This is a genomic window from Pseudomonas duriflava, from assembly GCF_007830155.1.
Lineage (GTDB): Bacteria > Pseudomonadota > Gammaproteobacteria > Pseudomonadales > Pseudomonadaceae > Chryseomonas > Chryseomonas duriflava.
The window spans coordinates 173,015-215,937 of the sequence record NZ_VLKY01000011.1 but is presented as its reverse complement, the minus strand read 5'-3'; the positions used below and the strand labels follow the sequence as shown (position 1 = coordinate 215,937).

39 protein-coding genes (1 of these 39 cut by a window edge) are annotated in these 42,923 nt (G+C 55.3%); 17 read left to right on the top strand and 22 right to left on the bottom strand.

Features of this window, described 5'->3' with window-relative positions; all coding sequences use genetic code 11:
- From IQ22_RS16595 to IQ22_RS16555, 9 genes are all read left to right on the top strand, one after another.
- Positions 1-331 (top strand): dihydrodipicolinate synthase family protein (locus IQ22_RS16595; protein WP_208733658.1); only part of this gene is annotated, 331 nt, incomplete at its 5' end.
- 133 nt (positions 332-464) lie between these two features.
- Positions 465-1,808: an MFS transporter gene (locus IQ22_RS16590; RefSeq protein ID WP_145143999.1), complete on the top strand. Its 1,344-nt coding sequence runs from the start codon at positions 465-467 to the stop codon at positions 1,806-1,808.
- Between the two features lie 108 nt (positions 1,809-1,916).
- Complete coding sequence (gudD, locus tag IQ22_RS16585; protein WP_145143997.1) at positions 1,917-3,272, top strand: glucarate dehydratase; 1,356 nt, start codon at positions 1,917-1,919, stop codon at positions 3,270-3,272.
- A gap of 55 nt (positions 3,273-3,327) precedes the next feature.
- A complete protein-coding gene (locus tag IQ22_RS16580) occupies positions 3,328-4,299 on the top strand; it encodes a tripartite tricarboxylate transporter substrate binding protein (protein ID WP_145143995.1) in 972 nt (323 codons plus the stop codon).
- A gap of 62 nt (positions 4,300-4,361) precedes the next feature.
- Complete coding sequence (locus IQ22_RS16575) at positions 4,362-4,835, top strand: tripartite tricarboxylate transporter TctB family protein (protein WP_145143993.1); 474 nt, start codon at positions 4,362-4,364, stop codon at positions 4,833-4,835.
- Between the two features lie 10 nt (positions 4,836-4,845).
- On the top strand, positions 4,846-6,369 hold the full coding sequence (locus tag IQ22_RS16570) for a tripartite tricarboxylate transporter permease (RefSeq protein WP_145143991.1): 1,524 nt from the start codon (positions 4,846-4,848) through the stop codon (positions 6,367-6,369).
- A 154-nt stretch (positions 6,370-6,523) separates the two neighbouring features.
- Positions 6,524-7,474 carry a 2-hydroxyacid dehydrogenase gene (locus tag IQ22_RS16565; RefSeq protein WP_145143989.1) on the top strand — a complete coding sequence of 317 codons (951 nt, stop codon included), beginning with the start codon at positions 6,524-6,526 and terminating at the stop codon, positions 7,472-7,474.
- Between the two features lie 244 nt (positions 7,475-7,718).
- The gene (locus tag IQ22_RS16560; protein WP_244309226.1) at positions 7,719-8,978 is read left to right on the top strand and encodes an Nramp family divalent metal transporter; all 1,260 of its coding nucleotides are present in this window, start codon (positions 7,719-7,721) and stop codon (positions 8,976-8,978) included.
- Positions 8,979-9,250: 272 nt separating this feature from the next.
- Positions 9,251-9,790, top strand: a complete 540-nt coding sequence (locus tag IQ22_RS16555) for a tetratricopeptide repeat protein (protein ID WP_145143985.1) — start codon at positions 9,251-9,253, stop codon at positions 9,788-9,790.
- 48 nt (positions 9,791-9,838) lie between these two features.
- Here IQ22_RS16555 and IQ22_RS16550 read toward each other — a convergent pair whose 3' ends face one another.
- The 7 genes from IQ22_RS16550 to IQ22_RS16520 all read right to left on the bottom strand — a co-directional run bounded on the left by IQ22_RS16550 (position 9,839) and on the right by IQ22_RS16520 (position 17,687).
- The gene (locus IQ22_RS16550) at positions 9,839-10,612 is read right to left on the bottom strand and encodes an enoyl-CoA hydratase (RefSeq protein ID WP_145143983.1); all 774 of its coding nucleotides are present in this window, start codon (positions 10,610-10,612) and stop codon (positions 9,839-9,841) included.
- A gap of 3 nt (positions 10,613-10,615) precedes the next feature.
- Positions 10,616-11,749 carry an acyl-CoA dehydrogenase family protein gene (locus tag IQ22_RS16545; protein WP_145143981.1) on the bottom strand — a complete coding sequence of 378 codons (1,134 nt, stop codon included), beginning with the start codon at positions 11,747-11,749 and terminating at the stop codon, positions 10,616-10,618.
- Positions 11,750-11,764: 15 nt separating this feature from the next.
- The gene (locus tag IQ22_RS16540; protein WP_145143979.1) at positions 11,765-12,955 is read right to left on the bottom strand and encodes an acetyl-CoA C-acyltransferase; all 1,191 of its coding nucleotides are present in this window, start codon (positions 12,953-12,955) and stop codon (positions 11,765-11,767) included.
- A gap of 14 nt (positions 12,956-12,969) precedes the next feature.
- Positions 12,970-13,737 (bottom strand): SDR family NAD(P)-dependent oxidoreductase, encoded by a 768-nt coding sequence (locus IQ22_RS16535; protein ID WP_145143977.1) that lies wholly within the window; start codon positions 13,735-13,737, stop codon positions 12,970-12,972.
- Between the two features lie 10 nt (positions 13,738-13,747).
- Positions 13,748-15,406 (bottom strand): acyl-CoA synthetase, encoded by a 1,659-nt coding sequence (locus IQ22_RS16530; RefSeq protein WP_145144022.1) that lies wholly within the window; start codon positions 15,404-15,406, stop codon positions 13,748-13,750.
- Between the two features lie 123 nt (positions 15,407-15,529).
- Positions 15,530-16,567 (bottom strand): AraC family transcriptional regulator, encoded by a 1,038-nt coding sequence (locus IQ22_RS16525; RefSeq protein ID WP_425298874.1) that lies wholly within the window; start codon positions 16,565-16,567, stop codon positions 15,530-15,532.
- 4 nt (positions 16,568-16,571) lie between these two features.
- Positions 16,572-17,687: an enoyl-CoA hydratase/isomerase family protein gene (locus IQ22_RS16520; protein WP_145143975.1), complete on the bottom strand. Its 1,116-nt coding sequence runs from the start codon at positions 17,685-17,687 to the stop codon at positions 16,572-16,574.
- Between the two features lie 458 nt (positions 17,688-18,145).
- On the opposite strand from IQ22_RS16520, the gene IQ22_RS16515 reads away from it, so the two are divergent.
- Positions 18,146-18,370 (top strand): hypothetical protein, encoded by a 225-nt coding sequence (locus IQ22_RS16515; protein ID WP_145143973.1) that lies wholly within the window; start codon positions 18,146-18,148, stop codon positions 18,368-18,370.
- Positions 18,371-18,567: 197 nt separating this feature from the next.
- On the opposite strand, the gene IQ22_RS16510 is transcribed toward IQ22_RS16515, so the two are convergent.
- The 5 genes from IQ22_RS16510 to IQ22_RS16490 all read right to left on the bottom strand — a co-directional run bounded on the left by IQ22_RS16510 (position 18,568) and on the right by IQ22_RS16490 (position 24,648).
- Positions 18,568-19,974, bottom strand: coding sequence for an ABC transporter ATP-binding protein (locus IQ22_RS16510; protein ID WP_145143971.1), 1,407 nt, complete (start codon positions 19,972-19,974; stop codon positions 18,568-18,570).
- Positions 19,971-20,765: an ABC transporter permease gene (locus IQ22_RS16505; RefSeq protein ID WP_145143969.1), complete on the bottom strand. Its 795-nt coding sequence runs from the start codon at positions 20,763-20,765 to the stop codon at positions 19,971-19,973. The genes IQ22_RS16510 and IQ22_RS16505 overlap by 4 nt, the downstream gene beginning before the upstream one ends.
- Positions 20,765-21,703: an ABC transporter permease gene (locus tag IQ22_RS16500; protein ID WP_145143967.1), complete on the bottom strand. Its 939-nt coding sequence runs from the start codon at positions 21,701-21,703 to the stop codon at positions 20,765-20,767. The genes IQ22_RS16505 and IQ22_RS16500 overlap by 1 nt, the downstream gene beginning before the upstream one ends.
- Positions 21,700-23,232, bottom strand: coding sequence for an ABC transporter substrate-binding protein (locus tag IQ22_RS16495; protein ID WP_244309220.1), 1,533 nt, complete (start codon positions 23,230-23,232; stop codon positions 21,700-21,702). Before IQ22_RS16495 ends, IQ22_RS16500 begins: the two co-directional genes overlap by 4 nt.
- 102 nt (positions 23,233-23,334) lie before the next feature.
- A complete protein-coding gene (locus IQ22_RS16490; RefSeq protein ID WP_145143963.1) occupies positions 23,335-24,648 on the bottom strand; it encodes an MFS transporter in 1,314 nt (437 codons plus the stop codon).
- 170 nt (positions 24,649-24,818) lie between these two features.
- Between IQ22_RS16490 and IQ22_RS16485 the strand changes: the two genes are divergently transcribed.
- Both IQ22_RS16485 and IQ22_RS16480 read left to right on the top strand, forming a co-directional pair.
- The gene (locus IQ22_RS16485; protein WP_145143960.1) at positions 24,819-25,607 is read left to right on the top strand and encodes a hypothetical protein; all 789 of its coding nucleotides are present in this window, start codon (positions 24,819-24,821) and stop codon (positions 25,605-25,607) included.
- A gap of 72 nt (positions 25,608-25,679) precedes the next feature.
- The gene (locus IQ22_RS16480; protein ID WP_145143958.1) at positions 25,680-26,501 is read left to right on the top strand and encodes a shikimate 5-dehydrogenase; all 822 of its coding nucleotides are present in this window, start codon (positions 25,680-25,682) and stop codon (positions 26,499-26,501) included.
- Positions 26,502-27,186: 685 nt separating this feature from the next.
- On the opposite strand, the gene IQ22_RS16475 is transcribed toward IQ22_RS16480, so the two are convergent.
- From IQ22_RS16475 to mntR, 3 genes are all read right to left on the bottom strand, one after another.
- Positions 27,187-27,444, bottom strand: a complete 258-nt coding sequence (locus tag IQ22_RS16475; RefSeq protein WP_145143956.1) for an OprD family outer membrane porin — start codon at positions 27,442-27,444, stop codon at positions 27,187-27,189.
- Positions 27,445-27,469: 25 nt separating this feature from the next.
- Positions 27,470-27,562, bottom strand: coding sequence for a LysR family transcriptional regulator (locus tag IQ22_RS16470; RefSeq protein WP_244309218.1), 93 nt, complete (start codon positions 27,560-27,562; stop codon positions 27,470-27,472).
- 219 nt (positions 27,563-27,781) lie between these two features.
- On the bottom strand, positions 27,782-28,258 hold the full coding sequence (gene mntR, locus IQ22_RS16465) for a manganese-binding transcriptional regulator MntR (protein WP_244309216.1): 477 nt from the start codon (positions 28,256-28,258) through the stop codon (positions 27,782-27,784).
- Positions 28,259-28,454: 196 nt separating this feature from the next.
- On the opposite strand from mntR, the gene IQ22_RS16460 reads away from it, so the two are divergent.
- The 4 genes from IQ22_RS16460 (at position 28,455) to nirD (ending at position 34,471) form a co-directional block, all read left to right on the top strand.
- On the top strand, positions 28,455-29,801 hold the full coding sequence (locus IQ22_RS16460) for an Nramp family divalent metal transporter (RefSeq protein WP_145143952.1): 1,347 nt from the start codon (positions 28,455-28,457) through the stop codon (positions 29,799-29,801).
- A gap of 314 nt (positions 29,802-30,115) precedes the next feature.
- The gene (locus IQ22_RS16455; protein ID WP_145143950.1) at positions 30,116-31,033 is read left to right on the top strand and encodes a hydrogen peroxide-inducible genes activator; all 918 of its coding nucleotides are present in this window, start codon (positions 30,116-30,118) and stop codon (positions 31,031-31,033) included.
- Between the two features lie 493 nt (positions 31,034-31,526).
- Positions 31,527-34,085, top strand: a complete 2,559-nt coding sequence (gene nirB, locus IQ22_RS16450; protein WP_145143948.1) for a nitrite reductase large subunit NirB — start codon at positions 31,527-31,529, stop codon at positions 34,083-34,085.
- Complete coding sequence (gene nirD, locus IQ22_RS16445; protein ID WP_145143946.1) at positions 34,085-34,471, top strand: nitrite reductase small subunit NirD; 387 nt, start codon at positions 34,085-34,087, stop codon at positions 34,469-34,471. The genes nirB and nirD overlap by 1 nt, the downstream gene beginning before the upstream one ends.
- An 80-nt stretch (positions 34,472-34,551) precedes the next feature.
- Here the strand turns inward: nirD and IQ22_RS16440 are convergent, their stop codons facing one another.
- From IQ22_RS16440 to galB, 4 genes are all read right to left on the bottom strand, one after another.
- A complete protein-coding gene (locus IQ22_RS16440; RefSeq protein WP_145143944.1) occupies positions 34,552-34,782 on the bottom strand; it encodes a DUF7740 domain-containing protein in 231 nt (76 codons plus the stop codon).
- A 329-nt stretch (positions 34,783-35,111) separates the two neighbouring features.
- On the bottom strand, positions 35,112-36,194 hold the full coding sequence (locus tag IQ22_RS16435; RefSeq protein ID WP_145143942.1) for a 4-oxalomesaconate tautomerase: 1,083 nt from the start codon (positions 36,192-36,194) through the stop codon (positions 35,112-35,114).
- A 3-nt stretch (positions 36,195-36,197) separates the two neighbouring features.
- Entirely contained in the window at positions 36,198-36,914 is a 717-nt protein-coding gene (locus IQ22_RS16430; RefSeq protein WP_145143940.1) for a 4-carboxy-4-hydroxy-2-oxoadipate aldolase/oxaloacetate decarboxylase, read from the bottom strand.
- On the bottom strand, positions 36,911-37,648 hold the full coding sequence (galB, locus tag IQ22_RS16425; RefSeq protein ID WP_145143938.1) for a 4-oxalmesaconate hydratase: 738 nt from the start codon (positions 37,646-37,648) through the stop codon (positions 36,911-36,913). Before galB ends, IQ22_RS16430 begins: the two co-directional genes overlap by 4 nt.
- A gap of 144 nt (positions 37,649-37,792) precedes the next feature.
- Between galB and IQ22_RS16420 the strand changes: the two genes are divergently transcribed.
- Complete coding sequence (locus tag IQ22_RS16420; protein WP_145143936.1) at positions 37,793-39,001, top strand: LysR family transcriptional regulator; 1,209 nt, start codon at positions 37,793-37,795, stop codon at positions 38,999-39,001.
- A gap of 121 nt (positions 39,002-39,122) precedes the next feature.
- On the opposite strand, the gene IQ22_RS16415 is transcribed toward IQ22_RS16420, so the two are convergent.
- From IQ22_RS16415 to IQ22_RS16405, 3 genes are all read right to left on the bottom strand, one after another.
- Positions 39,123-40,379 (bottom strand): gallate dioxygenase, encoded by a 1,257-nt coding sequence (locus tag IQ22_RS16415; protein ID WP_145143934.1) that lies wholly within the window; start codon positions 40,377-40,379, stop codon positions 39,123-39,125.
- Between the two features lie 18 nt (positions 40,380-40,397).
- On the bottom strand, positions 40,398-41,738 hold the full coding sequence (locus IQ22_RS16410) for an MFS transporter (RefSeq protein WP_145143932.1): 1,341 nt from the start codon (positions 41,736-41,738) through the stop codon (positions 40,398-40,400).
- A 368-nt stretch (positions 41,739-42,106) separates the two neighbouring features.
- Positions 42,107-42,923, bottom strand: the 3' portion of a protein-coding gene (locus tag IQ22_RS16405) for a PQQ-dependent sugar dehydrogenase (RefSeq protein WP_145143930.1). The gene runs 317 nt beyond the window's last position; the window shows 817 of its 1,134 coding nt (coding positions 318-1,134); the start codon falls outside the window, past its right edge; its stop codon occupies positions 42,107-42,109.

Sequence of the window (42,923 nt, the reverse complement as noted above, 5' to 3'; positions counted from 1 at the left end):
GACCGCTGAAGTTTATGCTGCAGCCTACAAGGCCCTGGGCGTACCGGTGTATTCCTCGGCAGTGTTCAACTTTATTCCCAAGACCGCCATGGACTTCTACAAGGCCATCGCCGCGGACGACCACGAGACCGTGGGCAAGTTGATTGATGACTTCTTCCTGCCGTATCTGGACATCCGCAACCGCTGCTCCGGTTATGCCGTAAGCATTGTCAAAGCCGGTGCGAAGATCGTAGGCCATGATGCCGGCCCGGTGCGTGCACCGCTGACCGATCTCAAGCCGGACGAGTATGAGCGCCTGGCGGCTCTGATCGATAAGCTCGGCCAGCAGTAACAGCTCTTGGTTCGGCGGCGCTTTATACAGGTGTGCCCATTTCCGCCGAGCCTCTTTTTATTTCCGGGGCAGCATTATCCTGCTCCACCCATAAACCGTTACCCGCCACAAGAATAACAGTGGGAGAACGTCTATGAGTTACACCCCCTCCTCAGCATATTCAGCCGAGACGCTGGCCACTGCCGTTGCCAAGGTTAAACGGCACGTTCTACCGTTGTTCATCCTCATGTTCATCGTCAATTACATTGATCGCGTGAATATCGGCTTTGTCAAAAACCATCTGCAGACCGACCTTGGCATTGGCGTAGCTGCCTATGGTCTTGGGGCAGGCCTGTTCTTTGTGGGTTACGCACTCTTTGAGGTGCCATCCAACATTCTGCTGCAACGGGTCGGCGCACGCGCCTGGCTGACACGTATCATGGCCACCTGGGGCATCGTGGCCGCCATGATGGCGTTCATCCAGAACGAAACGCACTTTTACATCCTGCGCTTTCTGCTTGGTGTGGCCGAAGCGGGCTTCTTCCCGGGTGTCATCTATTACTTCACACGCTGGCTACCAGGTGCTGAACGCGGCAAGGCGATTGCACTCTTTCTTTCCGGCTCGGCCATCGCCTCGATCATTTCCGGCCCTGTGACTGGTGCCTTGCTGCAAATCGAAGGCCTGGGCCTGCATGGCTGGCAGTGGATGTTCCTGATCGAAGGACTCTTTTCCGTAGCTCTGTGCGGATTTGTCTGGTTCTGGCTGGACTCCTTGCCTCATGATGCCAAATGGCTCAAACGTGAGGAGCAGGATGCGCTGGTGGAGGCCATCGCTGAAGAGCAGCGCCAGCGTGAGCAGGCACAAACGGTCAAGCCAACCTTGCTACAACTGCTCAAGGACACGCAGATTGCCCTTTTCTGCCTGATCTACTTTGCCATCCAGCTGACTATTTATGCCGCGACGTTCTGGCTGCCCAGCATCATCAAGAAAATGGGCAACATCAGTGATTTCGAGGTTGGATTGTTCAACTCCGTACCTTGGATCATCTCGATCGTAGCCATGTATCTCTTTGCTTCAGGGTCCGCGCGCTGGAAGTTTCAGCAAGCCTGGGTAGCCGTTGCCCTGCTCATTGCGGCGGCAGGCATGTTCATGTCTACGACCGGCGGCCCGATCTTCGCGTATGTCGCTATCTGTTTCGCTGCCATTGGGTTCAAATCAGCGTCTTCCTCCTTCTGGCCTATTCCACAAGCCTACCTGGACGCACGCATCGCAGCTGCTGTACTGGCCTTGATTAATTCTGTGGGCAATCTAGGCGGATTCGTGGCACCGACGGTATTCGGCATTCTCGAAGAGCGGACCGGTTCGATTCAGGGTGGCCTCTACGGTTTGGCCTGTACCTCGATCCTGGCTGCTGTCGTGGTGTTCTTTGCCCGTACGACACCTAAGGGGCAAAAGCCGGATTCGGGTGAACCTGTTTTTGAAAGCCGGACAGCGTAGTACGTCTTTGCCTGGCAGCGTAGAGCGGCCAGGCGTTACTCATCGAACACACCATAAAGGCCTAGCGCCACGTTTAGTTACAGCCTATCGCGTACAAGAGGAATAATGATGAACGCCCAGGTTAATCACGACGCATTGACACACGCACCGGTTATCACAGACATGCAAGTTATCCCCGTTGCCGGGCATGACGGCATGCTGCTTAACCTCAGTGGCGCTCATGGTCCGTTCTTTACTCGTAATATCATCCTGATCAAGGACAACGCTGGCCACACAGGGGTTGGCGAAGTGCCGGGTGGCGAAAAAATCCGTCAGACCCTGGAAGACGCGCGCAGCCTGATCGTGGGGCAGCCTATCGGGGCCTATAACAATATTCTCAACCAAATGCGCAGTACCTTTGCTGACCGTGACTCTGCTGGCCGCGGACTGCAGACATTTGATCTGCGTATCACCATCCACGCTGTTACCGCCGTAGAAGCCGCTCTGCTCGACCTACTGGGCCAGCACCTTAATGTGCCAGTAGCCGCTCTTCTGGGTGAGGGTCAGCAACGTGATGCTGTAGAAATGCTGGGCTACTTGTTCTACGTAGGCGACCGTACCAAGACCAACCTGGCCTATCGCAGCGAGCCCGAGGCTGAAAACGACTGGTTCCGTGTACGTCATGAAGAAGCCATGACGCCTGAAGCGATTGTTCGTCTAGCTGAGGCGGCCTATGCACGCTACGGTTTCAACGATTTCAAATTGAAAGGCGGCGTACTGCGCGGTGAGGAGGAGATCGAAGCGGTGACGGCACTGGCCGAGCGCTTCCCGGAGGCTCGCATCACGCTGGACCCCAACGGTGCCTGGTCATTAAAGGAAGCCATCGCGTTGTGCCGTGACCAGCACCATGTGCTGGCCTATGCGGAAGACCCATGCGGTGCCGAGAATGGTTATTCCGGCCGCGAAGTCATGGCCGAGTTTCGACGAGCAACAGGCCTGCCTACCGCCACCAACATGATCGCCACCGACTGGCGCCAGATGGGCCATGCTATCCAGTTGCAATCGGTAGACATTCCACTAGCCGACCCGCACTTCTGGACCATGCAAGGCTCCGTACGTGTGGCACAGATGTGCAATGACTGGGGGCTGACCTGGGGTTCGCATTCCAATAACCACTTCGACATTTCTCTGGCAATGTTCACCCATGTTGCTGCCGCTGCACCCGGCAAAATCACAGCTATCGACACGCACTGGATCTGGCAGGACGGCCAGCGTCTGACCAAGGAGCCGTTCCAGATCAAGAATGGTCTGGTAGCCGTGCCGCAAAAGCCAGGGCTGGGTGTAGAAATCGATATGGACCAGGTAGCCAAAGCCCATGAGCTCTACAAGGGGATGGGCCTGGGCGCGCGTGATGACTCGGTCGCCATGCAGTTCCTGGTTCCGAATTGGATCTTTGATAACAAGCGCCCCTGCCTGGTGCGCTGAACAGCCCCAACGTAGATCGCCCTACGCAGCGTAACCGTACCTTAGGAGTAAAATAATGAAAAAAGCACTGTGCGCCTCCCTTGTAACCGCTTTCGTTTCACTGACTGCCATCAGTGCGCTCGCTGCGGAAGAAACCAAGTGGCCCACCCGTCCCGTCCAGGTCATCGTGCCTGCCAGTGCGGGTGGCGACACCGATTTCAATGCTCGGACGATGGCCAAGTACTTTAACCAGATCACGGGCAAGTCGATGGTCATTACCAACATGGGCGGTGGTGGCGGCTCCGTAGCCACCTCACAGGTCAAAGAGGCTGAACCCAACGGCAATACGATCTTGTTTGCCCATGTCGGCCAGTTAGTTGTCAATGAGGTCTCCGGCCTGATCGACTACGGCTACGATGCCTTCGATGTGTCCTGTATCGCTGGAGTAGACAAGGGCGCGGTTTTTGTATCAGGAAAAGCGTCCGGTATTGATACGCTGGATGCTCTCATCCAAAAAGCCAAAGCGAAGCCCAACAGCGTTATCTATGGAACGGAGTTAGGCGGCTTCTCGCATTTGCAAGGACTGATCTTTCAGAAGCTTGCCGGAATAGAACTCAAGATGGTCGATACCGGCTCGGCTGCCGAAAAAGTGACCTCCTTATTAGGCGGCCGTATCGACATGTCGGCCGTGAGTTATGGGGCCGTACAGGATTATGTCAAAACGAGTGACATGACGATTCTGGCGCAGCCCAACGAAGAACCGAACCCACTCTTGGGCGATGTAAAAACCTTCAAGGAACAGGGTATCGACTTTGTTGTAGACAAGCCTTATGTCATTGCTTTCCCTAAAGGAACAGACCCGGCCATTGTAAAAAAGATGGCTGACATCATGAAGCAAATCACTGAGATGCCTGCCTATGCGAAGGATCTCGAGCAAGGCTTCAAACAGCCGGTGAGCTATTACAACACGGAAGAAGCCATAGCCCGCCTGAAGGAAACACGCGAAACGTTCATGCAATACAAGGATTTGCTGCAGCAAAACAAGTAACCACCCTACCAGCGCAGGCTCAACTAACAAACCTGCGCTGCTTTTCCGTGTGAGGACTCTATATGGAAGGCCACAAGAAAAAAGAGCTTGTGATCGGCGTGGTGATGCTCGGCGCTGGTCTGTCTTACCTGTTCATGACAATGAACCTACCCCGCAAAGGCTTCATTGATGCAGCGTTCGTCCCTTATGTCCTAGCCTTTATCCTATGCCTACTGGGCATACTGCAATTGATCGCAAGTAGAAAACCGGCCACCTCCCAGGCGGAATCGGAAGATGACAACACACCGATTGATTACGCTACCGTACTTAAAACCTTAGGGTTGATTGTTCTCTACGCTGCTCTGCTGAAAGCCGTTGGCTTTCTGCTCATGACGACGGTGTATCTGTATCTTCAGTTCATGGTATTAACGCCCGTCAGCCAGCGTGTGAAACATGTAAGTTACCTGATCATCGCCGCTGTCGCCTCGGTCTCCATCTACTTTATCTTCCGCCATGGCTTCGATCTGATGCTGCCAGCCGGATTCCTGGACCTCTAAGGAGACGGCCATGCTCGAACTCTTGCAGGAAGGTTTTTCCGCTGTATTTTCGCTGCAGATTCTAGTTCTTATTACCCTCGGTGTAGCAGTCGGCATTGTCTTCGGTGCTGTACCTGGTCTTACCGCCGTGATGGCCATTGCGTTGAGCCTGCCTTTGACTTACACCATGGGACCCGCTGCCGGTCTATCGTTATTGGTATCACTGTATATCGGCGCGACTTCGGGAGGGCTGATTTCTGCCATTCTGCTAAAGATTCCAGGCACTCCCTCTTCTATCGCCACTACATTCGACGGCGCGCCGATGATGGAAAAAGGCGAAGGAGTCAAGGCGCTGGGTGCTGGAATCGTGTTCTCGTTTATCGGTACGATCCTGAGTATCGCCGCGCTGATGTTCATCGCACCCTGGCTGGCCAAGATCGCCTTGCGGTTTGGCCCGCATGAATATTTTGGGATTGCGATTTTCTCTCTGACATTGATTGCTACGCTCTCGACCGGCTCGATGATTAAAGGACTGTTCTCCGGTGTGATGGGCTTTGTCTTTGCTACAGTGGGAATCGCACCGGTTGATGCCATTCGCCGCTTTACCTTTGATACGCCCAATTTGAACAGCGGCTTTGAGATTCTTACCGTGCTGGTAGGCATCTTCGCCATTTCGGAGATCATTAAGGTAGCCGAAAGCGTAAGAGCCGAGCGCAAGGCTACGGTGGCCACGGTCAGCATGAGGCAGATCAAGGGATTCGGGTTTTCGATGAAGGAATTCGTCAGCCAACTGCCCAACGCGATCCGCTCTTCTCTGATTGGTATCGGCATTGGCATTCTGCCGGGTGTAGGAGCTGGCACTTCGAACATCGTGTCCTACATCGTGGCCAAGAAACGCTCGAAATATCCCGAAAAGTTCGGCAAGGGTGTTATCGATGGGGTGGTCGCCAGTGAAACAGCTAATAATGCTGGTATTGGCGGCGCGATGATTCCGTTGCTGACCCTGGGAATCCCAGGCGATGCCGTGACGGCTATTCTGCTGGGCGGCTTCATGATCCATGGCATTCAGCCTGGGCCAATGCTGTTCATGAGCCAGGGCAGTCTGGTCTATACGATCTTCGCCGCCCTGCTCCTGGCCTCTGTCATGATGTTGGTACTGGAATTCTATGGATTGCGGATCTTTATTAAGCTACTGGCCGTCCCCAAACATATCCTCCTGCCTATCATCCTGGTGCTGTGCGTAGTAGGTGCCTTTGGCCTTAGCAGTCGCATCTTTGATATCTGGACCATCCTGCTGTTCGGCCTGATCGGCTACGGCTTTGTAAAAGGGGGCATTCCTGCGGCCCCCTTCATCATCGGCTTCATTCTCGGGCCGATGGCCGAAACCAATCTGCGCCGTGGACTGATGCTTTCAGACGGAAACTTCACGGGATTCCTGACTAACCCGATTTGCGCCACCTTTTTGCTGCTGGCTGTTTTTTCAATCGCCTGGCATGTCTACGGCACCCTGCGTCCGCAGAAAAAAAACGGAGCCGCCGAGTTGTTACGCTCGTGACAGTCCCGGCCCGGTGCTTCTACACCGGGCCTCTTTTAATAAGTTCAGCCCTGTGCCACCTGCGTGATACCACGTAATAGAACGAACGAAGCGGGCTGACCGCCAGGAGAGACCACACGGACCTACACCCCGTTATCTTTACAGGAGACCCTTCATGAGCGACACGTCACAATCGCCCACCTTGCTATTGATCGGCCCACTGTTTCCTTCCCTGCAACAGCGGATCGAGTCCACCTATAAAACGCACCGCTTATGGGAAACCGACGATCCGAAACACTTTTTGGCTACCCATGCAGAAGACATCAACGGAATTGTCACGAGTGGTATTCATGGCTGTACCGGTGACATCATCCGAGCATTACCTCATTTGCGGGTCATTGTCAGTTTTGGGGTAGGTTATGACGCTATTGATGTCGCGACTGCACGCGACCGAAACGTTCTGATCAGTAATACTCCTGGCGTACTGGATGATTGTGTGGCCGATACAGCATTTGCCCTGCTGATCGATGTAGCACGCAGCATCAGTGCATCGGACCGATTCGTGCGCAGCGGCCGCTGGCTAAAGGAAAAGTTTCCTCTGGGACGCAAGCTCGCCGGTAAAACCTGCGGTATCGTCGGGCTGGGCAATATTGGCAAGGCGATCGCCAAGCGAGTAACGGCTTTCGACATGAAGGTAGCTTATTACGGTCGCCATCAGCAGCAGGACGTACCTTATCGCTATGAGCCCGATCTCAAGACCTTAGCCAGCCAAGCCGATTTTCTTGTGTTGGCAGTTCCTGGTGGTAGTGCTACCCACCATTTGATCGATGCCGACATACTCCAGGCCCTAGGCAAGGATGGCTATCTGATCAATATCGCCCGCGGCTCCGTAGTAGATGAGGCAGCTCTGGTAGACGCGTTGCAACGCGGCGTGATTGCTGGTGCCGGGCTTGATGTCTTTGCCCATGAGCCTCACGTGCCCCAACCGTTGTTGGAAATGGACAATGTTGTCCTGACGCCCCACCTGGGCAGCGGCACTCACGAGACTCGTCAGGCCATGGCTGATCTCGCCTTTGAAAACCTGACCCTTTATTTCACAAACGGGCAGCTCAAAACGCCCGTGTAATCGCTCATGCCTCCCTTGCATGAGCGCAAGGAGGCGTTCCTTTCCCTTTCGAACAGGAGACTCGATAACGTTCCATCGCTCCCCTCCCAACGAGGCAGGCTTGTTTGAACCCCGTTCTATGGCCTGCAGTAGGTCTGCCGACATTGGACTGTGAAACGCTCTTGATAGTGACAAAAACAATCAATCTATTCAGAGGGTTAATCCCGTGGCGCAAACCGAATCCGCTTCGAAAAAGGCAACCGGCATCTCCCGCTTTTCCTTGGCCAATGTGGTCAAGATATTAGGACCCGGCATCATTGCTGTGCTCTCTTGGCTAGGTGCAGGAGACCTGATCACCTCATCGGTAGCAGGCTCCAATTATGGCTATGCCATGATGTGGGTATTGGCCGTCTCCCTGCTGCTCCGTTTTCTAATCGTGAACATTATTGCTCGGTTCCAGCTATGTAATAACCAGGGCATGAGCATTTTGCAGGGCTATGCCCAACTACATCCTCTTTTTGCTTATTTTATGTTTGGCTATGCCTTGATCATGGCACACCTGACGAATGCATATATGGTCAAGGGCGCGGGCGAGGCCCTATCGACTTTGCTACATATCAATCATCCCCTGTTGTGTTCGGTAGCCGTCGTGCTGGCCGTATGGATGCTTGTTGGCCGAAACTTTTACACCATGATCGAGGGGGTAATGAAGCTTCTGCTGGCCATTATGACATTGGCCTTTCTATCTCTGGCCATCATGGCTACACCGGACCTAGGGGGGATTTTGTCCGGCACTATCGGGTTCAGCATTCCGGCGGATGAAGGTGTTCATGGCGCCCTACTGGTTGCCGTGTCGGTCATTGGTGCCGTGGCAGGATCGTTCTCCAACTTCGTTCATCCGTATGTCATGAAAGAGAAAGGCTGGACGGGGCCTGAGCACAAGCGCATTCAGCGTAACGACCTCCTGTTTGCAGTAATCGTAGGCATCATTATTAACCTGGCAATCTGGGTAGTCGGTGCCGAAATCCTACGACCCAACGGTATTCAAGTGAATACGCTGGATGATCTGGGCACTGCACTGGAGCTCTATTTTGGCAAAGGCGGCTGGTTAATTTTCTTCGTGGGTGTTTTTGCAACGCTGTTTGCAAGCATCTCCGGCAAGACAACAGCATTGCCCATGCTTATCACCGATGCCTTCCAATACATCCGCCCCGGCCGCCGCGAACGCTACGGCAAGGTGCTGCATAACGACCCGATGCATAAGTGGTTCATGCTTTTCATCTTGGTCACACCGTTGATTTGGTCCCTACCCGGTATGCCGAATTTCGTGACTCTTACCATTGCGGTAAATGCATTGAACATTATAGGCCTACCGGTTATTTCGCTTGGCCTGCTGATTATGTCCAACCAGAAATCGCTGCTGGGTAAATACCGGAACAACTGGTTCGAAAATATTGCGTTGGGTTTCGCGACCGCACTAGCCGTCTGGATTGCCTTCCAGCTAGGTGCTGATCTGCTTACATGAGCCACTACGCCTGAGGATTTACAAGATCCTCAGGCATTTTTGGTCCTCCAGGTAGACCGTTGAATTAGGACTTTTTCCATTACTAGACGCTTTATAAGGCTACTTTTTAGAAAGCTGATAAGTGGCTTAAGCAAGGCTAGGGGTATGCGACGGAGTTTAAGAACCCCAGCTTTTTGGTAGCAACGCACAGATGTTATGCCTTAAGGAAGTGAATCTTTATGCTATGGCCAAGCCTAAAAATCAGGCCCGACGCTCATTATCAAGGAGAATCAATGTTCATTAAGAAACTGGCTGGCTCGTTGTTTGGACTCCTACTCCTCAGTGGTTGCGTCCAGCAAGGCGCTGAGATTCCCGAAGCGGCTACAGATCAACCCTCTAAAGCCGCCAGCCCAACAGCGCAGGCACCCATGGATTTCAATACCGCCAAGGTGATGGCCGAGCGTGGCGATATCGAGGCGCAGGTCAAGCTGGCCAATTTCTACTTCATGGGGAAACCCAGGAAAGACCTCAAGCAAGCCGAATACTGGTGGAAGATGGCCGCCGACCGTGGTCATCCTGAAGCGGCCGTTAACCTGGCATTTTTGTACTCGGGGCAGGCCGATCCGGCGATGGCCAACGAAGCGGACATGATCAAGTACCTGAACCAGTCTGCGGCTGGGGGTAATCCAATGGCCCAGCACATGCTAGGTAATTTCTACATGGACGGCATGCATGGCCTGCCAAGGGATACGTTTCAGGCCAAGCGGCTTTACCAAAGCGCTTGCGACAAGAAATTCGAAAGTAGCTGCCAGCGTCTGTCTACCTTTCCCTGAATCGACAGCTGGGTCAGCCTTTCAACTGCCCCAGCTCCTACCCTTACCTCAGCGATGCTTGAAGTCTGCTTCACGCTTCTCGACAAAAGCAGCCATCCCTTCCTTTTGATCTGCGGTGGCAAAAATAGAGTGAAACAGGCGGCGCTCAAAGCGCACGCCTTCGCTCAGGCTGGTTTCGAAGACACGATTGATGCTTTCCTTGGCCATAAGCGTGGCGGTCATCGACCTGCCAGCGATCTCATGGGCAACTTTCAAAGTTTCATCCAGCAGACTGTCCACTGGCAGGATTCGAGCCACCAGCCCTGCCCGTTCAGCTTCAGTCGCCTCCATCATTCGACCGGTAAGGCACATTTCCATGGCCTTCGCCTTGCCCAATGCTCGGGTCAAGCGCTGGGTGCCGCCCATACCGGGCAGTACGCCCAACTTGATTTCCGGCAGCCCGAACTTGGCATTCTCAGCCGCATAAATGAAATCGCATAGCAGCGCCAGTTCGCAACCGCCTCCCAAGGCATACCCGGCCACGGCAGCGATCATGGGCTTGCGCCGGCTGGCAACACGATCCACCGCAGCGAAAAAATCGTCCAGGTAGATATCCGGGAAGGTCAGATCGGCCATTTCCTTGATGTCCGCCCCGGCGGCAAACGCTTTCGAGGAACCGGTCAGGACAATACAGCCGATGCCCTTGTCACGCTCCAGCTCATCCAGTGCTTGGTTGAGTTCATTAATCAGCTGAGCGTTGAGCGCATTGAGGGCCTGAGGACGGTTCAGAGTGATCAGCGCCACGCGCTCTTGGACTTCAACAAGCAAGGTTTCATAAGTCATGCATTATTCTCCAAGGTTCCGGGCAATGACGAGCCGCTGGATGTCACTGGTGCCTTCGTAAATCTGACAGATACGGACGTCCCGGTAGATTTGCTCGAGCGGATAGTCATTCAGGTAACCATAGCCACCCAATGTCTGTAACGCTGCAGAGCAAACCCGCTCAGCCATCTCCGAGGCGAAAAGCTTGGCCATGGACGCCTCGACCAGCGCCGGCCGACCCGCTTCTTTCAACGCCGCGGCATGCAATACCATCTGCCGCGCCACCACGATTTCAGTTGCCATATCGGCCAGCCGGAACGCGACGGCCTGATGCTTGACGATAGGCTTCCCAAAGGTTTGCCGCTCGTGGGCGTAATGCCGTGCATAGTCGAACGCAGCCCGGGCCATACCGACTGCCTGGGCAGCAATTCCGATACGCCCGCCCTCCAGATTTGCCAGGGCAATCTTGTAGCCTTGCCCTTCTTCTCCTAACCGGTAGGAGGCCGGAATGCGAACATTGTCCAACTGGATCTGGCAGGTATCAGAAGCGTGTATTCCCAGCTTGTGCTCGACCCTGACGACGGAATAGCCGGGCGTTGAGGTGGGGACGAGAAAGGCGCTGATGCCACGCTTGCCTGCCGATGGATCCGTGATGGCAAAGACGATTACGACTCCGGCCGTGCTGCCCGAGGTGATGAATTGCTTGGCACCGTTAATGACATACTCATCGCCCTCACGCCGCGCCTTGGTGCGCAGGTCGCTGGCATCCGAGCCGGCCTGGGGCTCGGTAAGAGCAAAGGCCCCGATCATCTCTCCAGTTGCCAATGGCATCAGAAATTGGGTTTTCTGCTCTTCCGTGCCGAAACGATAAATCGGGACACAACCGACCGAATTGTGCACGCTCATGATGGTTGAGCAGGCACCGTCACCGGCGGCAATCTCTTCAAGCGCCAGCGCATAAGCAATATAGCCTGTATCACAGCCACCCCAGGTATCAGGCACCAGCATGCCCATGAATCCCAGTTCGGCCATCTCTCGTATCGCCTCGCGAGGAAAGGCATGCTCTCGATCCCACTCCGCCGAAAAGGGGCGTAGCCGCTCCTGGGCAAATTGACGGGCCATCTCGGCAATGCTTTGTTGTTCTTCTGTAATCAGCATGGTGGCTTCCTCAGATCAATACAGACATTCCACTGCCATGGCAGTCGCTTCGCCCCCGCCAATGCAGATAGCCGCTACGCCCTTTCGCAGCCCATAACGTCGCAATGCCGAAACAAGCGTGACCAGAACGCGTGCGCCGGACGCCCCAATGGGATGCCCCAGCGCACAGGCACCTCCGTGAACATTGACCTTTTCATGCGGCAAGCCCAACTCGCGCATGGCGATCATGGCCACTACGGCAAACGCTTCGTTAATCTCGAACAGGTCTACGTCTTCAAGCGACCAGCCAGTGCGTGCCATCAGTTTCTGAACAGCGCCGATCGGGGCGGTAGGAAACAGATGTGGCGCATCGGCAAATACGGAATGACCATGAATGACAGCCAATGGCGTAAATCCTTGCCGTTCGGCCTCGGAACGGCGCATCAGCAGAAGCGCCGCCGCACCGTCGGAGATGGAACTGGCGTTGGCAGCCGTAACCGAACCGTTCTCACGAAACGCAGGTTTGAGTTCAGAAATCTTGTCGAGCCGTGCCTTAGGCGGTTGCTCATCATCACGAATCACGCGGGTTTCCTTGCGAGACATGACGCTAACCGGAACGATTTCTGCGGCAAAAGCTCCCTCTTCGATGGCCTTGCGCGCACGAGTCAACGACGCCACCGCATACTCATCCTGCGCCAAACGACCGATGTCATGCTGCTGCGCGCAATCCTCGGCAAAAGTACCCATCAGCCGCCCCCTGTCATACGCATCTTCCAGGCCGTCAAAAAACATATGATCCAGCACGCGGCCATGTCCCATGCGGTAGCCGGAGCGCGCGCGATCCAGCAGGTAGGGAGCGTTGGACATGCTTTCCATGCCCCCTGCTATTACTGCACGGACACTGCCAGCCAACAAGCGGTCATGCCCAAGAATCGCGGTCTGCATACCGGAGCCACACATTTTGTTGAGCGTGGTACACGCCGTATGCTGCGCAAGCCCTGCGCCTAAGGCAGCCTGGCGCGCCGGCGCTTGCCCCAGCCCAGCCGGCAGAACACAGCCCATCAGTACCTCGTCAACCGCATCTGCGGCCACACCGCTACGCTCGATGACAGCCTGAATGGCCTGGGTTCCTAACTGCGTGGCGCTTAGGCTTTGCAGATCACCTTGAAAACCGCCCATGGGCGTGCGGGCCAGGGCTACGATAACAACAGGGTCTTGAGTGTTCATACTGTTTCCCCTTCCTACTTGGCGGCCATGCGCAGGGCGCCGTCGAGACGGATCACCTCACCATTGAGCATGCTGTTTTCGATAACGTGCTTTACCAGCGCAGCGTATTCATCCGGCCGGCCAAGGCGCGGCGGGAACGGTACGCCTGCGGCCAGGGAGGCGCGTACCTCATCGCTCATGCCTGCCATCATGGGGGTTTCGAAGATTCCGGGAGCAATGGTCACCACACGGATGCCGTAACGTGCCAGCTCTCGAGCAGCCGGTAATGTCATGCTGGCTACGCCGCCTTTCGAGGCGGCATAGGCCACTTGCCCGATCTGACCGTCGAACGCGGCAATCGAAGCCGTGTTGATGATGACACCGCGCTCGCCGTCACTATCCGGTTCGCCCTGCGCCATCGCGTCGGCAGCCAGCCGCAACATGTTGAAGCTGCCAATCAAGTTGATACCTACGATGCGGCTGAAGCTGTCCAGCCCATGCACTCCGCCACGTCCCAGCACCTTTTCACCACCCACCACACCGGCGCAATTGACCAGTCCGTTAAGAGCACCGAACGTGTCCAACGCGGCTGCAACCGCTAATTGGGCCTCCGCCTCCTGGGTAACATCCGCAATAGCACAACGGGCCTGTGGCCCAAGTTCGTCTACTTTGGCCTCGATACTTGGTGCATGCATGTCGACCAGCATGACGCGCGCACCGGCGCTGACCAGCAGCGAGGCCGTTGCCGCGCCGAGCCCTGAACCGGCTCCGGTCACCAAAAAGACCTTGTTTTCGATTTGCATAGTGCACTCCTTACGCCGCGGACACCTGAGCGGCCTGGGCTTTAGCGATCTCCTGATTACGCAGGATGAAGCGCTGGACCTTGCCGCTGGGCGTTTTGGGAAGCTCCGCCACGAATTCGATTTCTCTAGGATAAGCATGGGCCGCCAACCGCTTGCGTACGTATTGGCGCAGCACATCAGCAAGGTCAGGGGTCTCGCGGTATTTAGCGTGAACGACTACAAACGCCTTGATAATCTCGGTCCGCTCCGGGTCCGGCTTGCCGACCACTGCCGCCTCAATAACGGCCGGGTGCTCGATCAGGGCGCTTTCTACATCAAAGGGACCGACGCGGTAGCCTGAAGTCGTGATGACATCATCGGAGCGCCCTACGAAACTGATACTACCGTCGGCGTTGAGCTCGACCGTATCTCCACTAAGGTAGTAATGATCGACGAATGCCTTGGTAGGCATATCCAGGTAGCCTGCAAACCAGCACATGGGCGATTGCTTCAGGTCCACCGCCAGGATGCCCGGCTGCCCAACAGGCAACTCTCGAGCGTTGTCATCAACCACTACTACCCGGTGGCCGGGACTTGCGAAGCCCGCGGACCCGGCACGTACCGGATGCTTCAGTGCATGGTGATTGCACAGCACCATGCCCAGCTCAGTCTGGCCATAATGGTCATGGATGGTGGCCTCAAGATTCTGGGCGAACCAGCGGATGACCTCAGGATTGAGCGGCTCGCCCGCACTGCTGACCGCCCGTAGCCGCCCCTTCAAACATTCGATAACGCTGTCGCCACCGGCAATTAGCATGCGATAGGCTGTAGGCGACCCGGCCAGATTGGTGATGCCGTACTTGCGAATTATTCGGCAGGAGCTTTCTACCGAGAAAGGGCCATCGTAGAACGTCGTAGGATGCCCCAGTGCCAATGGGCCAGTCACAGCATAGTACAGGCCATAGGCCCAGCCCGGGTCGGCTACGTTCCAAAAGGCGTCTTCAGGGCGCAGGTCAATCGCATCTTCCATATAGCCTATAAAGGCCGCGATAGCCTTGAGAGGCACGGCCAAAGGTTTGGCCGGCCCAGTAGTCCCGGACGTGAACATGAGCAGAAATGGATCATCACCCCTTCGCATGACAGGCTCGAAATGAGTCGAGTGCTTTTCCAGCTCACTCCAGAAACTAAAGTCCCCTCGCTCGATGCCCAGGCCGCGTCGGCCTCCCAACGTGACGATAGCCGGGCAATTCTCAACGTCGGTCAGCTTGCCGCGATTCGCCCCTTCCGTGACCACCAGCTTGGCACCTGACGTGTTCAGACGATGTTCGATGGCCTTGGGACCAAAGGCTGTGAACAGCGGCTGATAGACCGCACCGGCCCGCCAGGCTCCCAGAATCGTGATCAACAGCTCGGGCGTACGAGGCATCAACCCGGCTACACAGTCTCCAGGGCCTATCCCCTGGGCGGTCAGGAAATGGGCGAACTGGGCCGAACGCTGTTGCAGCTCGGTGAATGTCCAGGTCTCGCTGCTGCCGTCGCGTCCCTCCCAGAACAGGGCGATACGTCCCGGCAAGGCATGACGGTCACAGCATTCGACACAGGCATTGAGAGAATCAAGCGTTCCACTGAGTCGAGGTCTGACAACGGTGGCGTAATCGAAGCGGGAATAGGCAGTCTGATAGTCCTGCATAGCCTGCATGGTGAGTTCCTCGGGTTGTTTTTATTGGAACGTCAGGGGCACCTTTTGACTGTATCTCGTAGGTCTGGTCTTGCAATGGTCAAACCCTTCAATATGCCTGAGCGGTTTGGACAATCAGGTAGAGTCGGTCTGCGCCAGAATCAGATTGCGGTAATGTCCGGGATTGGTTCCGGTCCACTTACGAAAGGCCTTATAAAAGGAGCTGATATCGGCAAAGCCCAATTGACTGGCGATATCGGAATAGCTCATGGCCGGTTCCGCCAGCCAGTCGATGGCCCGCTCCTTACGCACCGCATCCTTGATCGCCTGGTAGGACTGACCCCGCTCAGCCAAGCGGCGGCGCAAGGTAGCAGGGGACATGCACAGGGTTTGGACAAGGACTTCGCTGGTCGGCCAGTGCTCGCCCGGCACTAGCCTCAATTGTGTTTTGATTCGGCTGGCGAGGCTGTCCGAATCCCGATACTTTTCCAGAATATTGCACGGCGCTTCCGCCAGAAAGCGCTGAAGATCCGGCTCGCTGCGCCGGACAGGTAGATCCAGGGCGGACGCTGCGAAAATGATACGTGTCCGGTTCTGATTGAAGCGCAGGTTATCTGAGAACATCACGCGGTAATCTGCCGTGAAAGCTGGCTCTTCGCAGCGCAACTCGACCGCCAAGAGTGGTATACGCCGTCCGGCCAGCCAACAGGCTACCCCGTGCACGATCATCCAGTAGGTGAAATAGGCGAAAGCTCGGTTAGGTGGGCCCTGAGGTTCGCGTAAGATAATTTCAGCCAGACTCCGGCTAGGCATCAACTCGCCCTGCAGCCGCTCGAACATGAGGTTTAGAAACGCCAGACCATGGGTCAGCGCAGCACCTACGGTGGGCTGTGACATCCCTGCCCGACACAGGAACTCGAAACTGCCCGAGCGCATGCCGCGCGGGTCCATCCCAAAGAACTCATCGTCATAACGCCGAGCCAGTCGACGCCAGAGCTTGCCGTAGAAGGGAACCGGAACGCGCCCGGTGGTTACCTGCAGGATATCTGAAGGCAAGCCAACGGCAGATAACAGCTCAGTTGGCGTCAGGTTCTCTTCGCAGAAACCCTGCAGGGCCTCATGGACCAGATGTGTAGAGATTGTGCCTTTATGAACCGATGGGTTTGGCTGCACCCTGCTAGTCCTTTAGATCACGAAGCGGATGCTCCTCTTCTGGGAAAGCCGGCTCGAAAAAGGCATCCAACCAGGCAGTGTTATCAGTCTCCAGTGGATCGGGATGCCACTTGGGCTGACGATCCTTATCGATCAGCAGGGCGCGGATGCCCTCTTCCAGCTCACCAAGCTGAGTACAGCGAACCGACAGGTCCAGCTCGCTGCGCAGCGCCTGCGCCAACGACCACCGCTTGCTCCGCCGCAACTGGCGCAGCGTGATCGCGGCGGACGTGGGCGAGCCCTGAGCCAGCGTCCTGGCAGCCTTGCTCAACCAGGCATTATCGCCGGTATATGCCTTGATCCCCATGAGCAACGCCTGGTCATCGTCAACATCAGTCATTGCCTGAATCGTGTCGAAAAGAGGCTGGACATTCGGCTCGGGCATTACTCCCCTGCTCGCCTGCTCGTGCTCACGCAATAGCCGAGAAATTGACCTATGGCTTATCGCATGGGGCAAGGCTTGAAGATCTGCCAATACGTTTTCACGACGGTCAGCTGTAATGCAGCGATCAGCCAGCCCTACAAACACCCCATCAGAAGCAGTAAGTTGCGCCCCGGTCACGCCCAGGAACAGCCCGCAGCGGCCCGGCATGCGGTTGAGAAACCAGCTCGCCCCAACATCCGGATACAGGCCAATGCTGACCTCAGGCATGGCCACCCGTGTGGTTTCGCACACAACCCGGTGAGAAGCACCGGCCAGGAGCCCAAGGCCGCCTCCCATGACATAGCCTGCGCCCCAGACGATTACTGGTTTGGGATAGTGATGGATGAAATGGTCGAGTCGATATTCCAGGGTGAAGTAGTCCCCAGTCATCTTTCCGGGGCCGGCCTGCCCTTCGCGCATGGCCTTGTACAGCGACACGATATCGCCACCGGCACAGAATGCCTTTTCGCCGCGGCCCTCCAGCCACACCGCTTCGATATGGGGATCACTGGACCAGCGCTGGAGCTGCTCCATCAGTTGAACCGCCATACCAAAAGACAACGCATTGAGACTGGTTGGCGCGTCGAGCGTGACTCGTCCTATCGCTCCGCCCGACCGTAACGGCATGTCTGAAACCTGAATATACGTATCGCTCATGAGTATCGTCTCGGTCTTGTTCTTGTAGGAGGCGTCTAATGTCCTGAACCGTATGGCTGATTAAGCGCTGACAAGTGGACCTGAACGGCAGGCCATACGCTGTGGCGAGCTATTGCAGGGCTCTAGCGAGATGCGCTAACCCCCCCCCCCTCGTTACGCCTGCACCACAGCGTTTAAAAACCGCAAATTTAATAGGCTAACTAACAATTCAGGGCGCTAGCTTCAAACGCTGTCGCCACTATCGGAACCACCTGTTCAGCTAAGCATAATCTGCCAATCCCTTACAATCCTTAATCGCTCACTGAGGGGGCGCTGTAGCTTCAGCCAATCAAGGTGCGCAGTCTTTCATCACCGTTCTGCCTGTTATCGGTAAGGTTGGCTTGCCGACTATTGGACCTTTGTATTCGCTTTTTTTTCACCTATAACTAATCAGGTCAGCAACCTACAGGGTAAACCTCATGCATTTTCTCATTATGCAGAGCCAGTATGGTCATAAGCTGGTTAGCTATAACAAAGCAGTATTTGAATTAAAAAAGGCGCTAAGTGAGCTAAAGGAGCGGAATGCTGCCAATACGCCCATGATTCTTGACGAAAAAGTGGTCAAAAGCACCTATCTGTGCAATGACACTGGCATGCCTGTTCAGGAAATCGATGGCTATCTCATCCGGTTGGCAGAGTTGTAGATTTTTCTACCCTTGCCGTTTTCGCAAGGGTCGATCCATCGAGGCAGGATGCTTCAAAACCGCCCTCCCCTACTCCCATATTTGTTGTCCACAGGGGAAACCGGTCGATCATGACACTTGGTCATGATCGACCGTCACCTCTAAAAGCTCTAGCTTGAGCCACTGCTGCACTGCCAGCCAGACCGAAACCGTTCCCGCTACTCCGGCGCCCCTAATGCAAGCGTACGGTCACATGTCTTCTCGACTAAATACGGGTCGTGGCTGACCAGAAGAACGGCACAATTATGCTCGGTAGCCACTTGCGTCAATAAAAGAGCTACCTCGCGAGCTGTAATGGGATCCAGCCGTGATACAGGTTCATCCGCAAACAGGAAGACGGGCTCCAGCAACAAGGCGCGTGCAATTGCCAGCCGCTGCAGCTCTCCACCTGATACCTCATGGACAGCTCTGTCTAACAAAGCAGGGCTCAGCCGTAACTGCTCCAGAAGAGGCGGTACCTTTCGAGCGTCTAACCCATGTAGCCGGATCACATCGTCGAAGAGCTGTTTCAGGGAGGCCGCAGAGGCAAACGCTGCGAGAGGATCTTGGTACAGCTTCAGGTATTTGTAGGGAGCAACTCCAGGCGCTCGCACGACCCGGCCTTTATCGGCCGGTAGCAATCCCAACAGGATATCGCCCAGGCTGCTCTTGCCACAGCCACTGTCTCCTGTAATACCCACTATCTCGCCCTGGTTGATGACGAGATCCAACTCCTTGAATAAGGTTTTTCCGCCCCGAGTCTTTTCCAGTCCTTGCGCCTCAAGAACCGTAGCGCGGGACACGTTGGGCTGGTGACGCCTGACGGACGGCCAGCTCTCAGGCGCGGCGTTGATCAGCTCCTGGGTATAGCCCGCTGACGGTGCGCCTAGCAGCGATTCGGCGTTCCCCTGTTCGACCAGACGGCCGTTGCGCATCACCATGATTGTGCCGCCGATCTGGCGCGCCACTTCTACATCATGGGTAATGGTGAGTACCGCGCCGTCTTCGCCCTTTTGGCGAAGCAGCGCTGCAATGTAGTCGCGGCGGCTGATATCGAGTCCCTTGGTGGGTTCGTCGGCCAAAACGATCTCGGCACCTCCCGCTGTCGCTGCGCAAAAAGCCAGGCGTTGAGCCATACCGCCAGACAGCTGACCGGGCAGCCTATGACCGGCCTCCCCTAACCCTACTCCAACCAAGTCGCGCTGGGCCTTGACGTTGGCCTGGTCAGGCCGCTCCTGTTGGACGCACTCATAGACCTCGGCAACCTGTTGCTGGCTGCGCATCAAGGGATCTAGCGAGTACCAGGGCTCCTGCGGCAACATACTGATGTGATGCCCCCATAAGCGCTGCTGATCCTTGCGCGAAAGCGTATCAATGTCCTGCCCAACGATACGAACCGTTCCCTGTCTCCTCAACGGCGGAGGCAGCAAGCCCATGATGGCCTGGATCAAAAGACTTTTACCGGCCCCCGTCTCACCAAGGATTGTCAGCCGTTGACCTTTTGCCAAGGTTAAAGATATCGGCTCAACCAGTACTGAATCTCCTGCCACAATCGACAGGTTTTCAAGTTGCAACAGTGCGGTCATTTCGTCTTTCCAGCCAGCAGATTTAGGGCAATGATCAGTAGGAATACGGCGAATACGGGCTGTGCCAGTACCCAAGGTGCCTCGCTGTAATACGGAAAGAGCTCCACCATCATCAGGCCTAGCTCGGCAGTGGGTGGGCGAAGTCCCACCGCGACAAAGCCCAGCGCAGCCAATGCCAAGATAGAAGCGGCTGCACCAAACGCCGCCAACGTCAGAACCGGCGTAAGAAGTGCCGGCCAGACATGGCGCTTAAAGCAATAAAAGCTGCCAAACCCCAGCATCCTTGACGCCTGCATAGGTGACGACGCGACGGACGCTCGGGTTATTGCACGAACGACCCGGAAATATTCCACCCACAGCACCAGCGAGATCCCAAGGTAGAGCATGAGCAAAGAGCCCGGCGCTAAACCGGCAAAAAGCAGAATCAACACCAGCCCCGGTAAGGCCAATACCATATTCAAAACAAACGAGACGATGCGATCGATCCACCCTTCCCGCCAGCCTGCCAATACGCCCAAGGCCACGCCGATCGTAGCCGACGTAAGTACGCATACCAGACTTAGCAGAAGCGACAGCCGGAGCGCTGCTCCCATACGGGCCAGCATGCTACGGCCGAACTGATCGGTTCCCAGGGGTTCGGCAAGGCTCGGAGCGGCAAACAGGTTGCCCAGGTTCTGTACCGCAGGGTCCGTGCCGTTAAGCAGCCACTCGAGAAATGCGAAACCGACCAGACACGCCAGAATAGCGGCACCTATTTGCTGGCTGCCATTGAGTTGTTTGACACGTCTCATCAAGCCGCCTCCCTGCTACGTGGATCGATGGCATAGCACGTCAGATCGACAATGAGATTAAGTCCCACGAATATCAGCCCCAACGCTATTGCCGCCCCCTGAATCATGGGAACGTCGCGGCTAAAAATGGCATGCGCCAAACCATGGCCCAGGCCCGGCCAGGAAAAGAGGGACTCGATCATCACGACACCCTCGATGACGCTAGCCAACTGAATACCCAGAAATACCACGACCGGTAACGAGCAATTGCGTAAACCATGACGAAGAAAGGCCTGCCGGAACGTCAGCCCCTTGATTCGAGAAAAGGTAAAGAAGGCAGAGCGAAACACCTCGCTGGCGCTGTGACGAACTACCCGGCTGGAGACAGCCGCCATCGCCAGCGCCAGGCTGATTGCCGGAAGTACGAGATAACGAGGCCCATCGAAACCCGCTACAGGCAACATCCTCAGCTCCAGCGAGAACAGCAGAATCAGAGCCAGACCAATCATAAAAATGGGTTGGGCACGTAGAAAGGCCGAGACCATGAGCGACAAGCGATCAAACCAGCCATTCGCCTTCAATGCTGCATAAAGCCCCACGGGAATGGCGATCAGCAGAGACACCACTGTTGCCGCCCCAGCCAACATTAGTGTGTGCTCGAGCAAATGAAGCATTTCATGTACGACGGGCAGACCACTGACCAGCGAATCGCCTAGGTTGAAGCGCATCAGATCCAACAGCCAATTCAGATACAGTTGCCATACAGGCTGATCCAGGCCCAGTTCGGCACGAACCGCCTCGGCCGCGGCCAGGTCCACGTTATCGTGGCCGTAACGCCCGGCAGCAATACGAAACTCCATATCGCCGGGTAGCAGACGCAGCAGAATGAACGTCAGGGTACCAATACTCCAACAGACGAAAGCGGCCTGCAGCAGCCGCCTCAGTAATAGACCGATCATGGTTGTGCAAAGCTCATTTCAGAAAGACGATAATTGCGCTCGTAAGGATCAAAACTGAAGCCCTGGACGCGGCTGGAAACAGCGGTTTGCTGGGTATAGAACAGTACGGGAATGACAGGTATCTCTTCAGCCAGGATGTGAGCGGCTCGCTGAGCCTTTTCCCGATAAAGCACGGGATCACGTTCTGATTTAAGCTGTTCCAGCACGGCAGGTAACTCGTCGTTATGCCAGCCCATACCACCCCAGTCGCCATTACCGTGATTACCGTAATCGGCAATTAGAAGTCCTAAGGGATCGGCAATATTTCCGTAGTTACGTGCAACCAGCGCCAGCTCCAGAGAGCCATCATGGTGACCTGAGGCAATGCCACTGGAGTTAACGATGGAAACGTCTACATCGATGCCTATAGCACGCAGCTGCGCCTGGATCGCGGTGGCGACTACGTATAACTCGGGGCGATCCGCGTAGGTAATCAGGCTTACCTGAAAGCGTTTGCCGTCTCGCTCCAGAATGCCATCGGCTCCCGGCAGCCATCCCTCCTCGGCCAACAATCCTCGAGCGCGCACGATATCCTGCTTGATCGGAGGCAGATCATTGATGTGCCACTCTGCCAGTGAAGGTGGAACGAGCTGATTGGCTTCGCCGCCCGGTACGCGAATGATCTTTTCCGAAAGACCCTGACGATCAAGCGACAGACTCATGGCAAGGCGCGTATTACGCTCAGCCATGAACGGATGGCTTGCATTCACCTTGATCTGAATGGTTCGTGGAATCGTATCCGAATACACCCGGACATTATCCTGCCTGCGTAGCAGATTAAGGCTGGCAGGGTCCAGGGTATAAATGATGTCCGTCTGCCCGGCCATAACCTGTAGGGCACGACTTTCCGCCCGATGTCCGGTGAGATATACCACGTTTGGGATGGTGGCCTGTTTCCCCCAGTATTCCTCGAAGCGTGTCGCCTGAATACGATGGGGAGGGTCGAAGCCTACCAGCTTATAAGGACCCGTCCCCTGCATCCAGGCAACGTTGGCATCCTCTCGATACGAGGCGGGCGACAGGATAGCGGTCGAGTAATGGGCCATCACAGCCCCCAAGCGTCTGTAAGGCGCACGCAGATGTACCGCAACGGTCAAAGCATCTTCGACGTTTACGCTCTCAATGGCCGCGGATTGAATGACGCCCGGCTTGCGCAGCGCCATATTCAGAGCATTAACCACGGCCTCGGCCGTTAGCGGCGTGCCATCATGAAACCGTACGTTCTCCCGAAGACTAAAGCGCCACGTCAAACCGTTCGGACTCATGTCCCATGTTTGGGCCAGACCAGGCAAAAGCTCGCCATTGTCATTTACCTCCAGCAAGCTTTCCGCTATCTGCAAGCGGGTATACACATACCCATCGCGTGCCGGATCCTGGCTGGTAAATTCAAATGGCCCTCCCAGGGTCAACACATCGGGGTTCTGGTTTGGCGTGCAGGCTATAAGACCTACAGCCAGTGCGAACGCCCCTAAAAATACTTGCAGTTTCAAGCCGCCTCCTAGCGAATATTTAATACTGTATAACATAACATATTAAACGAAACGCCAAACGACTGCTCTAAGAAGAACAGTCGCTAGAGACGAACACTGGATTTAGTGGGTGGCGAAGTCAGTTAGAGGGCGGGAGAACCGGGCGTCCTTACCGTAGGCCAGCATCAACCCTATCCCTGCCAGTCCGATTACTGCGCAATAAGCCACGCAGAACCATGGACTGACCGGCATCAAGGCAATCAGGATCAAAGGCGTGACGCTTCCCCAGATCGAATAAGCAATGTTGTAGGTAAACGAGATTCCAGTCACACGGATATGAGACGGAAACAGGCCGATCATGACTGAGGGAACGACTCCTACGATACCGCACGCTAACCCAGCCATGGCATACCCGAGCCACACACTGAGCGCGTCGCTGACCAGGCTGGCATAGAGCATGGCAATACCGGGCGCCAGTAGTGCGCTGTATAGCCCTACCGCTCGCCAGGCGCCGATCCGATCAGCCACCCAGCCAGCCAGTACGCAGCCGATGTTCAGGAAGATGATCCCGATACAACTCAGGCGAAAGGTCTGGCTGGTCGGAATACCAAAATACTTCTGCATGACAGTAGGCGTGACCACTACCAGCACGACGACAGCAGACGTCAATACACAGGTGAGTACTGCCGCCGGCAGTAAGGCGGCACGGTGCTCCTGCAGGACCGTTGATAAGGGCAAGCGCTCGGACAAGGTCTTGCGAGCCTGCATTTCCTTGAAAACCGGCGTTTCGTTCAACCAACGGCGCAACCACACCGCGACAATGCCAAAGAACCCTCCCAGCACGAAAGGGATGCGCCAAGCAAAGTCATGAAGTTCTTGCTGGGTATAAATGCTGGACAACACCGTTGCGGTCAGTGCCCCTAGAAGATAACCAAAAGTGAGGCCAGCCTGCAGAATGCCTAACGCATAGCCTCGATGCGAGGCCGGTGCATGTTCAGCCACAAAGACCCAGGCACTGGGCACTTCACCCCCTACGGCCGCGCCTTGCAAAATGCGCAGCCCTAGCAGGATCAAGGGCGCAAAATAGCCGATCTGCGCATAGGTAGGCGTCACTCCAATCAACAAACTGGGCACGGCCATCAGCAGAATGCTCAAGTTGAACATGCGTTTGCGGCCGAGGCGGTCCGCATAATGAGCCATAAGAATGCCGCCCAGCGGACGAGCCAGATAACCTGTAGCGAAGATGCCAAAGCTTTGTAGCAGGCGCAGCCATTCAGGCATATCTGCAGGGAAAAACAACTGACTCAGCACCAGTGCGAAAAACACAAAGATGATGAAGTCATAGATTTCCAGCGCACCACCTAGTGCAGCCAGGGCTAGAGTCTTGTAATCCTTCCGCGACATGCGCCGCGCCGGTATAGAAGTATCACTGTGCATGTAAATGTGCCGATCAATAGCGAAACAGGAGGTGGCGCAGAATACAGGGAAGTCGGGTCTCCTCACTGCTCTTGGCACAAAAATGTCGTTACGTTCCTGCCAACTGATAACCGCCCCGACCTGTTTGAGCGCTATTTTGTACGCCTATCGGAGCGCCTGATTTTAATGCCATGACCTATCTTTTTATCCTTGGAGCCCGTGACCCCGAGATGATGATCATCGAGGATCTTGTCCTGAAGGCTCAACACCGTGTGGCTTATGCCCTGGCTGAAGAGCGCCGGGTTTATCCGGGCAATGCCTATCGGGCAGAACGGATTTCAACCCGCCCAGGCCAACCCCATGGCCGGACAATTTGGGTGGAATGCGCGCTGGCGGATGCGTCTTATCCTCGCGATATCGTTGTGGATCACCACCACGAGGGCGATCCCGGCTTCGACATGCCACCGGCCCGCTATTGGGAAGGGTCTTCCCTGGGCCAGGTATGCCACCTGCTCTCACTTGAGCCTACCTCTGAACTGCGCCTGGCTGCTGCGGCCGATCATTGCCTGAGTGCGGCGTACAAGAGCCTCTGCCCTGGCGTCGACCCTGATGATCTCAAAGCCTGGCGTATCGCGTCGCGCGCCAAGTGGCAAAAGATCGACCCAGAGGTATTAAGCGCCAAGGTGGAATCCGCGATCGCGCAGGTCCGGCAGCTTCAGCCACTTAAGGTTGGACCCTACGAGTTCTTTGATGCATTGGACCTGGATATTCCTGAGCTCTCGGAAGCCTCTGCCATTCTCGGGAAGCCGGTCATGTACAGCCTGCCAGAACTACGCAGCGGCCGGATCAAGGTGGGCGCCTTGAACGGCACACCCGAGATGATGGATGCCTGGATGGAATTCGCCCGTACGGTATTGCAGCTGGACGATGTCTACAGCAGCCCGCTACGCGGCTATGCCGAAGGTTATCTCAAGCAGTAAGGGACGCCGTCTCGTACGGAACATAATGTCGCCTGAGCGGACAAACGGAGGCTACTATTTGAAGGAACAAACATGCCTCACGCGATCAACAAAGACACCCAGGTCTGCATGTCCCTGGCCGGCCGCCCCGGCAATACCGGCACACGCTTCCACAACCATTTGTATGAAGCGCTGGGACTCAACTACCTCTACAAGGCCTTTACCACACACGATCTGCCTGCAGCCATAGGCGGCATCCGCGCCTTGGGCATTCGTGGCTGTGCCATTTCCATGCCGTTCAAGGAGGCCTGCATTCCTTTGCTCGATGGGCTCGACCCCTCGGCCAAGGTAATCGACTCGGTCAATACCATCGTCAACGATAACGGTTGCCTGACCGGCTATAACACGGACTTCCTAGCCATCGCCTATTTACTCGATAAGCATGCCGTCTCGTCAGAGCTGACTTTCGCCTTGCGTGGCAGCGGCGGCATGGCTAAGGCCGTGGCCTTTGCCTTACGCCAGGCAGGGTTCTCGCGCGGCCACATCGTGGCGCGTAATCCGGTGACCGGCCCGGCGTTGGCCGAAGCGTCCGGCTACGAATGGGCGCCCTCTCTGGAAGGCTTACAACCGCAGTTACTGATTAACGTGACGCCTATTGGTATGTCTGGCGGCCCGGAAGAACATGACCTCGCGTTTCCGGAAGAGCTGATCGAACAGGCTAGGGTTATTTTCGATGTCGTGGCAATGCCCTCCGAAACACCGTTGATTCAGGCGGCCAGAAAGAAGAACAAGCCCGTCATTACCGGTGCAGAGGTGGTCACGCTGCAAGCATTGGAGCAGTTTGTACTCTATACAGGCATTCGGCCGAGCGACGAGCAGGTCCAGCAAGCGGCCTCCTACTCACGCAACCCATGACGCATTAACGCTGCGGTGTAAACGCTTAAGGCAAAAAAGGCGCCTGTCCGACCGGCATGTCCATTACATAGCTGAAGTCGACCGGCGCCTGTGTCAACGCTCCGCCCGCTCCATTACTGCTTTGCCTCACCCCGTCTGAAGATGGTCAACCATGCCCATCCGTCTAGTGAGTCGTACCGCTTTCTGTCGGATTTCAGCAGGCGGAAGCGCCTACAAGCGGCAGAATCCGGCATGGCCTGAAAAGACACCAAGATTTCATCATTCTGACGTTGAAACGTCACATGGCTAAGAGTAGTCTCACAGATTCCTCATTACGGAATTTGTTACATGCGCGACAATGCGTGCTCTGATGGGTTAACGCAACTGGCCACCTCCGCTGTCAGGCGAGGTTGGCATGATAAGCAAGTGCTCACCTGGATGCTGAATAACGGTATCCGCCCTGGTGCTGCCAATCGGGCCCTTCAACAGGCGCAAGCTTTTCGGCAAGAATCCAGCCGCAAAAAGCTTACGCTTTCAATGGTAGGATTGTTTACCGTCCTGTCTCTCACAGCGATTACAAATGTCATCAGCCTTTTGAGCAGCATGAGCTGACCCAGCCATTCGTGGCGCCCTCTGCGCTCCCAGGCAAAGCGAAACCCTGCCACGATTACCCTGGCAGGGTTCACCAGACGGATGACTGCTGCGGTTACAGCAACGACAGCGGGTTGTAGCTGGTGAAGAAACTCAGACCCGGTACGCCAAGCGGCGCAAAGTCGTAGCCATACCTTAACTGCCAGCTACGCTCGCTAGCCGTGCCAAAGTCGTGGTACTGCACGTAGTTCGGTAGGTACGGATTGTTGACGTAGGGAAACCCGCTTGTACCTTCCAAGTGCTGGTAGACGGCCGTCAGGCTGTGCCTCTGGAGGCTATAGGTCAACGAGCCGCCATAGACTTCATTGTTCACCGCTCCGCCTCGTGAGGCGCCACTCTCACGACTGAGACAGGTTCAGCACCGCTGCCGCCTTGGTAAAACTGCCAAACTCGGCAACCCGAACAAAGCATTCTAGTTGTTTAAGGTCCATGGCCCTGCTCTCGGCACTCAAAAGCACAGCCTACCGGTAGATCGCTCTATAAAGACAGTGCCTTACGGTAGTCAGCTAAGATAGCTTCCTATACCTGCACGGCTGGCGTCTCTGTCACAGGCGGCGCAGCGGCCGCTGAGCTTGAGGTAGTCGATTGGCGCAGCAGGGTTATAACCGCCCTCCAGACCTCATCACCCAAAACAGCTACCAAAGTACAAGTTATTCCTTTGTCTTTGTTTCGCCACGCCTGGCCTCAGCGAAACGGCGGAAAGCCTCTAGCGTTTCACTGCTGACATGGTGTTCGATTCCTTCGGCATCACGACGGGCAACGGCAGGGTCAATATCCAGCGCCAATAGAAAAGACTCGACAACTTCGTGACGAGCGCGGCTCGCCTCTGCTAATGCCTCTCCTTCGGCCGTCAGGAACACCCCTCGATAAGGTTGCTGAACAACGTAACCGCATGCAATCAGGCGTTTGAGCATCTTGGCTACGGTGGGCTGTGCTACACCCATGCGTGTAGCGATATCAATTTGTCGTGCCTCGCCATGGGCATGGATAAGGTCGGAGATCAACTCCACATAATCTTCGATAAGTTCCTGGCGATGCGCTTCGCGTACCTGCTGGAAACCCTCCACGTGAATGGAAGCCTCGACGAGGGGCTTTATCGCCACTGTTTCATCACGACTTTTGCGCACCACAAGCTCTCCAGAATAAACAAACTGCCTGAAACGCATAGATATTCAGATCTCCCATTCTGACCGATCAGGCAAATAAGGCCAAAAAAATTAATCCTTAATTTTAGGGATAGCTAACTTTAATTACCTTGGCATGGAAACTTAGCCTAGGCTAAGTTTCTAGATGTATTCGTAGACTTCTGATGAGTGCGTATTGATGAAAGAGTCCGTTGCTTATCCTGATCTCCAGTGGAGTGCCCACGATCACGTTCCTCGTCCCAGTTTAGGCAAATTCAACGCCAGCATACCGGTACCGGTATCCGGCCACTGGATGAGACGACTTCTGGCCTTTATCGGTCCGGGTTATATGGTGTCGGTAGGCTATATGGATCCGGGCAACTGGGCGACCGATCTGGCCGGCGGCTCTAAATTCGGCTACATGCTGCTTTCCGTTATTCTGCTGTCCAACCTTATGGCCATTTTGTTGCAGGCACTGGCTGCCCGACTAGGTATCGCTACAGGCCTCGACCTTGCCCAGGCCTGCAGGAATACCTACTCCAGACCCGTCAATATTCTCTTATGGCTGGCCTGCGAGATGGCCATTATTGCGTGCGACCTGGCCGAGGTCATCGGCACGGCTATTGCGCTCAATTTGCTATTTGGTATTCCGCTCGTATGGGGAGCCGTCATCACGGCAGCTGACGTATTTCTGATCCTTCTGTTGATGCGTTATGGATTCCGCTGGCTGGAGGCTTTCGTCATTGCACTGATGACTATTATCTTTGCCTGCTTTGGTATCCAGATGCTCCTGGCCCAACCGGCTATCAGTGATGTGCTGGGAGGCTTTTTGCCGCAGGCCGAGGTTGTTACTAATCCGGCTGCGCTTTATTTGGCTATCGGGATCATTGGCGCCACCGTTATGCCCCACAACCTGTATCTGCACTCCTCCATTGTTCAAACACGCGCCTACGCACGGACAGAGGAAGGTCGTCGTCAGGGGATTCGCTGGGCTGTAACGGATAGCACCATTGCTCTAATGCTGGCCCTATTTGTCAATGCCGCGATTCTCATTACGGCAGCAACGGTTTTTCACCAGGCTGGCCGCACCGATGTCGAGGAGATCGATCAGGCCTATCATCTTCTGTCGCCCATGCTTGGTGTCGGCATCGCCTCCATCCTGTTTGCCGTGGCCTTGCTCGCCTCCGGCATCAACTCCACAGTAACCGCAACGCTAGCCGGGCAAATTATCATGGAAGGGTTTCTACACCTTCGCATGCCTGACTGGGCGCGCCGCTTGCTGACGCGCGGATTAGCCATCATTCCAGTCATTGTTGTAACCAGCCTGTACGGTGAGAGTGGAACCGCCAAGTTACTTGTGCTCAGCCAAGTCGTACTGTCAATGCAACTGCCTTTTGCCGTCATTCCCTTGGTCCGCTTTGTCTCCAGTCGAAAGCTGATGGGCACCTTTGTTATTGGCCGAGGCGTAGCGGTCTTGGCCTGGATCATCGCGTCCTTGATCGTCGGGTTAAACCTAAAGTTATTGATTGAGTTTTTCTGGAGCTAAAGCCGTCTCGGGCATGTAGAAAGGCAAGAAAAAGGTGACTGCACGTCAAACAGCCGCCCTCTATCAGAGCTGTCATTTAATGTTTTACGTGAACGGCCCTGGAAGTAACGATACTGGCCTAGTTGACTAGCGTAAGAACGCCCTACTTCCAATGACCATCTTCTTAAAAGCTTATGGAAAAAGGCTATTGGTGCCTTGCCTGTCAAACAGCGAAAGTAGCGCTAATTAACGATAGGCATTTGCATCAGTTCCCGGCCGCATCTCTCCTGTGCGATTCGGGCTTGTGCCCATTGGGTCGAGGAGTATGGATTCTTATGACACTGACCGAACTCAGGTACATCGTGGCTCTGGCTCAAGAGCAACATTTTGGCCGTGCAGCCGAACGCTGCCATGTCAGCCAGCCCACTCTTTCAGTGGGCATTAAAAACATTGAAGAAGAACTGGACGTCCGGCTGTTCGAACGCAGTAAGTCTCATGTTCGTCTGACCCCCACTGGCCGGGTCGTTATCGCTCAAGCGCAAAAAGTCGTCGAGCTTGCCCAAGGCATACGTGAACTCGCCGAAGCCGGACGCAACCAACTCAGTGCTCCACTTAAGATTGGTACTATCTATACGGTTGGCCCTTACCTATATCCCCATCTGGTATCACAACTCAATCGTGTAGCGCCGGATATGCCACTTTATACAGAAGAAAATTTCACGCCGGTTCTGCGTGACAAATTACGCAACGGGGAGCTGGACGCCATTATCGTCGCACTGCCCTTTAGCGACCCGGATGTATTGACCAAGCCGCTATACGATGAGCCGTTTTACGTCATGATGCCTTCTAACCATCCCTGGACCGCACTTGAACGTATAGAAATGAAGCTGCTTAACAAGGCACGGATGCTGTTACTCGGAAAAGGTCACTGTTTCCGCGATCAGTTACTCTCCGTGTGCCCTTCCTTGCGCAAGGTGAAGTTACAAGCCAAGGACCCTAAAGACCCTTATATCGAAGCCTCATCCTTAGAGACGATTCGGCACATGGTAGCGTCCGGCCTTGGTGTTTCCGTCCTGCCTTTGTCAGCTATCGAAAATTCTCATTACGCGCCGGGTATTCTTGAAGCGCGTCCTTTTGCCGATCCGGCCCCGTTCCGCACGATAGGAGTGGCTTGGCGAGCTAGCTTTCCACGACCTCGTGCCATTGATGCATTAACCGATTCGATCAGACTGTGCTCAATCACTAGAGGATAAACTGCTGGGCTCAGGCCATTCTATACAGGCTGATCAGTCCGTATAACGTTGAGCCCATGCTTGAAAAAGAAGCAAGAACATCCACCGTGCACCGTTCTGGTTCAATAAGTCGGCCCCTGCCTTATGCAAAGACGCTGATTTCTTTTTGCTTCACAGTACTGACGCTTACGCGTAATTACCTGATTTCCCGCAGTTTGCCCCCTTAATGTGTAAGTCTTTACAGGCTGTCCCTTTGTAAATCTGACAATGGCATGCAGGTTGCTTAAAGAGTACTGAAGCCTGTTTAACAACGGGCCGTCCCATTCGGTCACCGGCGACCAAGAGCCTTTATAGGTAGGGACCGATGCGCCAGGCAACGCGGCCCGGTCGACATCTCATACATCCACAGATACCAGGCAAAGGCGCCTGGGGCTGCTAGACGGCTCCAGGCGCCTTTTTTTGTCCAGTTTTTAGCTGGCCATGCTTCGGCAGTGGCTTTGACTGAGGAAAGGCTATGAATTCTCTTGTCACCCCGATCAAGCGAGAAACCCTAGTAGTTATCGGTAATGGCATGGTAGGCCATCATTGTGTCGAGCAACTGATCGCCCACGGTGCGCTTGCCCATTATCAGATTCATGTGTTTGGGGAAGAACATCAGCGAGCCTATGACCGCGTGCATCTTTCCGAATACTTCGGTGGGCGTGATGCCGAATCCCTGGCCTTGTGCGAAGCCGATTTCTACGCTGTGAGCGGTGTACATCTGCATCTTGGGATGCAGGTGCAAGAGATTGACCGTGAACGAAAGGAGATCGTTACCACTCAAGGGCGTATACCTTACGACTGCCTAGTCTTGGCTACCGGCTCTTATCCTTTCGTACCGCCTATCCCCGGTGCCGAGGGAAACTCTCGGCTCGTCTATCGCACGCTAAGCGATCTTGACAGCATCCGGGCCGCCGCCAGAACGGCACGTCGCGGCGTGGTCGTCGGCGGCGGGCTGTTGGGGCTGGAAGCGGCTAATGCTCTTAAATCGCTAGGGCTCGAAGCACATGTCGTAGAGTTTGCCCCGCGCCTGATGCCGGTACAGCTGGATGCCGACGGGGGCGAAGCCCTGCGCCAGCGGATCGAAGCATTAGGCGTTGGTGTACACCTGTCACGTGCCACTCAGGAAATCGTTCCGGGTGACGAGTATGCCTACCGCATGAACTTCCAGGACGGTGAGTTTTTGGAAACCGACCTGATCGTCTTTTCTGCTGGCATCCGCCCGCAGGACGCACTGGGCCGCAGTGCAGGGCTCGATATCGCTCCGCGTGGCGGCGTGGTAGTGGACAACACGTGCAGAACCTCTGATCCCTGCATTTTCGCTATTGGTGAGTGCGCCAGCTGGAACGGTAGCATCTTCGGCTTGGTTGCCCCAGGCTATACCATGGCGCGTAATGTGGCCCTGCAACTGGCTGGAAAGCCATACGAGCCCTTCACCGGCGCTGACATGTCTACAAAGCTCAAGCTGCTGGGAGTAGATGTTGGCTCTATCGGCGATGCGCATGCTGCCACACCAGGCGCCAAAAGTTACCGTTTTATCGACGAGGCAACTTCAAGTTACCGTCGTCTAGTCGTCTCGCCTGATGGCAAACGCGTTATCGGTGCCGTGCTGGTAGGTGACAATAGCTATTACGACACACTGCTGCAGTATGCCCAGAACGGCATCAAACTGCCGCAGGATCCCTCCAGCCTGATACTCCCGCTTTCAGACGGCGCTCCTATATTGGGTGCTGATGCCCTCCCCGATACGGCAACCATTTGTTCATGCCACAACGTCAACAAGGGCGCCATTTGCTGTCAGGTCGACCAAGGCTGTACAGACCTGGGTGAGCTAAAGGCTGCCACCAAAGCTGGCACCGGCTGCGGTGGCTGCAGCGCCCTGCTCAAACAAGTATTCGAGCACGAACTCTCGGCCCGTGGCGTAGCCGTAGACAAGAGTCTTTGTGAGCACTTTGCTCATACTCGCCAGGAGCTCTACGGCATTGTTCGTGTAGAAGGCATCCAGACGTTCGAGGAACTGCTCGCCAAGCATGGCCGTGGTCACGTGGGCTGCGATATCTGCAAGCCAGCCGTAGGCTCCATTCTGGCGTCCTGCTGGAATCAGCCGATTACCGATCCACTGCTGATCCCCTTGCAGGATACCAACGACACCTTTATGGCAAACATGCAAAAGAACGGCACCTATTCCATCGTGCCGCGTATTGCCGGTGGCGAAATCACTCCAGACAAACTCATCGCCCTAGGGGAAGTGGCAAAAAAATACGATCTTTATACCAAGATCACTGGCGGTCAACGCATCGACCTCTTCGGCGCTCAGCTGCATCAATTGCCGGACATTTGGGGCGAGCTGATCGAGGCGGGTTTTGAAACCGGCCATGCCTACGGCAAGTCGTTGCGTACCGTCAAATCCTGCGTTGGTAGTACCTGGTGCCGCTACGGCGTACAGGATAGCGTCGGCATGGCCCTGTATCTGGAGAATCGCTATAAGGGCTTGCGCTCGCCGCACAAGATCAAGTTTGCCGTCTCCGGCTGTACCCGTGAGTGCGCCGAAGCACAGAGTAAGGATGTTGGCGTGATCGCCACCGACAAAGGCTGGAACCTTTATGTGGCAGGTAATGGTGGAATGCGCCCCCGTCATGCTGAGCTGTTTGCCACTGATCTCGATGACGAAACGCTGGTGCGCTATATCGACCGCTTTCTGATGTTCTATGTACGTACAGCCGACAAGCTGCAACGCACTTCCGTATGGCGTGAGAGCCTTGAAGGAGGTTTGCACTATCTAAAGGACGTGATCATCAATGACAGCCTAGGGCTTGCTGCCGAACTGGAAAGCCAGATGCAACTGGTCGTCGATCGCTATGAATGTGAATGGGCTAATGCGCTCAACGATCCAGAAAAACTGAAGCGCTTCCGTACCTTCGTCAACGACGGGCGCGGCGATCCAGACATTCATTTTGTTAAGGAGCGCGGCCAGCGTCGACCGGCCACGCACTCTGAACTTCATCTGATCCCTGTCACCGAGGAGGCACTCTGATGAGCCAGACTACTACTGCTCTTATTCAGACCGAACCAACCCATGCCGTTACGTGGCGCGCCTTGTGTCATCGTCGCGACCTGGTTGCCAACTCTGGCGTTGTCGCCTGGCTCGATGGTTATCAGGTTGCCCTGTTCCACTTGCCACAGGTAGACGACCACGAAAAGGTCTTTGCCATTGAGAACAAAGACCCCAAATCCGGGGCCAACGTTATCGGCCGGGGCATTGTAGGCACGCTCAAAGGCGAACTCGTTGTTGCCTCGCCGTTGTACAAGCAGCATTTTCGCCTAAAGGACGGTGCTTGCCTTGAGTATCCCGAGCAACGTTTGCGTGTATGGCCGGCTCGTCTCCAGGGCGACACGGTTGAGATCGGGCTGGACTCATAAGCCGCCTTAACTTAAATAGAGCGGCTATTCGCCTCGCCGTAAAGCCGCTCTACCCGCTCCGCTTATAATGACTCCACCTTTTATTGAGCAGAAACAGAATCCAGTTTATTAATAACGCTGTCTGGAATCGTTTTGATTAAGGCTCTTACATAAAATAAGGGAGAGGCGCTCTCAGCTATATATTGAATGATCTCTTTGTATTTCGAAGGAATCTCATTCAGGCATCGCTTGGCTGTAAAATTTATAGCCTCATTTGAGTCGTGTATTTCAGCCGCCAGACCTAGTGCAAGAATCGCTTCCAAGAATGTCATATCTATCCCTGTACGAAACCAGTATGTATTGCCGGGTATTCGAGCAAGACTTTAAATATATTTCGATTAATACGTATCAGCAGCCAATGGGCACGCGTTAGACGCAGCTCGTCTGTGATACATCCGGCAGGTATTACAAACGGACCTTCGCGTTAATCATTAACCGCTGCCGAGATCCAGCGCTTTCAGAACTTGACGGTCCGTTACGCATAGAGTCAGCCCAGCATTCTTGTTATGTATCAGTATGATGGATATCGGCTGATCACCATCCCTGGTTGATCAGCCCGATTAGAAACCACTCGCTCTTCCTGAAAGGCTATGCATGAGTCTCAATGCTTACCTGACCATACGGATCGAGCTATGCAGACTTTGCCATCAAACAGCAAACGCGCAGTCCGCAATAGTCCGCATCCTGCCAGCTCACCGTTGCGTCGATGAAGCTCGACGGTAAATTCACCGGTTGGATGCTCGACAGATAACCGCAGCAGATCGCCCTGCTCTACCTGAGCCAAGCCTTCAGCCACCGAACCTTCGATTAGACAGGCTGAGGCTACACTGACCGCACCAAACACACCGATGGAAGCATGACAGCGATGTGGTATGAACGTCCGGCTGCTGATAGCACCACCAGCCTTAGGCTCGGCAACTAGGCACATTTTGGGAACGGTACGCTGGGTCACGTCACCCAGGTTCATTCGTGGGCCAGCCTGTAGACGGATTGATTCGAGTATGGCTTTGAGCTCGTCATCAGCGTCAAGCTGTTCGCGGGTTTCGTAGCCAGTGCGGCCTACATCTTTGGCTCGCAAGAGTACGACCGGCATCCCGTTATCAATGCAGGTCACCTCAATACCGTCAAACGTGTCGCATGCTTGTCCAGTAGGTAACAACGCGCCACAGCTGGAGCCAGCTATATCTTCGAACTCAACGACCAGCGGGGCAGCCGTACCGGGTACTCCATCAATACGCGCCTCGCCTTCGTACAGCACTTCGCCGTTTGGCGTCAGTACATTAGCTACAGCGATCTGGCCGGTGTTTTCCATGAAGATTCGTACGCGAGTCGTATCGGCTGTGATCGGGACCAGCCCACGCTCGATAGCAAACGGGCCTACACCGGCCAGGATATTGCCGCAATTCTGTCCATAATCGACACGAGCTTCTTCAACCAAGACTTGGGCAAACAGATAGTCCACATCGGCATCCGGTCGCTCGGAGCGCTTGATTATAGCGATCTTACTAGTCAGCGAATCGGCACCGCCGATGCCGTCGATCTGACGCTTGTCTGGCGAGCCCATGACCGCCAGCAGCACACGTTCGCGCAGCGCCTCATCGGCAGGAAGGTCGGAGGCGCTGAAGTAAGCGCCCTTCGAGGTGCCACCACGTATCATCAGACAAGGTATACGGGTCTGACTCATGGCTCAGCCCTCCAGTTCGTCCAGGCTATCGACGTAGCGGAGACCCTTTTCAGCCAGGCGCGGACGCATGTTGTAGATGTCCAGCCCCAACTCGCCCTCTGCCAGGCGCACACGCTTCTGCTCTTCAGCATCGGCTCGCTTGCGGCTGGCTTCCAGTACCTGCTGCGCTTCTGTGCGGCGGACCACCACGACGCCATCGTCATCGGCCACAATCACATCACCCGGGTTGATCAGTTGCCCTGCACAGATCACCGGAATATTTACCGATCCCAGGGTTTCCTTGACGGTACCCTGTGCATAGACCGCTCGCGACCATACGGCAAAGCCCATCTCACGCAGAGTGCGACTGTCACGTACACCCGCATCCACGACCAGGCCACGAACGCCACGCGCTTTAAGTGAGGCGGCCAGCAGGTCACCGAAATAACCGTCAGTGCATGGGGAACTGGGCGCAACGACCAGAATATCGCCTGGTTTACACTGCTCTACCGCAACATGAAACATCCAGTTGTCGCCAGGAGCTACCAGTACGGTAACAGCGGAGCCACTGATGCCATGGTCTTGCTGGATAGGGCGAATCGACGGATCGAGCAAGCCCTTCCGGCCCTGGGCCTCGTGAATGGTCGCTACGCCATACTGCACCAACTCATCAATAACCGCCGACTCGGCGCGCTGGATAGTGCGTACCACGATGCCGGTCTTGCCGATCAAGCTGCTCATGCCAGGTTCTCCGTGACGCGTGGGAATATGCTCTGGTAGCCCTCGGCATAAACGATGTTCTTGCTGGAGGTAATGCCTACGTTACGCTTGGCCTGTACACCACGCTGCAGCGCAACCCGGGTGTAGTACTCCCACAGGTGCTCCTGACCAGCCATGCACTGGATCGCCGCGTACTTCTTGTCCCACACGTCAGTGATATCCAGCAGTACATCCGGACGCCATTCGCACTGCTCGGGCTGGTGCGGCTCAAAGCAGTACACCGGCGGTGCGCCCACAATCTTCTCACCCGGCTTGTAGCCTTCGGCCTGGGCAATGATGCGTGCCTCCTGAGCCAGATGCGTGGCCAAGGGGTGGTCGTAGTTGTACGGGTCCTTGAGCGAGTGGCTCAGTACAAACTCAGGTTGTACGCGGCGGAAGACATCGGCCAGACGAAACAGGGTGTCCTTGTCGGCACGCATGGGGTAGTCGCCGATATCAAAGAACTCGACACTGGCTCCCAGCACCTCGGCAGCCGCTTCGGCCTCTGTACGGCGGGCGGCCTTGACCTTTTCTTCGGTCATCTCGCCCTTGCGCCACAGCTTGGCGGACTCGCCGCGCTCGCCAAAGGACAGGCAGACGATATGCACGGTATAGCCTTGCTGGGCATGCAGGGCGATGGCACCACCGGCACGCCAGACGAAATCAGCGGAATGTGCGCTAACTACCAGGGCTGTTTTCTTGTTGGATTCACTCATCTCGGGCTCCTCTCGTTTAAGCCAGAGGTTGCCACGATACGCTGCATAACGAATATTGCATTCAACTCGATCAGGTATACGTTTTACTTATCAGCTGACTGAGCGCATGATCTCTATCCCCGCCCTACCCATGAGAAGACAAAGATGGTTGCTGCAGAGCTTCCTAGCCTGATGCAGATACGCGCATTCGTTCGGGTAGCTGAACAAGGCAGCGTATCCAAGGCTTCCGAAGTACTTTACCGGGCACAATCGGTTGTTACACGGTCAATTCGTGACTTGGAGAAAAGGCTATCGATTCCGCTCTTTGAGCGACACGCCAATGGTATGCGTTTGACCGATTATGGAACACGTATCCTTCCGCGTGCACGGCGCGCCTTGGTTGAACTGGAAGCTGTCCCACGCCTGCTTAATCATGGCGCAGGACCGGTATCCGAGCCGCTGTATTTAATGCACACGCGGCGTCTGGAAGTATTCGTCAAGTTGTGCGAGACCCATCATATGCAGACCGTTGCAGCAGCCTTCGGCCTGACCCAGCCGGCAGTTAGCGCAGCGCTCAAGGTACTCGAAGGTGGCTGCGGCCAACATTTGTTTGAGCGTACTCCTCGCGGTTTGCAACCAACACTGGCTAGCCGGGATATCCTGCTCGCCATTCGCCGGGCATTGAACGAGCTTCGCCATATCGATGCAGACATCGCTGCCTTGCAAGGCTCGCTGCAAGGTATGGTTACTGTGGGCGCGCTTCCTTTAGGGCGTAGCCGCATCCTGCCAGAGGCGATTTTACGCCTTACTTCTGCGCACCCTGGCGTTCGGGTGGCAACTAATGAAAGTCCTTTCGACCTGCTGGCAACCGAACTGCGCGCCGGTGATATCGACTTCGTGCTGGGCGCATTACGCTCATCCGACTATGCCAGTGATCTGCAGGGCGAACCCTTGTTAACCGAGGAAATGGTCATTCTGGTACGGCGCGGGCATCCCTTGCTGGATGCAGGAATAAGCCTGAATGACCTGAGCCATGCTCGCTGGATATTACCACGCGCCGGCTCTCCCTCTCGGAAACAGCTGGAGACTTACTTTGCCGAATTGGGAATCGAGGTTCCCCAACCGGTAGTAGAAACCGGTGATCTGGCCATCATCCGTGGCTTACTACTGCGCTCGGATCTATTGGCGGCCGTCTCGGCCCATCAACTCGAATATGAAATCATGTCCGGTGAATTACAGCGCCTGCCCTTGCAGCTGCGTCACACCAGCCGAGCCATTGGACTCATCTATCGGGCGGGAGGGTTGCATTCGCCTGCGGCACGTGCCCTGATGGAAAAAGTGCGAGAGGTAGCGCTGGAGCCTGCAGACTCATAACCAGTAACGCCAATACCCTGAGCTCCGCTTATTACACATAATGATGGAAAGCCCTACCACTAAAAACCAAGCACAGGTTCCGGAAGCGGCGTTAACCGCCTCCGAAGCACCGTTCTACAGTCTATTTTTTACCAGCAACCGAATACAGTACCTGCTGGTTACGCGTTTTCTGGAACTCTTCCAGCGACTGCCCGCGCATCGCCGAATAAATGTGCAGATTGGAAATACCTACTACCGCACCCAACTTTTCCAGTAGAAAAAAGATCGCTCCGTATTGAATCAGTCCACGCCAGTCGCGACGGCGAACCAGATCCCGCTCTTCTTCTGTCAGCCCAGCCTCCTCAAACATGGCTTCAGGCTCTTCCAGGAACCGCTCCCGCCAGGCTGGCACAATCAGACCATGCAGGAACTTGTTCAGTCGGTACCCCTTGGCACTGCGTTCAAGCGTGAAAGGATAAGTCCCCTCAAGCTTTTCAATGCCGGCCAGCTCATGGTTCATATGCTCACGATGACGCTCATGCACGTCGATAGGAACTTCACGCGCCTGGTTCTCCAGGAGCAGCGTGGCGATACCAGTCATGGAGGGTAAATAGTAATCCTGATGAATCAGCTTCACATTAGAAGACAGAGCCCCCCGCATAATTAGCCAGGTAATGACTTCCGAGCCCTCAAGCCCACCCAGGGTAGCGTATTCGGCCACAGTCATTTCGGTAAGCCGAACTGGATCGTTGACGAACAGATCGACAAACTGAGCATCCCATTCCGGGTTGTTGAAACCGCAACGTTCGCCATGCACTTGATGAGACACACCGCCCGTTGAGGCAACAACTACCTTCAGGTCTTCAGGATAGCTTTCGATGGCTCGACGCAGCGCCTGTCCCAGCTTGTAGCAACGTTTGGCACTGGGAATCGGAAACTGCAGCACGCCTACTTGCAGCGGCACGACGTCGACAGGCCACTTCGGCTCGAAGGGCAACAAGGCTGACATGGGCGAAAACAGGCCATGATCAATAGGCTTGTCCCGGAAGAAAGACATGTCGAACTCATCAGCCATCAAGCTTGCACCAATGTGCCGCGCCAGGGCTGCGTTACCGCCGATAGAGGGTATCCCTCGTACACCGCCGCCTTCGTCAGCCACATCGTAATGATCGTCTACTCCCAACGCGAACGCAGAATAGTGATCGAAGAAGAACGATGTGATGTGATCATTAAAAATGTAGAACAGTACGTCGGGCCTCTTTTCGTTAAGCCACGCCTTCATTGGCTCGAAGCTTTTGAATATAGGCGCCCACGCCTCTTCCTCTTGCTTGTTATGATCAACGGCGAAGCCGATGGTAGGAGTATGAGAGACTGCAAGCCCCCCGATGATACGTGCCATAACAGTTTCCTTTGTGTATTAAGACGCCAGCGCCGGGTGGGCAGTGCGACGAGCCGCGTAACCGTTACCCAGTATTGCCAGCGCCGCGATGAAAGCCGGAATTGCCAGTACCGCAAAGACCAGACCGAAACTCAGCCCCAGACTTAGCACCGCTCCGCCAATCATTGAGCCAAAAATAGCGCCGAAACGACCAATGCCCAGCATCCAGCTTACGCCGGTAGCACGCGACTCGGTGGGGTAATAACCCGGCGCGTAGGCATTCAGTCCCGTCTGAGCACCGCTCATGCAGAAGCCAGCCGCGATCACGCCAAGGGTCAACAAGCTGGACTCCAAGCCCAATGCGCCCAGCAACAGGATAAATGCACCACCCAAGGCATAGGAGCCGGCAATAACACGATTCGGATTGCGCCGATCCATGATCCAGCCAACCACAATAGCGCCTACGGTCCCGCCAATTTGGAACAAAGCGGTCAGTGTAGCCGCTCGTTCGATGGAAACACCGGATTCACGAATCAATGTAGGCAGCCAACCCATCATCAGGTAGATCACCAGCAGGCCCATGAAGTAGGTTGTCCAAAGCGAGAACGTGCCCAACCGATAGCGCTCGGCAAACAATGCACGAACCGGCGTCTTGTTTTGCACAGCCGGCTCAGTACTAACGAAGCGAGTTTGGGAAGAGAATTGACCACCTAACTTGTTCAATACTGCAGCGATCCTTGCAGCAGGCGCACCTTTGGCAACCAGGAAGCGAGCCGACTCGGGAAGCAGCAGCCAGAGAAACGGTAGTAGTGCAATGGGCAGTAGCCCACCCACCAGCAGTACCGATTGCCAGCCGAAGTGCGGAATCAACCAAGCAGCCACGAACCCACCGGCCCCTGAACCTAGGTTAAAGCCGGTAAACATGACAGTAATCAACAAGGAACGATAGCGCTCGGGCAGATACTCGGACAGAAGCGTCGTGGTATTTGGCATCGCAGCGCCCAGGCCAACGCCCGTCAGAAAGCGCAGGATGGCCAGCTCGTATGGATTACGAGCAAAGGCGCAGGCCAGGCTCAATACGCCAAAAGCGGTTACCGCCCCTAGCAGTACGGTCTTGCGACCAAAACGGTCAGCGTAAGGACCTGCCACCAGTGCGCCTACGGCCAGGCCAATCATCGCTGCACTCATAACAGGACCAAACGCAGCCTTGGAAAGTTGCCAGTCCTGCATAAGCGAGGGTGCGATGAAGCCCATTACGGCTACGTCTACACCATCGAAGAGAACGATGAAAAAACAGAGAGCAAGGATCATCCATTGATGGCCCGTGACAGGCCGGCTATCGATCCATTTTTTGACGTCGACAGGCGAGTCGGTATGCATAAGGCTACCCTTGTTGTTCTTATGGTGAAACGACCCTGTACAGGGAGTCTTGACATGGCAAAGGTACACTTACCTGCCATCTTGCTGCTGACGTTAAAGCCGGCCTGCTTAAACGTCGTCTGGAAAATACTTAAGGGGGTATCGATATTTTTTATGATCGCTTACAGACAAGCGGAACCATGAGGCGTTTTAGAGCCGGTGGCCTTTGCGACAGAACACAGGCTTTATAATCTCTTGCAGTAAAAGCATGGGGCAGGCGCAGCCTTATCGCTGCGCTCAGCATGGACCGGCTTTACTAAACAGGCTATCCGTTGCCTGATGCTTTAGCCTGTCAGCCGCCGCTACTGTGACGTTTCATGTGCATCTGTTTATTTAGGCTGTAGCTCCAATAGCCGGCCATCAGAGCCATCTTCTAATACCCATAAGCTTCCGTCCGGCCCTTGCTCGACCTCGCGTATGCGGGCGTCCATTTGATACCGCTCCACCTCACGAGCCTGATCTCCTTCAAGCACGAGCCGTATCAGCGACCTGGCGGAAAGTCCGCCCATAAGGGCATTACCCTTCCACTGGGCGAAGCGGTCCGCTTCGTAAATAATCAGGCCTGCAGGCGAGATTACAGGTGTCCAACTGATTTTCGGAGGTATATATTCAGGGTTGGTTGAATGATCCGGAATCGGGCGGCCGCTGTAGTGGTCCCCGTCCGAAACATTTGGATAGCCGTAATTCGCTCCGCGCTCGATCAGGTTAAACTCATCTCCCCCTTTGGGGCCCATCTCGTGCTCCCACAAACGGCCCTCTTTATCAAATGCAATGCCGAGCGGGTTACGATGGCCTAATGACCATATCTGGGCTGCTATGCCGCCCTGGTCAGCGAAAGGATTATCCGCTGGAAGACTGCCATCCTCGTTTATTCGAATGATTTTGCCCAGGTTACTGTTCATGTCTTGCGCCGGCGTAAACTGTTGCCGCTCGCCTGAGCTGATCCACAGCTTTCCGTCTGGCCCAAAGGCAAGGCGATGACCATAGTGACCCTGACCGGAAACCTTGGGTGTCTGGCGCCAGATGACTTGTAAATGGGAAAGCCTACCGCTGCCCTCCTTCTCCAGCTCCAACTTTGCCCGTGCTACCGCAGCACCACGGGTAGCACCGTCTTGGCTGGCCTCAGCGTAACTAATATAGATCCAA

Bases quoted from the DNA above. Each gene is read 5' to 3' on its own strand.
- IQ22_RS16485 (WP_145143960.1), top strand. From the start codon at position 24,819: ATGACCTATCTTTTTATCCTTGGAGCCCGTGACCCCGAGATGATGATC.
- IQ22_RS16590 (WP_145143999.1), top strand. From the start codon at position 465: ATGAGTTACACCCCCTCCTCAGCATATTCAGCCGAGACGCTGGCCACT.
- IQ22_RS16540 (WP_145143979.1), bottom strand. From the start codon at position 12,955: ATGAACACTCAAGACCCTGTTGTTATCGTAGCCCTGGCCCGCACGCCC.
- IQ22_RS16565 (WP_145143989.1), top strand. From the start codon at position 6,524: ATGAGCGACACGTCACAATCGCCCACCTTGCTATTGATCGGCCCACTG.
- nirB (WP_145143948.1), top strand. From the start codon at position 31,527: ATGAATTCTCTTGTCACCCCGATCAAGCGAGAAACCCTAGTAGTTATC.
- nirD (WP_145143946.1), top strand. From the start codon at position 34,085: ATGAGCCAGACTACTACTGCTCTTATTCAGACCGAACCAACCCATGCC.
- IQ22_RS16500 (WP_145143967.1), bottom strand. From the start codon at position 21,703: ATGATCGGTCTATTACTGAGGCGGCTGCTGCAGGCCGCTTTCGTCTGT.
- galB (WP_145143938.1), bottom strand. From the start codon at position 37,648: ATGAGTGAATCCAACAAGAAAACAGCCCTGGTAGTTAGCGCACATTCC.
- IQ22_RS16530 (WP_145144022.1), bottom strand. From the start codon at position 15,406: ATGCAGGACTATCAGACTGCCTATTCCCGCTTCGATTACGCCACCGTT.
- IQ22_RS16580 (WP_145143995.1), top strand. From the start codon at position 3,328: ATGAAAAAAGCACTGTGCGCCTCCCTTGTAACCGCTTTCGTTTCACTG.
- IQ22_RS16505 (WP_145143969.1), bottom strand. From the start codon at position 20,765: ATGAGACGTGTCAAACAACTCAATGGCAGCCAGCAAATAGGTGCCGCT.
- IQ22_RS16480 (WP_145143958.1), top strand. From the start codon at position 25,680: ATGCCTCACGCGATCAACAAAGACACCCAGGTCTGCATGTCCCTGGCC.
- IQ22_RS16550 (WP_145143983.1), bottom strand. From the start codon at position 10,612: ATGACTTATGAAACCTTGCTTGTTGAAGTCCAAGAGCGCGTGGCGCTG.
- IQ22_RS16435 (WP_145143942.1), bottom strand. From the start codon at position 36,194: ATGAGTCAGACCCGTATACCTTGTCTGATGATACGTGGTGGCACCTCG.
- IQ22_RS16555 (WP_145143985.1), top strand. From the start codon at position 9,251: ATGTTCATTAAGAAACTGGCTGGCTCGTTGTTTGGACTCCTACTCCTC.
- IQ22_RS16420 (WP_145143936.1), top strand. From the start codon at position 37,793: ATGGTTGCTGCAGAGCTTCCTAGCCTGATGCAGATACGCGCATTCGTT.
- gudD (WP_145143997.1), top strand. From the start codon at position 1,917: ATGAACGCCCAGGTTAATCACGACGCATTGACACACGCACCGGTTATC.
- IQ22_RS16575 (WP_145143993.1), top strand. From the start codon at position 4,362: ATGGAAGGCCACAAGAAAAAAGAGCTTGTGATCGGCGTGGTGATGCTC.
- IQ22_RS16470 (WP_244309218.1), bottom strand. From the start codon at position 27,562: ATGGACCTTAAACAACTAGAATGCTTTGTTCGGGTTGCCGAGTTTGGC.
- IQ22_RS16430 (WP_145143940.1), bottom strand. From the start codon at position 36,914: ATGAGCAGCTTGATCGGCAAGACCGGCATCGTGGTACGCACTATCCAG.
- IQ22_RS16410 (WP_145143932.1), bottom strand. From the start codon at position 41,738: ATGCATACCGACTCGCCTGTCGACGTCAAAAAATGGATCGATAGCCGG.
- IQ22_RS16515 (WP_145143973.1), top strand. From the start codon at position 18,146: ATGCATTTTCTCATTATGCAGAGCCAGTATGGTCATAAGCTGGTTAGC.
- IQ22_RS16460 (WP_145143952.1), top strand. From the start codon at position 28,455: ATGAAAGAGTCCGTTGCTTATCCTGATCTCCAGTGGAGTGCCCACGAT.
- IQ22_RS16520 (WP_145143975.1), bottom strand. From the start codon at position 17,687: ATGAGCGATACGTATATTCAGGTTTCAGACATGCCGTTACGGTCGGGC.
- IQ22_RS16440 (WP_145143944.1), bottom strand. From the start codon at position 34,782: ATGACATTCTTGGAAGCGATTCTTGCACTAGGTCTGGCGGCTGAAATA.
- IQ22_RS16535 (WP_145143977.1), bottom strand. From the start codon at position 13,737: ATGCAAATCGAAAACAAGGTCTTTTTGGTGACCGGAGCCGGTTCAGGG.
- IQ22_RS16415 (WP_145143934.1), bottom strand. From the start codon at position 40,379: ATGGCACGTATCATCGGGGGGCTTGCAGTCTCTCATACTCCTACCATC.
- IQ22_RS16545 (WP_145143981.1), bottom strand. From the start codon at position 11,749: ATGCTGATTACAGAAGAACAACAAAGCATTGCCGAGATGGCCCGTCAA.
- IQ22_RS16510 (WP_145143971.1), bottom strand. From the start codon at position 19,974: ATGACCGCACTGTTGCAACTTGAAAACCTGTCGATTGTGGCAGGAGAT.
- IQ22_RS16570 (WP_145143991.1), top strand. From the start codon at position 4,846: ATGCTCGAACTCTTGCAGGAAGGTTTTTCCGCTGTATTTTCGCTGCAG.
- IQ22_RS16490 (WP_145143963.1), bottom strand. From the start codon at position 24,648: ATGCACAGTGATACTTCTATACCGGCGCGGCGCATGTCGCGGAAGGAT.
- IQ22_RS16455 (WP_145143950.1), top strand. From the start codon at position 30,116: ATGACACTGACCGAACTCAGGTACATCGTGGCTCTGGCTCAAGAGCAA.